43 protein-coding genes (2 of these 43 running past the window's edge) are annotated in these 57671 nt (G+C 66.8%); 25 read left to right on the top strand and 18 right to left on the bottom strand.

Annotated elements, in window-relative coordinates; translation table 11 throughout:
* The 3 genes in view from BMX85_RS13015 to BMX85_RS13005 are tightly spaced (each overlapping or abutting the next) and all read left to right on the top strand, a layout consistent with a single transcriptional unit that may run on beyond the window.
* Positions 1–1318, top strand: partial view of a serine protein kinase gene (locus BMX85_RS13015; protein ID WP_090318394.1) — the 3' portion only. The gene continues 620 nt to the left of window position 1, outside the view; the window shows 1318 of its 1938 coding nt (coding positions 621–1938); the start codon falls outside the window, past its left edge; it ends in the stop codon at positions 1316–1318.
* On the top strand, positions 1315–2454 hold the full coding sequence (locus BMX85_RS13010) for a DUF444 family protein (RefSeq protein ID WP_229210433.1): 1140 nt from the start codon (positions 1315–1317) through the stop codon (positions 2452–2454). The genes BMX85_RS13015 and BMX85_RS13010 overlap by 4 nt, the downstream gene beginning before the upstream one ends.
* Complete coding sequence (locus tag BMX85_RS13005; RefSeq protein WP_090318389.1) at positions 2451–3893, top strand: SpoVR family protein; 1443 nt, start codon at positions 2451–2453, stop codon at positions 3891–3893. Before BMX85_RS13010 ends, BMX85_RS13005 begins: the two co-directional genes overlap by 4 nt.
* Positions 3894–4012: 119 nt before the next feature.
* On the opposite strand, the gene BMX85_RS13000 is transcribed toward BMX85_RS13005, so the two are convergent.
* Positions 4013–5086 carry an SDR family oxidoreductase gene (locus BMX85_RS13000; RefSeq protein WP_090318385.1) on the bottom strand — a complete coding sequence of 358 codons (1074 nt, stop codon included), beginning with the start codon at positions 5084–5086 and terminating at the stop codon, positions 4013–4015.
* Complete coding sequence (locus BMX85_RS12995; RefSeq protein WP_090318382.1) at positions 5086–6366, bottom strand: nucleotide sugar dehydrogenase; 1281 nt, start codon at positions 6364–6366, stop codon at positions 5086–5088. Before BMX85_RS12995 ends, BMX85_RS13000 begins: the two co-directional genes overlap by 1 nt.
* Positions 6367–6559: 193 nt before the next feature.
* Between BMX85_RS12995 and prsT the strand changes: the two genes are divergently transcribed.
* Positions 6560–9295, top strand: a complete 2736-nt coding sequence (gene prsT / locus BMX85_RS12990; protein ID WP_090318379.1) for an XrtA/PEP-CTERM system TPR-repeat protein PrsT — start codon at positions 6560–6562, stop codon at positions 9293–9295.
* Here prsT and BMX85_RS12985 read toward each other — a convergent pair.
* Both BMX85_RS12985 and BMX85_RS12980 read right to left on the bottom strand, forming a co-directional pair.
* Positions 9279–9896, bottom strand: coding sequence for an N-acyl amino acid synthase FeeM domain-containing protein (locus tag BMX85_RS12985; protein ID WP_229210432.1), 618 nt, complete (start codon positions 9894–9896; stop codon positions 9279–9281). The two genes, prsT and BMX85_RS12985, sit on opposite strands and share 17 nt — an antisense overlap.
* A 267-nt stretch (positions 9897–10163) precedes the next feature.
* The gene (locus tag BMX85_RS12980; protein ID WP_090318373.1) at positions 10164–10778 is read right to left on the bottom strand and encodes an XrtA/PEP-CTERM system exopolysaccharide export protein; all 615 of its coding nucleotides are present in this window, start codon (positions 10776–10778) and stop codon (positions 10164–10166) included.
* Between the two features lie 195 nt (positions 10779–10973).
* On the opposite strand from BMX85_RS12980, the gene BMX85_RS12975 reads away from it, so the two are divergent.
* Genes BMX85_RS12975 through BMX85_RS12915 form a run of 13 tightly spaced genes read left to right on the top strand, consistent with a single transcriptional unit; the run spans position 10974 to position 28408 of the window.
* On the top strand, positions 10974–12497 hold the full coding sequence (locus tag BMX85_RS12975) for an XrtA system polysaccharide chain length determinant (RefSeq protein WP_090318371.1): 1524 nt from the start codon (positions 10974–10976) through the stop codon (positions 12495–12497).
* Positions 12498–12515: 18 nt separating this feature from the next.
* Positions 12516–13304 (top strand): XrtA-associated tyrosine autokinase, encoded by a 789-nt coding sequence (locus BMX85_RS12970; RefSeq protein WP_090318369.1) that lies wholly within the window; start codon positions 12516–12518, stop codon positions 13302–13304.
* Positions 13288–14817: a TIGR03016 family PEP-CTERM system-associated outer membrane protein gene (locus tag BMX85_RS12965; RefSeq protein ID WP_090318366.1), complete on the top strand. Its 1530-nt coding sequence runs from the start codon at positions 13288–13290 to the stop codon at positions 14815–14817. Before BMX85_RS12970 ends, BMX85_RS12965 begins: the two co-directional genes overlap by 17 nt.
* An 11-nt stretch (positions 14818–14828) precedes the next feature.
* Positions 14829–15998 carry a non-hydrolyzing UDP-N-acetylglucosamine 2-epimerase gene (gene wecB, locus BMX85_RS12960; RefSeq protein ID WP_090318363.1) on the top strand — a complete coding sequence of 390 codons (1170 nt, stop codon included), beginning with the start codon at positions 14829–14831 and terminating at the stop codon, positions 15996–15998.
* The gene (locus BMX85_RS12955; RefSeq protein ID WP_090318359.1) at positions 15995–16852 is read left to right on the top strand and encodes an XrtA system polysaccharide deacetylase; all 858 of its coding nucleotides are present in this window, start codon (positions 15995–15997) and stop codon (positions 16850–16852) included. Before wecB ends, BMX85_RS12955 begins: the two co-directional genes overlap by 4 nt.
* Complete coding sequence (locus BMX85_RS12950; protein WP_229210431.1) at positions 16849–17904, top strand: FemAB family XrtA/PEP-CTERM system-associated protein; 1056 nt, start codon at positions 16849–16851, stop codon at positions 17902–17904. The genes BMX85_RS12955 and BMX85_RS12950 overlap by 4 nt, the downstream gene beginning before the upstream one ends.
* 4 nt (positions 17905–17908) lie before the next feature.
* Entirely contained in the window at positions 17909–19231 is a 1323-nt protein-coding gene (locus tag BMX85_RS12945) for a TIGR03087 family PEP-CTERM/XrtA system glycosyltransferase (protein ID WP_090318356.1), read from the top strand.
* Positions 19228–20841, top strand: a complete 1614-nt coding sequence (gene xrtA, locus BMX85_RS12940; RefSeq protein WP_090318353.1) for an exosortase A — start codon at positions 19228–19230, stop codon at positions 20839–20841. The genes BMX85_RS12945 and xrtA overlap by 4 nt, the downstream gene beginning before the upstream one ends.
* Positions 20825–21997 carry a TIGR03088 family PEP-CTERM/XrtA system glycosyltransferase gene (locus tag BMX85_RS12935; protein WP_090318350.1) on the top strand — a complete coding sequence of 391 codons (1173 nt, stop codon included), beginning with the start codon at positions 20825–20827 and terminating at the stop codon, positions 21995–21997. The genes xrtA and BMX85_RS12935 overlap by 17 nt, the downstream gene beginning before the upstream one ends.
* Before the next feature lie 2 nt (positions 21998–21999).
* The gene (locus BMX85_RS12930; RefSeq protein WP_090318347.1) at positions 22000–23925 is read left to right on the top strand and encodes an XrtA/PEP-CTERM system amidotransferase; all 1926 of its coding nucleotides are present in this window, start codon (positions 22000–22002) and stop codon (positions 23923–23925) included.
* A 2-nt stretch (positions 23926–23927) separates the two neighbouring features.
* The gene (locus BMX85_RS12925) at positions 23928–25160 is read left to right on the top strand and encodes a TIGR04063 family PEP-CTERM/XrtA system glycosyltransferase (protein ID WP_090320009.1); all 1233 of its coding nucleotides are present in this window, start codon (positions 23928–23930) and stop codon (positions 25158–25160) included.
* Positions 25157–27637 carry a glycosyltransferase gene (locus BMX85_RS12920; RefSeq protein ID WP_090318344.1) on the top strand — a complete coding sequence of 827 codons (2481 nt, stop codon included), beginning with the start codon at positions 25157–25159 and terminating at the stop codon, positions 27635–27637. Before BMX85_RS12925 ends, BMX85_RS12920 begins: the two co-directional genes overlap by 4 nt.
* A gap of 21 nt (positions 27638–27658) precedes the next feature.
* The gene (locus tag BMX85_RS12915) at positions 27659–28408 is read left to right on the top strand and encodes a class I SAM-dependent methyltransferase (RefSeq protein ID WP_090318341.1); all 750 of its coding nucleotides are present in this window, start codon (positions 27659–27661) and stop codon (positions 28406–28408) included.
* Here BMX85_RS12915 and BMX85_RS12910 read toward each other — a convergent pair.
* The 4 genes from BMX85_RS12910 to BMX85_RS12895 form a co-directional block, all read right to left on the bottom strand.
* On the bottom strand, positions 28395–29606 hold the full coding sequence (locus tag BMX85_RS12910) for a hypothetical protein (RefSeq protein WP_090318339.1): 1212 nt from the start codon (positions 29604–29606) through the stop codon (positions 28395–28397). The genes BMX85_RS12915 and BMX85_RS12910 overlap by 14 nt on opposite strands.
* 2 nt (positions 29607–29608) lie before the next feature.
* A complete protein-coding gene (locus BMX85_RS12905; RefSeq protein ID WP_090318337.1) occupies positions 29609–31108 on the bottom strand; it encodes an MBOAT family O-acyltransferase in 1500 nt (499 codons plus the stop codon).
* On the bottom strand, positions 31098–32171 hold the full coding sequence (locus tag BMX85_RS12900; protein ID WP_177196737.1) for a glycosyltransferase family 4 protein: 1074 nt from the start codon (positions 32169–32171) through the stop codon (positions 31098–31100). Before BMX85_RS12900 ends, BMX85_RS12905 begins: the two co-directional genes overlap by 11 nt.
* 177 nt (positions 32172–32348) lie before the next feature.
* Entirely contained in the window at positions 32349–34424 is a 2076-nt protein-coding gene (locus BMX85_RS12895) for a glycosyltransferase (protein WP_090318331.1), read from the bottom strand.
* Positions 34425–34539: 115 nt separating this feature from the next.
* Here BMX85_RS12895 and BMX85_RS12890 point away from each other — a divergent pair, with 115 nt between their 5' ends.
* Positions 34540–35841, top strand: coding sequence for a putative O-glycosylation ligase, exosortase A system-associated (locus tag BMX85_RS12890; protein WP_090318328.1), 1302 nt, complete (start codon positions 34540–34542; stop codon positions 35839–35841).
* Positions 35842–35858: 17 nt separating this feature from the next.
* Here the strand turns inward: BMX85_RS12890 and BMX85_RS12885 are convergent, their stop codons facing one another.
* Both BMX85_RS12885 and BMX85_RS12880 read right to left on the bottom strand, forming a co-directional pair.
* Positions 35859–37742: an asparagine synthetase B family protein gene (locus BMX85_RS12885; RefSeq protein WP_090318325.1), complete on the bottom strand. Its 1884-nt coding sequence runs from the start codon at positions 37740–37742 to the stop codon at positions 35859–35861.
* Positions 37739–38983 carry a pyridoxal-dependent decarboxylase, exosortase A system-associated gene (locus BMX85_RS12880; RefSeq protein WP_090318323.1) on the bottom strand — a complete coding sequence of 415 codons (1245 nt, stop codon included), beginning with the start codon at positions 38981–38983 and terminating at the stop codon, positions 37739–37741. Before BMX85_RS12880 ends, BMX85_RS12885 begins: the two co-directional genes overlap by 4 nt.
* Positions 38984–39186: 203 nt before the next feature.
* Here BMX85_RS12880 and BMX85_RS12875 point away from each other — a divergent pair, with 203 nt between their 5' ends.
* The 3 genes from BMX85_RS12875 to BMX85_RS12865 are packed head-to-tail and all read left to right on the top strand — an operon-like array spanning position 39187 to position 40807.
* The gene (locus BMX85_RS12875) at positions 39187–39942 is read left to right on the top strand and encodes a GNAT family N-acetyltransferase (RefSeq protein ID WP_090318321.1); all 756 of its coding nucleotides are present in this window, start codon (positions 39187–39189) and stop codon (positions 39940–39942) included.
* A complete protein-coding gene (locus BMX85_RS12870) occupies positions 39897–40160 on the top strand; it encodes an acyl carrier protein (RefSeq protein ID WP_090318318.1) in 264 nt (87 codons plus the stop codon). Before BMX85_RS12875 ends, BMX85_RS12870 begins: the two co-directional genes overlap by 46 nt.
* Before the next feature lie 11 nt (positions 40161–40171).
* Positions 40172–40807, top strand: a complete 636-nt coding sequence (locus BMX85_RS12865; protein WP_090318315.1) for a tetratricopeptide repeat protein — start codon at positions 40172–40174, stop codon at positions 40805–40807.
* 13 nt (positions 40808–40820) lie between these two features.
* Here the strand turns inward: BMX85_RS12865 and prsR are convergent, their stop codons facing one another.
* The 3 genes from prsR to BMX85_RS12850 are packed head-to-tail and all read right to left on the bottom strand — an operon-like array spanning position 40821 to position 45689.
* A complete protein-coding gene (gene prsR, locus BMX85_RS12860; protein ID WP_090318313.1) occupies positions 40821–42167 on the bottom strand; it encodes a PEP-CTERM-box response regulator transcription factor in 1347 nt (448 codons plus the stop codon).
* On the bottom strand, positions 42154–44343 hold the full coding sequence (prsK, locus tag BMX85_RS12855; RefSeq protein WP_090318310.1) for an XrtA/PEP-CTERM system histidine kinase PrsK: 2190 nt from the start codon (positions 44341–44343) through the stop codon (positions 42154–42156). The genes prsR and prsK overlap by 14 nt, the downstream gene beginning before the upstream one ends.
* Positions 44343–45689, bottom strand: a complete 1347-nt coding sequence (locus tag BMX85_RS12850) for a TIGR03013 family XrtA/PEP-CTERM system glycosyltransferase (protein WP_229210430.1) — start codon at positions 45687–45689, stop codon at positions 44343–44345. Before BMX85_RS12850 ends, prsK begins: the two co-directional genes overlap by 1 nt.
* Positions 45690–45929: 240 nt before the next feature.
* Here BMX85_RS12850 and nadB point away from each other — a divergent pair, with 240 nt between their 5' ends.
* Both nadB and BMX85_RS12840 read left to right on the top strand, forming a co-directional pair.
* Positions 45930–47543, top strand: coding sequence for an L-aspartate oxidase (gene nadB, locus BMX85_RS12845; RefSeq protein WP_090318304.1), 1614 nt, complete (start codon positions 45930–45932; stop codon positions 47541–47543).
* Positions 47544–47553: 10 nt separating this feature from the next.
* Positions 47554–48096 (top strand): GNAT family N-acetyltransferase, encoded by a 543-nt coding sequence (locus tag BMX85_RS12840; RefSeq protein WP_090318301.1) that lies wholly within the window; start codon positions 47554–47556, stop codon positions 48094–48096.
* Here BMX85_RS12840 and BMX85_RS12835 read toward each other — a convergent pair.
* The 5 genes from BMX85_RS12835 to BMX85_RS12815 form a co-directional block, all read right to left on the bottom strand.
* A complete protein-coding gene (locus BMX85_RS12835) occupies positions 48083–48784 on the bottom strand; it encodes a substrate-binding periplasmic protein (protein WP_229210429.1) in 702 nt (233 codons plus the stop codon). The genes BMX85_RS12840 and BMX85_RS12835 overlap by 14 nt on opposite strands.
* A gap of 188 nt (positions 48785–48972) precedes the next feature.
* Positions 48973–49761: a PEP-CTERM sorting domain-containing protein gene (locus BMX85_RS30760; protein WP_218147329.1), complete on the bottom strand. Its 789-nt coding sequence runs from the start codon at positions 49759–49761 to the stop codon at positions 48973–48975.
* 100 nt (positions 49762–49861) lie between these two features.
* Positions 49862–50728, bottom strand: a complete 867-nt coding sequence (nadC, locus tag BMX85_RS12825) for a carboxylating nicotinate-nucleotide diphosphorylase (protein ID WP_090318294.1) — start codon at positions 50726–50728, stop codon at positions 49862–49864.
* Positions 50728–51873 carry a quinolinate synthase NadA gene (gene nadA / locus BMX85_RS12820; RefSeq protein WP_090318292.1) on the bottom strand — a complete coding sequence of 382 codons (1146 nt, stop codon included), beginning with the start codon at positions 51871–51873 and terminating at the stop codon, positions 50728–50730. The genes nadC and nadA overlap by 1 nt, the downstream gene beginning before the upstream one ends.
* 31 nt (positions 51874–51904) lie before the next feature.
* Positions 51905–53506, bottom strand: a complete 1602-nt coding sequence (locus BMX85_RS12815) for an ABC-F family ATPase (protein ID WP_090318289.1) — start codon at positions 53504–53506, stop codon at positions 51905–51907.
* 151 nt (positions 53507–53657) lie between these two features.
* Here BMX85_RS12815 and BMX85_RS30065 point away from each other — a divergent pair, with 151 nt between their 5' ends.
* Positions 53658–53846 (top strand): hypothetical protein, encoded by a 189-nt coding sequence (locus BMX85_RS30065; protein ID WP_143067967.1) that lies wholly within the window; start codon positions 53658–53660, stop codon positions 53844–53846.
* 185 nt (positions 53847–54031) lie between these two features.
* Positions 54032–57671, top strand: the 5' portion of a protein-coding gene (locus BMX85_RS12805; RefSeq protein ID WP_090318283.1) for a TonB-dependent receptor. The gene runs 44 nt beyond the window's last position; 3640 of the gene's 3684 nt are visible here — the first part of the coding sequence; it begins with the start codon at positions 54032–54034; its stop codon lies beyond the right edge, outside the window.

Genomic DNA, 57671 nt, shown 5'->3' with positions numbered 1-57671 from the left:
CATCGGCACGTACGCGCCGCACGATCCGAATACGGCCGATATCGCCGACCTGGTCGGCTCGATCGATCTGTCGAAGGTGGCCGACTACGGCGACGAGGGCGACCCGCGCGCCTGGTCGTGGTCGGGCGCGGTGTACGCGGCCAGCCGCGGCATGCTGGAGATGATCGAGATCCTGAAGGTCAAACGCGAATTCCTGTACCTGCTGCTGACGTTGACGCAGGAAAAGAACGTCAAGGTGGCGCGCTTTCCGCTGATCTATCTGGACGAGACGATATTGGCGCACACCAACCTGGCCGAGTTCCGCAAGTTCCTGCAGGAGAGCGAAAACGAAGGCCTGCTCGACCGCATGGTGATCGTGCAGGTGCCGTACACGTTGAACTACCGCGACGAGGCGCGCATCTACCACAAGCTGATCCTGGCGGCCGCGGCGGCCTTCCGCAGCGTCCACCTCGATCCGCACGTGCTGCACGCGGCGGCGGTGTTCGCCGTCCTGACCCGGCTGCACGAGGGCGAGGACCGCGACAACGAAATGGCGCGCCGCGTGCGCCTCCATGCGGGCGAGGACGTCGACGGCGTGCATCACTCCGAGGCGCTGCGTGTGCGCAACAAGGAAAAGGCGCCGGACGAGGGTTTGTCCGGCGTGTCGCCACGCTTCGTCATCAATGCCTTGTCGAACGCCATCATCCAGTCGCAGCGCAGCAGCCTCAGCACGATGGATTTGCTGCTCGCGCTCAAGGACGGCATCGAGAGCGATGCCCGCATCGAACCGCCCCGCAAACGCAAGTGGGTCGACTACCTGGTACTCACGCGCAAGGAGTTCTACAACCGCTGGGTCAAGGAGGATGTGCACAAGGCCTTGTTCATTTCCTTCGAACAGGAGGTGGAAGACCTGCTGGGCAAGTATCTGGACGAGGTGGAAGCCATGCTCGACAACCGCCAGGTCAAGGATCCGATCACCAGCGAGGAGCGGCGGCCCGACGAACGGTTCCTGCGCGCCGTCGAGGAGAAAATCCACATCTCCGATTCCGGCAAACAATCGTTCCGGCAGGAAGTGGTACGCAAGGCCATGAGCGCCTACAAGCGCGGCGAGCGCTTCGGCCTGGGCAGCCACGCGCAGCTGCGCGACGCGCTGCAACAGTACCTGTTCGAACAGCGGCGCGATGTGCTGCGCCTGGTCGGCTCGGCCAAGCGCCCCGACGACGAGGTGCGGGCGAAGATTTCCGCCGTCGAGCGCCGCCTGGTCGACGAGTACGGCTACGACAGCCACTGCGCGCGCGAAGCGCTCAACTACGTCACCACCTTGCTGGCACAGGAATGACGATGCAAACCGGCCCGAACGACTGGTACGACCTGTTCTCGCGCGGCGCGCGCGACTGGTTGCGGCACAACGACAAGGTGCGCGAGGCGGTGCGCCAGCATTTGCCCGACATGATCTCGGCGCCGGATGTGATGACCGGGCGGGACCAGCGCAGCGTGCGCGTGCCGTTGAAGCTGCTGGAGCACGCGCGCTTCAAACTTTCCAACAGCCACGCCAGCGTCGGCGCCGGCCAGGGACCGGCAATGCCCGGCGATGTGCTGCGCCCGCCCGACCACGATTTCGACGAGCCCGGCGAAGGCGGCGACGCCGACGGCGAAGCCAGGCTGCTGATGGAGTTCGCCATCGACGACATCTTCGAATGGTTGTGGGACGAGTTCGAGCTGCCGGAGCTGCAACCGCGCGGCGCCGCGACACTCGATGAGCCGGAATACGTGCGCGAAGGCTGGGACAAGCGCGGCGCGCGCTCGCGGCTGGATCGGCGGCGCACCGTCAAGGAGGCGATCAAACGCCGCGCGGTGCAAGCGCAGCCGCCGCCTTTCACCAACGACGACCTGCGTTTCCGGCAACTGGTGCATCATCCGCGCCCCACCAGCAACGCGGTGGTGTTCTTCGTGCTGGACGTGTCGAGCAGCATGAGCCAGGCCGAGCGCCGCTTGGCGAAGACGTTTTTCTTTCTGGCGCTGCGCGGCTTGCGCAAGAAATACCAGCGCGTGGAACTGCGCTTCCTGGCGCACGCGGCGCGCGCGTGGGAGTTCAACGAGCGCGACTTCTTCCAGGTCAGCGGCATGGGCGGCACCATGGCGTCCAGCGGCTTTCGCCTGGCGCTGTCGCTGCTCGAGGAGCATTACGACGACGCCAACGTCAACGGCTACCTGTTTTACGCCTCGGACGGCGACAATTTTTCCGAGGACCGCTCGGTGGCGGGTATCGCCCTGGGACAGTTGGCCAGACGCCTCAATTTCATGGCCTACGTCGAAACCCTGCCCGGCATGCCGCGCGTGCTGGAAACGGAAATGGGACGGCTGTGGCGGGAGCGGGAGCGCCAGGGCCTGCCGGTTTCCAGTGCCGTGCTCAGCAATAGCGACGATGTCTTCGTCGCGATCCGGCAGTTTCTCGTCAGGGAGGCGGCGCAATGAGCACGCTGCGCGATTACGCCGACCGCATCGAACAGCTGGCGCGCGAACTGGGACTGGAATACTACCCGGTCGACTTCGAACTGGTGCCGCAGAACTTCATGCTGGAGGTCGCCGTCTACGGCGTGCCGGTCCGCATGCACCACTGGTCGTTCGGCGTGCGCTACATCCACCAGCTGTTGCACCAGCACATGGGACACTCGCGCATATTCGAAGTGATGTTTCCGGGCGATCCGTGCCGCGCATATATGATGGACAGCAACAGCCTGGCCGAGAACACGCTGGTCAGCGCCCATGTCATCGGGCATGCGGATTTCGTCCGCCGCAACGCGCTGTTCGCACGCGTCATGGCGATGGCGGGCGGCCGCATCATCGAGCAAAGCGCGGCGCGCGCACACCGGCTGGAAGATGCGCTGGCGCGGCATGGGCAGCAGCGCGTGGAGGCCGTGCTGGACGCGGCGCTGGCGCTGGAGCCGCACGTCGACATTAACCACGAGTTGTACCGCGCGCCCTACCCCGCCCCGGCCGATCCCCAGCGGCCCGGCACCGGCGACCGGCCGCCCCGGCCGCACCAACAGCACCACCAGCACCACGAGCAACACCACCAGCACCAGCCACCCACGGCGGTCAGCTTCCAGCGGCGCTACCAAGGCTTGCCCGGCGAGGCGCCGCAGCGCGTGCGCGAGCCCCCGTCCCGTCCGTTACCGCCGTATCCCGAGCAGGATCTGCTGTGGTTCATCGCCCGCTACGCGCCCGCGCTGCAAGACTGGGAGCGCGACATCTTTCTGGCCGTGCGGGAGGAATCGTTCTACTTCTACCCGGTTCACGCCTGCCAAATCATGAACGAGGGCTGGGCCTCGTACTGGCACGCGCGGCTGTTGCGCGAGGCCGACTTCCTGCCGCACGAGCTGTATTTGCAGGCGCTGAAGGCGCATTCAGATGTCGTGCGTCCCTACGCCGGGGAGCAACAACTGGCGCTGGCGGTCAATCCCTACCATCTCGGCTACAGCATGTGGGAGCGCATCATCGACAGGCATGGCCTGGAGGCCGCGCGACGCGTGTGCGCGGAGGAGGATGACTTCGGCTTCATCCGCAACCACCTGGACCCGGAGCTGGCGGACGAGCTCGATCTGTTCAGTTACCAGTCGCGCAAGGATGGCGAAACCCGGGTGCTGAGCCGCGATATCAACGACGTGCGCGAGGCGATCCTGGGGCCGAAATACAACTACGGCGCGCCGTGCATCGCCGTCGAGCGCATGCATGACGACGGCGGGCTGGTGCTGCGCCACGACCACGCGCGCGATGGCCGCGGCCTGGACCTGGATCAGGCGGATCAGGTGTTGAATTACGTCTGCCGCGTGTGGCGCAAGCCGGTAACGTTGCACACGGTGGATTTTCGCGGGGTTGCACGGACATTGACGCTCAACCAGCCGGTGCCGTGAGGCGAACACCCATTTGAAGCGCCCCATACGTCAGCGGATACGCAGGGGGGATTTAGCGCTGCGTAACCGGCGATGGATGCGCAACGGCGGCGCGACGATGGCCGATCACGGCGTACCGCCTATTCCGCCCGACGCGTTTGCTGTTGCGCGGTGTACCAGCGCAGCGCCTGGTCGAGACCGCGCCGCAGGTCGTGCGTCGGCACATAGCCCAGCAGATTGGCGGCCTTCGAAATATCCGCCTGCGAGTGGCGCACGTCGCCGGCGCGGAATGCGCCATAGGTGGGCTGGTAGTCGCGCAGATGCGGGTAACGCTCGACCAGTAGGCCGTGCAGTATCAGATACAGCTCGTTCAGGCTGGTGCGCGCGTTGAGCGCGACATTGTAGACCTGGTTGACGGCGGCCGGCTTGTCGGTCAGCGCCGCCAGCAGGTTCGCCTGCACCGCGTTGGCGACATAGCAAAAGTCGCGGCTGCTTTCGCCATCACCGTTGATGACCAGCGGCCGTTGTTCCATCAGCGCCGAGATCCACAGCGGGATCACGGCCGCATACGCGCCGCAAGGGTCCTGGCGCGGTCCGAACACATTAAAATATCGCAAGCCTATCGTCTGCACGCCGTAGCAGCGCGCGTACAGCGCGGCATGCAACTCATTGACGTGCTTGGTCAACGCGTACGGCGACAAGGCGTTGCCGATCTGGTCTTCCCGCTTCGGTAGCGCCGGATGGTCACCGTAGGTGGCGCTCGACGCCGCGTACACCAAGCGCTTGACGCCGGCCAGCCGCGCCGCGTCCAGCACGTTGAGAAAGCCGCCGATGTTGACGTCGTTGCTGAGCAAAGGGTCGTCGATCGAGCGCGCCACCGAGCCCAGCGCCGCCTGGTGCAGCACGAAATCGGCCCGCTCGCAAGCTTGCCGGCAAGCGGCCTGGTCGCGGATATCGCCTTCAACCAGCTCGAAGCGGCGCCACGCCGCCGGTCCGACCTGGTCGCGCACCTGGTCCAGATTATGGCGATAGCCGGTCAGGAAATTGTCCAGCCCGACGACGCGCTGGCCTAACTCCAGCAGCGCCTGCAGCAAGTTCGATCCGATGAATCCGGCCGCCCCGGTGATGACCCAACGGTATTGCTCCCGCTCCAGATGCTCGCGCGCGGACTGGTATACCGAGGTGGCCGGCGTGCCGTTTTCATAGTCGCCCATCAGAGCCTCCAGACGCTCATGCCGGCCTGGCGCAGGGCCGCTTCGTCGAACTGCGATTTGAGATCGATGAAACAGCCGCTGGCGGCGATTTTTTCGCGCACCTGCGCCAGCGGCCGGGCCGACAACTCGCGGTGGCCGACGGCGGCGATCAGCGCCTCGGCGCACGGCAGCTCGTCCCAGCTCTCCAGCTTGACGCCGTATTCATGCATGGCCTCGTCCGCGTCGGCGACCGGATCATGCACGTGCACCTGCAAACCATACGATTCGAGCTCGCGTATGAGATCGGCGACCTTGGAGTTGCGCAGGTCCGGGCAGTTTTCCTTGAAGGTCAGGCCCAGCACGTTGACCTTGCACCCCTTGAGCTTGAAGCCGGCGCGCACCATCTCCTTGACCGTTTTCTCGGCCACGAACTTGGCCATGCCGTCGTTGATGCGGCGGCCGGCCAGGATCACGTGCGGGTGGTAGCCCAGCATTTCGGCCTTGTGGGTCAGGTAGTAGGGATCGACGCCGATGCAATGGCCGCCGACCAGGCCGGGCCGGAACGGCAGGAAATTCCATTTGGTGCCGGCCGCCTGCAGCACCTCGAGCGTGTCGATTTCCATGCGGTCGAAGATGATCGCCAGCTCGTTCATCAGCGCGATGTTGAGGTCGCGCTGTGTGTTTTCGATCACCTTGGCGGCCTCGGCCACCTTGATGCTGGAGGCGCGGTGCACGCCGGCGTCGACCACCTCCTCGTACAGCGCGGCAACCCGTTCGAGCGTGTCGGCGTCGTCGCCGGAGACGACTTTGCGGATCGACGTCAGCGTGTGTTCCTTGTCGCCCGGATTGATGCGTTCGGGCGAGAAGCCGACATGGAAGTCGCGCTGCCACGCCAGGCCGGAGCACTGTTCCAGGATCGGTATGCAGATCTCCTCGGTCGCGCCCGGATACACGGTGGACTCGTAGACCACCACCGCGCCCGGCTTCATGTGGCGGCCGACCGATTGGCTGGCGCCGATCAGGGCCGAGAAGTCCGGATTGTGCGCGCTGTCGACCGGCGTCGGCACGGCGACGATGATGACGTCGGCCTCGGCCAGCGCCGCCGGATCGCACCCCATCTCCAGCCAGCGCGAGGCGGCGAACTGCTGTTCCGACACCTCGCCGCTGGGATCGATGCCCCGGCGGTAGCTGGCGACTTTGCGCGCCGACAAATCCAGTCCGATGGTGCGACGGCGCGTGCCGAACGACACCGCCAGCGACAAGCCGACATATCCTAGACCGACAACGGCGACCACTTCCATTTGAGCACCTCGTTTGCAAGCGTTGAAAGACGTCTCGCCGATTCTACGGACGACGTCGTGCTCGCGCTTGAGATGGCACAAACGACGGCCCTTTGCGCTGGATGGCCCCCGCCCGCCCCCTGCTTTGCGTCCGATCAACGGCCCCGGCGGCTATCGTTCCTACTCTAGGGAGACCGATAATCTGGAGAATCCCATGCCCCGTTGTCCCGCTCCCCGCCTGCTGTCGCGCGCTTTGCTGGCGTCGCTGATCCTGTCGCTGGCGGCCGGTTGCGGCCGCACGCAAAGCGACCTGCAGTTGCTGACGGCCGCGCGCCAGCACGTGGCCAAGGGCGAACCCAAGTCGGCCGTGATCCAGCTCAAGAACCTGCTGCAGAAAACGCCGACCAACGGCGCCGCGCGCCTGATGCTGGGCCAGCTCTACCTCGACACCGGCGACACCCTATCGGCCGAAAAGGAGTTGCGGCGCGCGCTGGAACTGGGCGTGCCGGCCGCCGACGTCCTGCCTTTGATCGGCAGGACCATGCTGCTGCAAGGCCAGTACGGCAAGATTCTTGACGAGATCAAGGCCGACGAGCAGCAGCCCAGGGTGATGGCCTTGCGCGGCCATGCGCTGGCGGGACTGAACCGCATCGACGAAGCGGCCCAGGTGTTCGAACAAATACTGGCACGGCATCCCGACCATCCGGCCGCGCTGCTGGGGCAGGTGCGGCTGGCGCTCGAATCCGACCGGCATGACGCGGCGATGGCGCTGCTCGAGCGCGCGCTGGCGCATGCGCCGGACGACGTCGACGTCTGGCGCCAGAAAGGCGACCTGTTGCGCCTGCAAGGGAAGAATGCCGACGCGGTACTGGCCTATCAAAAAGTGCTGACCCTGCATCCGGTCCAGGTGCAGGCGCATGTGGACCTGGCCAGCCTGCATGTCCAGGCCGGCAAGCTCAACGAAGCGCGCGCCGAACTGGGCATCGCGCGTCGGGTTGCCGCCAACAATCTAATGCTGCTCTACACGGAGGCGCTGCTCGACTTCCGCGAAGGCAAACTGGCGGCCGCACAAGAAAACCTGCAGCGGGTGCTACGCACCGCGCCCGACCACCTGCCCAGCAACCTGTTGATGGGCGCGGTGCTGCGCGGCCTCGGTTCGTACACGCAAGCCGAGCAATATCTGCGCAAATTCCTCGAATCCAATCGGGGCCACCCGTACGCCAGCAAGCTGCTGGCCACGGTGTTGATGAACACCGGCATGCCGGCGCAAGCGCTGGAACTGATCGAGCCGTTGTTGCCCAGCCACCAGCAAGACCTGGAGATGCTGACCCTGGCCGGCGAGATCCACATGCGGCTGCGCCAGTTCTCCAAGGCGGCGGGCTACCTGGAGCAGGCCGCCAAGCTGGCGCCACGGGAGACCATGCTGCACGCCGCGCTGGCGATGAGCCATATGGGCATGGGCGACAACAACCGCGCCATCGCCGAGCTGGAACGCGCCACCCAGATGGACGTGAAGTCGTCGCGCGCCGGCGTGCTGCTGGTGCTGAGCCAGCTGCGCAACAAGGAATATGGCAAGGCGCTGGAGGCGGTCAAGCGGCTGGAGGCGCAGCAGGAAGGCAATCCCATGGTGCAAAATCTCAAGGGTGGCGTGCTGCTGATGAATCGCGACACCGCCGGCGCCCGCGCGAGCTTCGAGAAGGCGCTCAAGTTCGAACCGCTGTACATGCCGGCGCTAAACAATCTGACGCAGATGGATTTGAAGGAGAAGAAACCCGATCAGGCACGCCAGCGCCTGCAGGCGGCGCTGGCCAAGGACCAGAAAAGCGCCGACGTGATGGGCGCGCTGGCCGACCTGGCCTTGTCGCAGAACAAACAGCCGGAGGCGCGGACCTGGCTCGAGCGGGTGGTGCGCGACCACCCGGACGACATCGCGGCGTCGCTGCGGTTGGTGACCTTCTACGCGCGCGGCAACGAGTTGGCCAAGGCGCTGGTGCTGGCGCAAAAACTGCAAGCCACCAATCCGTCGGACTCGAATGTGCTGGCGGTGCTGGCCGAGTTGCAAACCCGTGGCGGCGACAAGGACGGCTCGCTGGAAAACTGGACCAAACTGGCCGTGCTGCAGCCGTCCTCGGCGGAACTTCAATTGCGCATCGCCGACGCCTATGCCGCCGTCAAGGACACCGGCAACGCGGCCAAGGCCTTGCACAAGGCGCTGTCGCTGCGGCCCGACTATCCACAGGCCCAGGTCGCCCTGACCAGGCTGTTGATCGCACAGCGCGATTGGCCGCAGGCGCTGCAAACGGTGCGGGGCTTCCAAAAGGCGCGTAGCGACGGCCCGCTGGGCTACAAGCTCGAAGGCGACGTGCTGATGGCGCAGAAACAGATGCAGCCGGCGCTGGCGCTGTATCAAAAAGCCTACGACATGCAAGCATCGGGCCCCACCCTGATCCCGTTGTACAGCGCCCTGGTACAGTCGGGCAAGACAGCCGAGGCGCGCACGCGCATGCGGCAATGGCTGGACAAGCACGCCGACGACCGCATCACGCGCCTGTATTTCGCCAACAGCCTGCTCGCCGAGAAAGACTTCCCGGCAAGTACCGCGCAGTTCGAGCAATTGCTGAGGACCACGCCCAACCATCCCGTCGTCCTGAACAATCTGGCGTGGTTGTATCAGCAGCAGAAGGACCCGCGCGCCCTCGCCATGGCCGAGCAGGCCAGCAAGGGCGCGCCCGCCGACCCGATCGTTCTCGACACGCTGGGCTGGATACTGGTCGAGCAAGGCAGGCTGGATCGGGCGCTGCCGTTGTTGAAGCAGGCGGCCGCGCTCGCCCCCGCCAACACCGATATCCGCAACCATCTCAGCGTCGCGCTGGGAAAATCCGGCAAGGCGGGCGAATCGGCCGATCAGCGGCCAGCCCGCCAAGCCGCCCCGCTCACGTCTGGCCGTTGATCAGGCGCCCGGTGATACCGGGCTCGTCCCACGTGGGGAAAAAGAACGGATAGAAGGACCGCTCGTTATCTTGCGCCTCCATCAAGCCGCCGAACTTGCGGATTTGCTCGCCCATGTATTCGAGCTCCAGCCGCAGCAGCACGGCCGGCGCACCCACCCGCGTGCATTGCCGCTCGCCGCCGAAATCGCGGAAGCCCAGCATGCGCTTGTAAAACATCACGTGGCGCGGATTGACCTCGATGATGTAGTCGGTGTAGCCGTGGATATTGCGCGCGTAGATATACGAAATGTGGATCAGCGCGGCGAAGACGCGTTTGGACACGCCCTTGTCGATCGCCAGCCGCGACGGCTCGCAAAGGCGGCGTTGCTGGCCCCGCAACTCATCGAGCTTGTCGCGGAAGTTCTCGTCGGCCGGCAGGCCGATGTCCGGCGAGTCGAGGCACAGCGACATCGTGCCGACGGTGTGGCCGCCGGTTTCCGCGAACAGCGTGATCTTATTCGGGGAATGGGTGGCGTTGGGGTCCACCGAGTAGCCGCGCCAGCCGTACATTTTCTTCAGCAGCAGACTGGCCGCCTCGCGCCGGCCTTGTGAATTGGCCATGCGTATGTGAAATGTCTGCTGGTCGAGCGGGTGATCCAGTACGGATTCTTCTTTGCCCTCGCCGACCACAAGGTCGCGCAGGCCTGCACTGGCTTCAAAGGAAACTATCGCATCGTCATGTTGCACGGTTGGCATCCTGTCAGGTCTGTCGGCCAGCCGCCGGCAAAGAGGCGACTGGGCATGCAGGTCAGACCTCGACATTTGTCAAAAAGTTCCCCGATTTGAAAAATATATTTTCCCCACAGCTAGGCCCGGATGGCGCCAGCGCTAGAACCAGCCCTCCGGAATCACCAGCACATCCCCGGGCAACATCGCAACATTGGCGGAAATATCTCCTTTGCGCAGCAGGTCGTGCAGGCGCACCGGCACCGCGCGCCGGGTGCCGTCGACGCTGCGGATGATGTTGGCTTTGTTGCCGGCGGCGAAATCGGTGATGCCGCCGACGGCGATCAGCACGTCCATCAGCGACATGCCCTGGCGGTAGGCCAGCGCCTGCGGCCGCGCCGCCTGCCCGATGACCCGTATCTGCTGCGAATACGGCCCGACGAAGCTGGTCACGATCACCGTCACCATCGGTTGCTGGATGTATTTCTCCAGCGCCTTTTCGATGTCGCGCGCGAGCTGGGTCGAGGTCTTGCCGGCCGCCTGCAAATCCTCCACCAGCGGCGTGGTGATCTTGCCGTCCGGCCGCACCGGCACGCTGACCGACACTTCGGGGTTGCGCCAGACATTGATGTTGATGTTGTCGCCGGCGCCGATCAGATAGGCCGGTTGCGCCGGCGGCTCCTCGGGCGGCTCGAGGGAGACGCGGCTGGCGCAGGCGCTCAGCAACAGGGCCGCCGCGACGATCGCGCCGGCTGGAAACCGCAGGTAGGTAGGCATGACCGCTTCCGTTGAATAGTCTGGAGTCCATCATTCAGAAAACACGGCCCACTCCGCTTGATCTGTCTCAAGCAGCCCTGAGTTAAGGGAAATTTGTATTATCCCAGCCATATAATTTGAGTTCGTTTAAGTTCGTTCAGGTTCGTTTAGTTTCGTTTAGGTTCGCGCACGCGCTGTCACTGGAGACAATCGACTATGGAGGAGTTAATCAACCAGCTCATATCCAGCCTGAAGGGGATATGGAAGTACCGTTGGTACGCGCTCTCCGCGATGTGGCTGGTGGCGACCCTGGGCTGGGCCAAAGTGGCGATGCTGCCGGACGATTACCAAACCACGGCGCGTGTGTTCGTCGACACCCAGAGCATCCTCAAACCGCTGCTGGCGGGCATGACGAGCGTGCCCAACGTCGAGCAGCAAGTGTCGATCATGAGCCGCACCTTGTTGAGCCGTCCCAACGTCGAGCGCGTCATGCGCATGGTCGACCTGGACATCAACGCCAAGACCCCGCGCGACCAGCAACGCCAGCTCGATGAATTGATGAGCAAGATCAAGATCGGCGGCACCGGTAGCTACGATATCTATACGATTACCTACAGCAACCGCAATCCGCGCCTGGTGCGCGACGTCGTCCAATCGCTGCTGACCATATTCCTCGAAGGCAGTTTCAAAGGCAAGAACGGCGAAACCCGCAAAGCCGTGCAATTTATCGACGACCAGATCAAGGCCTATGAATTCAAGCTGATCGCGGCCGAAAATTCGCTCAAGGAATTCAAACGCAAGAACACCGGCCTGCTGCCTCGCCAGGGCAGCGACTACTCGACCCAGATCGAGCAATCGGCCGACGCGCTGAACACCGCCAAGCTGGAACTGGTCGAGGCGCAACAGGCGCGCAACGCCATCACCAGCCAGATCAGCGGCGACGAGCCCATCCTCGATACGCTGGCCGCGCCGGCCGGCATCGACAACCCCGAGCTTGACGGCCGCATCTCGGCCATCAACAAGAACCTCGACGCGCTGCGCCTGCAATACACCGAGCTGCACCCGGACATCGTCGCCGCCAAGCGCCTGGTGGCGCAGCTGGAGGCGCGCAAGGTCGAGGAAGGCAAGCTCAAGCCGTCCAGCGATCCGGGCAAGAATTTCAGCCCGATGCTGCAACAACTGAAGGTGGCGCAGGCGGCCGCCGACGCCAAGGTGGCTTCGATCGCCGCCCGGGTCCAGGAATACAACGCCCGCCACGAGCGCCTGCTGGCGCAGGCCAACGCGGTGCCGGAGGTCGAGTCGGCGCTGGCCCAGCTCAACCGCGACTACATGATCAACAAGGACAACTATGAAAAGCTGGTGGGAAGGCGCGAGGCCGCCAAGCTGTCCGGCGACCTCAGTTCCACCACCGACATGATGACCTTCAAGATCATCGACCCGCCGACGGTGCCGTTGACGCCGATCGGTCCCAACCGCCTGCTGCTGTTCAGCGTGGTGCTGGCCGGCGCGCTGCTGACCGGCATCGCCACCGCCTTGCTGATCAGCCAGGTGCGGCCGACCTTCCTGCGTCCCGGCGAACTGCGCGAACGCACCGGCCTGCCGGTGCTGGGCACGGTGGCGATGAACTGGACCGAGGGCGAAAAAATCAAGCGCAAGCGCGGCAAATACGCATTCGGCGCCGCCTTGTCGAGCCTGTTCATGGCCTACGGCGGCGTGCTGGCGACCACCATCCTGCGATAGCGACCAACCGGACCGACCATGGACAAACCCACAGAGCTGCCTATCCTGCCGGTGCCGCCGGCCCAGCCCGGCGCGTTGACGCCGCCCCGCTGTGTCGAGCTCAATCTGGCCAGGCTCAACCAGCTGGGCATGGTCACCCACGACGGCGGCCGTACGCCGGTCGCCGAGGACTTCCGCATCATCAAGCGTCCGCTGCTGCGCAACGCGCGCGGCGATAACGACACGCCGCCCATCCGCCACGGCAACCTGATCATCGTCACCAGCGCGCTGCCCGGCGAGGGCAAGACCTACTGCGCCGTCAACCTGGCGATGAGCATCGCCATGGAGATGGACATCACGGTGCTGCTGGTGGACGCCGACGTCGCCCGGCCGTCGGTGCTCAGGGTGCTGGGCCTGCCGCCGGAACCCGGCCTGATGGACATCCTGCTGCGCGACAAGACCGCACTGTCGGACGTCATCCTGCGCACCAACGTCAGCACCTTGAGCATCCTGCCGGCCGGGCGCGCCAACAAGCACACCACGGAACTATTGGCCAGCCGCAGCATGAGCAGCCTGCTCAAGGAGATCGCCGAGCGTTACGCCGACCGCATCGTCATCTTCGACTCGCCGCCGCTGCTGCTGACCACGGAGGCGAGCGTGCTGGCAGCGCAGATGGGGCAAATAGTGTTGGTGGTCGAATCGGAGCGCACCACGCAGCACGACGTCAAGGAGGCGCTGCGCCGGATCGAGCATTGTCCGAACGTCAGTCTCATCTATAACAAGAGCAAGGCTTTCCCCGCTGGCGAATACTATGGTTATTATGATTAGGTGCGCGCCGCGCCCGCTCGCCCGACCGTTCCCGGTGCTGGTGCTGCTGTTGCTGCCCGCGGCGGCGCCGGCGGCGGACTGGAACGTCGTGCCGGTGCTGAGCATGCGCGAAAGCTACACCGACAACGTCAACCTGGCGTCCACCGGCGCCCGCGGCGAGCTGACGACGGAAGTCTCGCCCGGCGTCAGCATCACCGCCAGCGACGGCCCGCGCCTGAACCTGGCGCTGTCGTACGCGCTGCAAAAAGTGCTGTACACGCGCCAGGCCGACCGCACCCACCAGCAGCTTGACGCCGCCGGCCACGCCGAAGTCTTGCCGGACTGGCTGTACCTCGACGCGCGCTCGAGCATCGGCCTGCAGAACGTTTCCGCCTTCGGCCCGCAGCGGGTCGACGCCGCGCAAGTGACCGACAACAGCCGCCAGGTCCGCTCGCACAGCTTCAGCCCGTATCTGCGGCACTACGTCCGCGGCCTGGCGACCGCCGTGCTGCGCTACGACTACCAGCGCGTCGACAGCGGCGACCTGCTCGGCGTGCGGAACGACGGCGCCGCGCTGCGCCTGACCGGCGACAACGCCGGGCGCCGCTGGAACTGGGACCTCGATCTGGAGCGCCGGCACATCGACGACGCCGCCACGTCGCCGGTGACGATGACCGACGGCGCGCTGACCTTGAGCTACGCGCTCAACAACGACATCGCCCTGTTCAGCACCGGCGGCTACGAAAAAAGAGACTACGCGTCGAGCCGAGGCACGCCGGCGGGACATTACTGGACGGCGGGCGCGACCTGGTCGCCGTCGCCGCGCACCAGCGTCTCGGCCAGCTTCGGCCGCCGGTATTTCGGCAAGACCTACACGCTCGACGCGTCGTACCGCATGCGCAGCATGTTGTGGACCCTGGACTACAGCGAAGACATCACCAGCACCCACGGCCAGTTCCTCAGCATCGCGCCGGCCGGACTGAGCGACTTCCTCTATCAGCTGTGGGAAACCCGCATCCCCGATCCGCAAAAACGGCTGCAAACCATCAAGGTGTTCCTGATGATCTCGCAGATGCTGGGCAAGGACGGCAACGTCAATTTCTTCAGCCATCGCTACTACCTGCAGAAATCCATGCGCCTGGCGACGGTCTACAGCGGCACGCGCGGCGCGCTGGCGCTGCATCTGTCGACCACGCGGCGCCTGGCCCAGGCCAGCAGCGTGATCGACAGCGTGCTGCTGGGCCCCGACGAGCTGGCCCTGGAGGACCACACGCGCCAGAGCGCCGTCCAGATCGGCTGGAACTGGCGGATGTCGGCGCGCGGCGGCCTGACCGTCGGCGCCGGCCACAACCGGGTCCAATCGCTGAGCACCGGGCGCGAAGACCGCAACAGCATGCTGCGGGTGGCGCTGTCGCATCAACTGCAAGCCAACATCGGCGCCGAGGTCAGCCTGCGCCACAGTCGTCACACCAGCAATACCGGAGGCAACTACCGGGAAAACGGTGCCAGTGCCGCCCTGACGGTGGCGTTCTAAGCGGAGCGGCCATGCCCACATCCACGATTCCCCAGCCTTCCCGGCTTCCGCGCATCGCCTGCGTCGTCGCGGCGCGCCCGAACCTGATGAAGGTGGCGCCGGTGCTGCGCGCCATCAAGCAAGCCGACTATCGGGCCGAAACGCTACTGGTCCACACCGGCCAGCACTACGACCAGGACATGGATGGCCAGTTCTTCAAGACGCTGGAATTGGGCGAGCCCGATTTCCGCCTGGACGTCGGCTCCGGCAGCCACGCGGTCCAGACGGCCGAGGTGATGCGGCGCTTCGAGCCGGTGCTGGAGCAAACCGCGCCGACCGCCGTGCTGGTGGTGGGCGACGTCAACTCCACCCTGGCCTGCGCGCTGACGGCGGCCAAGAAGAACATTCCCGTGTTTCACGTCGAGGCCGGCCTGCGCAGCTACGACCGCTCGATGCCGGAGGAAATCAACCGCATCCTGACCGACCAGTTGTCCGATCTGCTGTTCACCAGCGAATCGAGCGGCATGAGCAATCTGCTGCGCGAGGGCGTGCCGGCCAACCGCATCTATTTTGTCGGCAACGTCATGATCGATACGCTGCTGCGCCAGTTGCCGCACGCGCCGCCGGTGTCGACAGTGTTGAACGACGCCAATCTGGCCGGCTTCGTGCCGGACGGCCAGGCGTACGCGCTGCTGACCATGCACCGGCCGTCGAACGTCGACGATCCGCAGCGCCTGCGCGCGCTGATCGACACCATGGTCAAGCTCAGCGAGGACTTGCCGATCCTGTTCCCGCTGCATCCGCGCACCCGCGCCATGCTCAGGCAACACCAGCTGACCGCGCTGCTCGACGCGCCGCGGCTGGCCTGCATGCCGCCGCTGCCCTATCTGGACATGCTCAGTCTGATGAAGCACGCCAAGGTCGTGCTGACCGATTCGGGCGGCGTGCAGGAGGAAACCACCGCGCTCGGCGTGCCCTGCCTGACCTTGCGGGAAAACACCGAACGCCCGGTCACCGTCACCGAGGGCAGCAACGCCATCGCCGGACGCGACCCGGCCGTGATCCGGGCGCTGTGCCGCGACATCCTGCGCTACGGCGGCAAGGCCGGCCGCATTCCGCAACACTGGGATGGCCGGGCCGCCGAGCGCATCGCCGCCGCCATCGGCCTATGGCTGTCCAACCGTCGCGACGGGCGTCCATGAGCGTCGCCGCGGCCGAAGCCCTGCGCAACGCGCTGACGATCGATGTCGAGGATTATTTCCAGGTCTCGGCCTTCGACGCCCACATCGCCCGCGCGCAATGGCCGGCGCAGCCGTGCCGGATCGAGCGCAACGTCGAGCGGATCCTGGCGCTGCTGGAGACGCACCAGGCCCGGGCCACCTTCTTCACCTTGGGCTGGATCGCCGAACGCTACCCGGCGCTGGTGCGGCGCATCGTCGACGGCGGCCACGAGCTGGCCAGCCACGGTTACGCCCACCTGCGCGCCAGCGACCAGACCCCGGCCGAGTTCGCCGACGACATCCGGCGCAGCAAGCACCTGCTCGAACAACTGGGCGGCCAGGCCGTCAAAGGTTACCGCGCGCCAAGCTTCTCCATCGCCGCCGGCAACCTGTGGGCGCTCGACAGCCTGCAGGCGGCGGGCTACCGCTACAGCTCCAGCATCTATCCGATCCGCCACGACCACTACGGCATGCCCGACGCGCCCCGCTTCGCCTCCCGTCCCACGGGCGCCGGCGGCCTGCTGGAATTACCGATCAGCACGGTACGCGTGCTTGGCCGCAACATGCCGGCCGGCGGCGGCGGCTACTTCCGCCTGTTGCCCTACGCCACCTCTCGCTGGGCCTTGCGACGCATCAACTCGCATGACGGGCAAGCTGGCATATTCTACTTTCACCCCTGGGAGTTGGACCCGGGACAGCCCAGGCCCGCCGGCATCGGCGTCAAAACCCGCTTCCGCCATTACCTGAACCTGCACCGCATGGAACACCGCATCGGCAGGCTGCTGGGTGACTTCCGCTGGGGCCGTATCGACGACATTTTTCTGGGAACCGCATGATGCCGCACAACCAGCACGGCCCGCAGTCTTTCACCGTGGGTGTCATGGGCCTGGATGACCGCGCCCGCTGGGACGACTTCGTGCAGCGCTGCCCGGACGCGACCTTCTTCCACCGCGCCGGCTGGCAGCGGGTGATCGAAACCGCGTTCGGCCATCCGAGCTGGTTCCTGTACGCCGAAGCCGAAGGCAAGATCCACGCCATCCTGCCGCTGGCGCAGGTCAACAGTTTGCTGTTCGGCAACAGCCTGAGCTCGCTGCCGTTCTGCGTCTACGGCGGCATCGCCGCCACCGACCCCGCCGCCGCCGACGCCGTCGACCGCGCAGCCCAGGCGCTGGCCGCACGCCTGGGGGTCGACCACCTCGAGTACCGCCAGCTGCGCTCGCGCCATCCGGATTGGCTCGCCCGCAACATCTACGCCACCTTCCGCAAGCCGCTGCTGGCCGACCCGGAGCACAACCTGCTGGCGATTCCGCGCAAACACCGCGCCATGGTGCGCAAAGGCATGGGGTTCGGCCTGAGCAGCCACATCGACGCCGACACGGCGCGCTTCTTCGACTGCTACGCCGACAGCGTCCACCGTCTCGGCACGCCGGTCTTCAGCCGGCGCTACTTCGGCGTGCTGCAACAGGAGTTCGGCGACGACTGCGAAGTGCTGAGCATCGAGCACGCGGGCAAAGCGGTCAGTTCGGTGCTCAGCTTCCACTTCCGCGGCGAGATCATTCCCTACTACGGCGGTGGCGGCGCCGCCGCGCGCGCGCTCGCGGCCAACGACTTCATGTACTGGGAAGTCATGCGCCGCGCCTGCGAGGACGGCTGCCGGCTGTTCGATTTCGGCCGCGGCAAATACGGCACCGGCTCGTTCGCGTTCAAGAAGAACTGGGGCTTCGAACCGCAGCCGCTGCACTACGAATGCCAGTTGCACCGCGCCAGCCGGCTGCGCGACGTGCAGCCGCTCAATCCGCGCTTCCAGCTGCTGATCAAGGCATGGCGCCTGTTGCCGCTGTCGCTGGCCAACGCGCTCGGACCGCACATCGTCCGCCAGCTGGGATAGCATCATGCGGGACCTGTTGTTTCTGCCCCACCGCATTCCGTATCCGCCCAACAAGGGCGACAAGATACGCGCCTACCACGTGCTGCGCTACCTGCAGCGCCACTTCCGCGTCCACCTGGGCACGTTCATCGACTGCGCCGAGGACCTGCGCTACGCCGAACACCTGGCCGCCGGCTGCGCCAGCTCGTACTTCGTCCGCACCCATCCGCGCTGGGCGCGCCTGTCGAGCCTGCGGGGACTGGTCACCGACGAGCCGCTCAGCCTGCCGTATTTCCGCAGTGCCCGGCTGCAACGCTGGGTCAATCGCACGCTCGACACCCACGCGATCGGCGCCGCGCTGGCGTTTTCCGGTCCGATGGCGCAATACCTGCCGTCCGCGACCGAGCACGGACCGCTGATGCGCGTCATGGACCTGGTCGATGTCGACTCGGAAAAATGGCAGGCTTACGCCGACGCCCGGGCGTGGCCGCTGTCGATGCTGTACCGCCGCGAAGGCGCGCAGTTGCTCGAGTACGAACGCCTGGTCGCCGAGGGCTTCGACCAGGTGATGCTGGTGTCGCGCGCGGAAGCGTCGCTGTTCCGGCTGCGCGCGCCCGGGTCGGGCCACAAGATCGACTACTTCAACAACGGCGTCGACAGCGAATACTTTTCTCCGCGGCACAGGCTGGCCAGTCCCTACGCGAAGGCGCCCGTGGTGGCGCTGACCGGCGCCATGGATTACGCCCCCAACATCGAAGCGGCGATCTGGTTCGCCGAGCGCGTGATGCCGTCGCTGCGCTTGCAGTTTCCCGAATTGCAATTCCAAATCGTCGGCTCGCGTCCCGCTTACAGCGTGCTCGCGCTCAAGCGGCTGCCGGGAGTGTTCGTCAGCGGCACCGTCGCCGATATCCGTCCCTACCTGCGGCACGCCACCGTGATCGTGGCGCCGCTGCACATCGGCCGGGGCGTGCAGAACAAGGTGCTGGAGGCGATGGCGATGCAAAAGACCGTGGTCGCGACGCCACAGGCGCTGGACGGCATCGGCGCCGTCGTCGGCACCGAAGTGCTGCGCGCGGCCGACGCCGGCGAGTTCGTCCACCATGTCGCGCGCGAACTGGCCGCGCCGTCGGAGCTCGGCGTGGCGGCGCGCCGCAGGATACTGCGCGACTACCGCTGGGACGCCAATCTGCAACGGCTGGGCGCGCTCCTTGGCGTGCAAGAGGACGACCGGGATGAGCGCGCGGACCCGGCGCCACAGGCGGACGCCGCCGATCCGCGCGCGCGCCCCGGGCGCGAGAACGGACGCGCCGCGCGCGACGCCGGCGGCGTGCCGGAGCAGGCACTATGAGCGCCGACCCCGCAACCCTGCGGTCGCCGGTCCGCAGGCCGCTGGCCAGGCCGGCGGCCGTCGCCACCCGCGCGGTGGCCTACGCGTGCGTGGCGTTCACACTGTGCGCCGTGCTGCTGATGCACCTCGCCACCATCGACGCCATCGTCGGCGTATGGCTGGTCTCGGAAACCTTCGCCCACGGCTTCGTCATTCCGGCCATCGTCGGATGGATGATCTGGCGGCGGCGCCGGCACTTGTCGGGCTTGCCCGTGAAGCCGGCCCCGGCGGCCCTGCTCGCGCTGGCCGCGCTCGGTGCGCTGTGGCTGGTGTCGGCGGTCGCCAATGTGCACGTGCTGCAACAATATTGCCTCGCCCTGATGCTGGGCGTCAGCGTGCTGGCCCTGCTCGGCACGCGATACACGCGCGCCATCGCCTTTCCGCTTGGCTATCTGTTGCTCGCGGTACCGTTCGGCGAGATCTTCATCCCGCCGCTGATCGAGTTCACCGCCCGCTGCACCGTGTTCCTGCTCGAGCTGTCAGGCATTCCGGTCTTCCGCGAAAACAATTACCTGTCCCTGCCGAGCGGCAACTGGTCGGTGGTCGAAGCCTGCAGTGGCCTGCGCTATCTGATCGCCTCGCTGTCGCTGGGCGCGATGTACGCGTACACGACCTACCGCAGCCTGCGGCGGCGCTTGCTGTTCATCGCCGTCTCGGCGGTCGTGCCGGTACTCGCCAACGCCCTGCGCGCCTTTCTGATCGTGCTGATCGGCCACTGGAGCGGCATGACCCTGGCGATCGGCATCGACCACCTGATTTATGGCTGGGTGTTTTTCGGCGCCGTCTCGGCCATCTTGTTCTGGGTCGGCGCGCGCTGGCGCGAGGTGGACGACGGCGACGACAGCGCCGCCGCCACGCTGGCGGCGCGGCAACGCGCCATGCCTGGCGTCGCCGCCAGCCTGGCGGCGCCGACCACCGGCGGCTTCGTGCGCATGGCCGTCGCCGTGGTCGCGCTCGCCGCCATCTGGCCGATGCTGGCGCATGTCGCGCTGCGGCCCGCCGCGCCGGACCAGCGCCCCGCGCCCGCGCTCACTCTGTCGCCGCCGCCGGCCCCCTGGCGCGCCGGTCCGATGTCGGCCACCGATTGGCATGTGCTGCACATGGGCCGGCCGCAACGCTGGTCGGCCAATTACAGCGACGGCGGCCGCACGGTGTCGCTGCAGCTGACCTGGTACCGCCACCAGGGCAGGCATTCGGAGCTGCTGGCGGCGGTGCGCCGCCAGGTCGTCGACGGCATGCCGCGCTGGAATGAAATCAGCACCACGCGGCGCGACATCACGGTCGCCGGCCGCAAGTTGACCGTTTTGCAAAGCGTCGAACAGGCCGCCGGCGTCAAACTGCTGGTGTGGCGCTGGTACCGGCACGACGGCGCCGACACCGCCAGTCCGCAATGGATGAAACTGATGCTGGCGAAAAGCAAACTGCTTGGCGGCGACGACAGCGGCGCCGAGATCGCGCTGGCGTCCGCCTATGACGAGGACGCCGGCGTCGCCGAGCGCGCCATGCACGACCTGTTGCTGGCGATGCTGCCCGCCATCGACCAAGGATTGCACCATGTCGCCGCACGCTGATACCGCCTGCGCGCCGCTGATCGTCCACCTGATCCACCAGCTGGAAATGGGCGGACTGGAAAACGGCCTGGTGAACCTGATCAACAACCTGCCGCCGGATCGCTATCGCCACGCCATCGTCTGCATGAAGGACCACAACGACTTTTCGCGGCGCATCCGCCGCCCGGGCGTCGAGATCATCAGCATCAACAAGCGCGAAGGAAAGGACTGGGCCCATTACTATCGCCTGTTCCGCACGCTCAAACGGCTGCAACCGCTGCTGATCCACACCCGCAACCTGTCCAGTCTGGAAGGCCAATTGCTGGCGGCAGCCGCCGGGGTGCGGCTGCGCGTGCACGGCGAACACGGCCGCGATATGCAGGATTTGTACGGCCGCAACCTGCGCTATCGCCTGCTGCGCAAGCTGCTGCGCCCGCTGATCGGCCATTTCATCGCCGTCAGCAAGGATCTGGAGGCGTGGCTGGTGGGCACCATCGGCGCCCGCCCGCAAAGCGTCACCCACATCCGCAACGGCGTCGACAGCGTGCACTTCCACCCCAGGCTGGGCCCGCCCGCCGCCGTCGGCCCGGCGGGGTTCCTGGGCGAGGACTCGTTTGTCATCGGCAGCGTCGGCCGCATGGCCGAGGTCAAGGATTACATGTCGCTGGTGCACGCGTTCCTGCTGTTGCTGGCCGAGGACGAAATGGCGCAGGAGCAACTGCGCCTGATGATCATCGGCGACGGCCCGTGCCGCCAGGCCTGCCTCGACCTGCTGCGCCAGGCCGGCGTGTCGCACCTGGCGTGGCTGCCCGGCACCCGCGACGACATCTCGCAGCTGATGCGCACGATGGACGTGTTCGCGCTGCCGTCGCTGGCCGAGGGCACGTCCAACACCATCCTCGAGGCGATGGCCACCGGGCTGCCGGTGGTGGCGACGGCCGTCGGCGGCAACGGCGACGTGGTCCAAAGCGGCTGGACCGGCACCCTGGTGCCGCCGCGCAACCCGGAACTGCTGGCCGACGCCATCGGCGCCTATTACCGCATTCCGGGACTGGGCGCCCACCACGGCAGCCACGGGCGCCGCCGCGTGCTTGCCGAATTCAGCCTGATGGCGATGGCCGACGCCTACCTCGCCGTCTACGACCGGCTCACCCAATTGCCCCCGATGAAAGGATAGCCATGTGCGCGATCGCCGGCATATTTGACCTGTACCGACAGCCCGACATCGACGCCGGGCTGCTGCAGCGCATGACCGACATCCAGGCCCATCGCGGCCCCGATGGCAGCGGCATGCACCGCGAACCGGGCGTCGGCCTCGGCCACCGCCGGCTGGCGATCATCGACGTCAAAAGTGGCCAGCAACCGCTGTTCAACGAGGACCAGACGGTGGTGGTGGTCTACAACGGCGAAATCTACAACTTTCCGGCGCTCCGGCGCGAGCTGGAACAGTTCGGCCACATCTTCCGCACCCACTGCGACACCGAGGTCATCGTGCACGCCTGGGAGCAATGGGGTGAGCGTTGCGTGCAGCACTTCCGCGGCATGTTCGCCTTCGGCCTGTGGGACCGCAAGCAGCAGGCGCTGTTCCTGGCGCGCGACCGGCTCGGCGTCAAGCCGTTGCACTACGCGCTGCTCGACGACGGCCAGCTGGTGTTCGCCTCGGAGATGAAGGCGCTGCTGGCGCACAGCCGCGTGCGGCGCGAGCTCGACCCGCTGGCGGTCGAGGATTATTTCGCCTACGGCTACATCCCCGAGCCGCGCACGATCTTCCGGCAAATCCGCAAGCTCGAACCGGGCCACACCTTGCTGGTGCGCAAAGGCAGCTCGCCCGGGCTGCCCAAGCGCTACTGGGACGTGCCGTTCAAGCCGCACCGCCTGGTCAGCCCGGAGCACGCCGCCGACGAGCTGGTCGCGCGCCTGCGCGAGGCGGTCAGCATCCGCATGGTGGCCGAGGTGCCGCTGGGCGCCTTCCTGTCGGGCGGCGTCGATTCGAGCGCCGTGGTCGCCATGATGGCGCAGCAATCCGCGCGGCCGGTCAACACTTGCTCGATCGCGTTCGGCGACGCCAGGTTCGACGAGTCGCCGTACGCGCAGATGGTGGCCGAGCGCTACCAGACCAACCACCACGGCGCGCGGGTCGAGCAGCACGACGCCGATTTGATCGACCAGTTGGCCTGTTTGTACGACGAGCCGTTCGCCGACAGTTCCGCGCTGCCCACCTACCGCCTCTGCGAGCTGGCGCGCCAGCGCGTGACGGTGGCGCTGTCCGGCGACGGCGGCGACGAGAACCTGGCCGGCTACCGCCGCTACCGCCGGCACCTGCACGAGGAACGGTTGCGGTCGATGCTGCCGCTATCGCTGCGCAAGCCGGTGTTCGGCGCGCTGGGCCGGATATATCCGAAAGCCGACTGGGCGCCGCGTCCGCTGCGCGCGAAAACCGCCCTCCAAGGACTGGCGCGCGATTCGGTGGCCGCGTATTTCCACGGCGTGTCGCTGATGGGCGACCAGATGCGGGCCAAGCTGTTCAGCCCGTCGCTGCGCCGAAATATCGGCCAGTACCGCGCGGTGGAGGTGCTGCGCAGGCACGCCGCAGCCTGCCCGGCCGACGACGCGCTGTCGCAGGTCCAGTACCTGGACCTGAAGACCTATCTGCCCGGCGACATCCTGACCAAGGTCGACCGCGCCAGCATGGCCCACGGCCTCGAAGTCCGGGTGCCCTTGCTCGACCATCAACTGGTCGAATGGATCTCCGGCTTGCCGCCGTCGCTCAAGCTGCAGCGCGGCGTCGGCAAATACCTGTTCAAGAAGGGACTGGAACCCTACCTCCCCCGGGAGATACTCCACCGCGACAAGATGGGTTTCTCGGTGCCGCTGGCCGACTGGTTCCGTGGCCCGGCGGGACCGCGCCTGCAACGCTGTTTGAACAGCCCGGTGCTGGCCGACTGCGGCCTGTTCGATCTGCCGTACGCGCGCGAGCTGCTGTCGCAACACCAATCCGGCCGGCGCGACCACAGCGCGCCGTTGTGGTCGTTGATGATGTTCGAATCCTTCCTGCGCCAGATGCTCGACGAACCGAGGCTGTCCACCGAAAGGCAAGCGGCATGAGCATGCGGATCCTGCACATACTCGACCACTCGGCGCCGCTGCACAGCGGCTACACCTTCCGCACCCTGGCGATCCTGAACCAGCAGCGCGAGCTGGGCTGGCAGACCATCCACCTGACCAGCGCCAAGCAAAGCGCATACTCCGCCGGCGCCGGCAACGACCCGGCGCCCGAGCAGGAAATCGACGGCTGGCACTTCTTCCGCACCGCGCCGCTGCGCCAATGGTGGGCGCGGCTGCCGCTGCTGCGCCAGGTCGGCGTGATCGCCGGCCTGTACCACCGACTGCTGCAGGTGGCCCGGAACGCCAGGCCGCACATCCTGCACGCGCACTCGCCGGCGCTCAATGCGGTCGCGGCCTTGCGCGTCGGCCGCGCGCTGGGAATCCCGGTGGTCTACGAGATCCGCGCATTCTGGGAAGACGCCGCCGCCGACCACGGCACCAGCAAGGCGGGCGGCCTGCGCTACCGGCTGACGCGGGCGCTGGAAAACCACGTGCTGCAACGCGCCGACGCCGTCACCACCATTTGCGAAGGCTTGCGTGCCGACATCGTCGCGCGCGGCATCCCGGCCGCCAAGGTGACGGTGATCCCCAACGCGGTCGATAGCGGCCGCTTTCGCGGCAGCGCGCCGCCGGACGCGCTGCTGGCGCATTCGCTGGGCCTGACCGGCCACCTGGTGCTCGGCTTCATCGGCTCGTTCTACCCCTACGAGGGCCTGGCGCTGCTGATCCGCGCGCTGCCGCGCATGCTGGCGGCGGTGCCGTCGCTGCAACTGCTGCTGGTCGGCGGCGGTCCGCAGGAGGATGAACTGAAGGCGCTGGCCGTGGCGTTGCGGCTGGAACGGCGCGTCACCTTCGCCGGCCGGGTGCCGCACGACAGGGTTGACGATTACTACCGGCTGGTCGACATCCTCGTCTATCCGCGCCTGCCGATGCGCCTGACCGAACTGGTCACGCCGCTCAAGCCGCTGGAGGCGATGGCGCAGGGGCGGCTGATCGTCGCCTCCGACGTCGGCGGGCACAGGGAGATGATCGAGCACGGCAAGACCGGCGTGCTGTTCCAGGCCGGCGACGCCAACGCGCTGGCCGACGGCGTGATCGGTCTGGTGCGGCAAGTGCACGCCTGGCCCGCGCTGCGCGCCCGGGCACGCGCCTATGTCGAGAACGAGCGCAGCTGGCGCGGCAGCGTGGCGCGCTACCGCGATATCTATCAGCGCCTGGCCGGCCCCCGCCCATGACCGAAGCCGACGAGCAAAAACCGTGCGGCGGCCCGCAAGGCCTGCATCGGCTGCGGATCGCGCTGGTCGGTCCGCTGCCGCCGCCGGCCGGCGGCATCGCCAACCAGACCGTGCAACTGGCGGCGCTGCTGCGCGCCGCCGGCGCCGAAGTCGACCTGTTGCAAGTGAATCCACCGTGGCCGTCGTGGGTCGCGCGCGTGCGCGGCGCGCGCGCCGCCGCGCGCCTGCTGCCCTACCTCTGGCGATTATGGAAGGTGGCCGGCCGCGTCCGGTTGTTGCATGTGATGGCGAACTCCGGCTGGTCCTGGCATCTGTTCGCCGCGCCGGCGATCTGGATCGGCCGCCTGCGCGGCAAGGGCGTGATCGTCAACTATCGCGGCGGCGAGGCGCAACCCTTCCTGGCCCGCAGCGCCGGCCTGGTCCGTTTCAGCCTGCGCCGCGCCGACGCCGTCATCGTGCCGTCGGCGTTCCTGGCCGAGGTGTTCGAACGTCACGGCATCGTCGTGCAAATCGTCCCCAACATCGTCGATCTGGCGCGTTTTCAACCGTCGCCGGAACGGCCGTCCAAGCCCGCCGGCGGCGCCGCGATCCTGGTGGCGCGCCATCTGGAGCCGCTGTACGACAACGCCAGCGCGCTGCGCGCCTTCGCCGCGGTCCGGCGCAGCTTGCCGCACGCCCGCCTGACCATCTGCGGCGAAGGACCCGAGCTGGCGCGCCTGCGAGCGCTGGCCGATGCGCTGGAGCTGCGCGACGCCGTCTTTTTTGCCGGCAAGACCGGGCACGCCGCCATGGCCGGCTTGTACCGTGAATCCGACCTGGTGCTCAACCCCAGCCTGGCCGACAACATGCCGAACTCGGTGCTGGAGGCCTGGTCCAGCGGCGTGCCGGTGGTCAGCACCGATGTCGGCGGCATCCCCTATCTGATGACGCACGACGTCAACGGCCTGCTGGTGCCGGCGGGCGACGTTTGCGCGATGGCGCGGGCGATGCTGTCGCTGCTGCGCGACCAGCGCAAGGCCGAGCGCCTGGTCATCGAGGGACTGTTGCAAGCGCAACGCTACAGCTGGGAGCGGGTGGCGCCGTTGCTGATGGCGCAGTACCGGCGGGTGCTCAAGCGGCCGCCGGCGACAGGTTACACGGCATGGACCTCGCGGCTGCTGTTTCCATTGCACGAATGGCTCAAGCGGCACCACAGCAGCGCCTTGCGCCGGCGCATGGAGCAAAGCCAATGGCTGAGCGCGCGCGATATCGAAGCCATGCAATTGCGGCGGCTGAAGGCGCTGCTGTTGCACGCGTACCAGCACGTGCCCTATTACCGCCGCCTGTTCGCCGAACTGTGCTTCGACGCCGCCAAGGTGCACGACCTGCGCGACCTGCGCTGTCTGCCGGTGCTACGCAAGTGCGACATCAACGCCCAGCGCGAAGCGTTCGTCGCGTCGACCGCCGGCCCGCTGCAACGCTACACCACCGGCGGCTCCAGCGGCGAGCCGCTGATCTTCTATCTCGGCAAGGAGCGCGTCAGCCACGACGTCGCGGCCAAATGGCGCGCCACGCGCTGGTGGGGCGTCGACATCGGCGACCGCGAGGCGGTGCTGTGGGGGTCGCCGATCGAATTGAAGGCGCAAGACTACTGGCGGGCCCGGCGCGACCGGCTGTTGCGCACCACCTTGCTGCCGGCCTTCGACCTCTCGCCGGCCCGTCTGGACAAGTATCTGGCGCTGCTGAAACGGCGGCGGCCGGCGATGCTGTTCGGCTACCCGTCGGTGATGAGCCTGCTGGTGCGGCACGCCCAGGCGCGCGGCGTCGCGCTCGACGATATCGGCGTCAAGGTGGTGTTCGCCACGGCGGAGCGGCTGTACGAAGAACAGCGCGCGTTGCTCTCGGCGGCGTTCGGCGCGCCGGTGGCCAACGGCTATGGCGGGCGCGATTCCGGCTTCCTCGCCCACGAATGTCCCGAAGGCGGCATGCACATCACGGCCGAGGACGTCATTGTCGAAATCCTCGACCAGCGCGGCCGACCGGTCAAGCCCGGCGACAGCGGCGCCATCGTCGTCACCCATCTCGCCAGCGGCGAGTTTCCGTTCATCCGCTATGAAACCGGCGACGTCGGCGCGCTCGATCCGCAGCCGTGCCGCTGCGGACGCGGCCTGCCCCTGCTCAAGCGGATCGAAGGCCGGGTGACCGACTTCGTCGTCGCCCGCGACGGCACCGTCATGCACGGCCTGGCGCTGATCTACATCCTGCGCGACCTGCCGCAGGTGCGCGCCTTCAAGATCGTCCAGGAAAGCCTCGATTGCACCCGTGTCCTGCTGGTGAGCGTGGACGGCCTGCCGGCGTCGGCGCGCGTGGCCATCGTCAGCCAGTTCCGCGCGCGGCTGGGCGCGGCGGTGGAGATCGTGATCGAAGAAGTGGCCAGCATCCCGGCCGAAGCGTCCGGCAAATACCGCTACGTCGTCAGCAAAGTGGCCAGTCATTGATATCCCGCGAAAGGAACGCCCATGCCCACCCTCGCCTACTCCGCCGGAACCTTGACCTTGCTGGTGCTCGCGCTATACATGCTGCACAAGCTGCGGCTGGTCCACATCCTGCTGCACGATGTCAGGGACCAGGCGCACCACGACAGCGCCGGCCTGTTCCGTCAGATGGAGGCGCTGCAAGGCCTGTACGTGGAACTCGACCTGAAGCACAGCCTGCCGCCCACGCGCGGCTGGGCCGCGTCGCCCGACATCCTGCTGGAGCTGGCGCGGCACGCCCGCTCGGCCAAGCCGGCCACGGTGGTCGAATGCAGCAGCGGCATCTCGACCCTGGTGCTGGCGCGCTGCATGCAGATGAACGGCGCCGGCATGGTGTTCAGCCTCGAACACGATTCCGAGTATGCGCTGCTGACCCGCGCCCAGTTGCGGCGCCACGGGCTCGAGGACTGGGCGCGGGTGATTTACGCGCCGCTGCGGCCGCACCTGCTCAGCGACGAGAACTGGCCCTGGTACGACACTTCGGACCTGCCCGCCTGCCTCCCTATCGACCTGCTGGTCATCGACGGGCCGCCGCAAGCGACGCGCCCGCTGGCGCGCTATCCCGCCGGCCCGCTCCTGTTCAAGTCCTTGGCCCCGGGCGCCAGCGTCTTCCTGGACGACGCCGCCCGCCCCGACGAGCGCACGGTGCTGCAGCGCTGGCACAAGGAATTCCCGGCGCTCGAACAGTCGAGCCGGCCCTGCGAGAAGGGGTGCGCGGTGCTCAGCGCGCAGTAAGCCGCGCACGCGCCGCCTCGGCGACGACATCCAGCACCATCCGGCTTTCGTGCGGGTGCTCAAGATGATAGCGGTCGCGGGCGGCGCGCTGGGCGGCCAGGTGCCCGGCCACCGCCCGCGGTGTGAGCTCGATGCCGAAATCGGCCGGCACACCGTCGCCGTGGCCGAACATGCGCTCGAGGATCATCGCGCCGACGTTGACGCGGTAGTGCGACGTTTCCCAGTAATACAGCATGTCGGATGCGCCGCTCGCCTGCGGGACCGGCTCGGTGGTGATGCTGTTAAAGCCGGAAAAGTCGAAGATGCGGGCGTCGCAACCGGCGGCGCGGTGGCGCTGGACCAGGCCGGCCAATCGCTGCTGCCAGGCTTCCATCGCCGTCCATTTGCCGGCCCGGTAAAGCGCGTCGGAGGTCATCGCGTGGGTCGGGTTGATATACAGACGCACTTTGCTGCCTGCGTTGCACAGTGCCGCAAGGCTTTCATCGAGCCCGGACATCGCCTCGGCCGTGGGCCCGGTGCCCTGGATATATTCCTGCAGCCGCGGCACGATCGCCTTGCTTGTCCCGCCCCAGCCGTCGATGCGGTCGCGCACGCAGGCGTCGTCGCGCTGGCCGTAAAACGCCAGGCTCGAATGGCAGGAGCGCCCGAACGTGCCGCGCAACAGGCGGATCGAATCCATCGTCATGTCGGTTGTCAACGCGCGCTTGACGTTGATCAGGCCACGCCGCAGCAGATAGGAGCGGTCGCGCGCCACCAGGTCGCGGTCGAAATCGGTATTGCCGGTTTCCATGGAAAAAGACGGCGCGTCGATGCCCCAGATGATGGTCCGCAGCCGGCTGACGGCGCCCGCATGCCGGACCATGGCGATGGCGTCGCCCAGCGAGGCGCCGGACAGCCCGCCGTTGAACACGTCCTTGCCCGCGAACAGCGCGGTGCCGGTTGGCAGGCCCAGCTCGGTGCGGGAATTGCCGACATAGACGATGCCCGGCCGGAACCTGGCCAATGCATACGTCTTGCCCCAGGCGCTGAGCTTTTCGCGCCCGGGCCGCAACTCGCGAACCTGTGGCGTATCCCACTGGTGGGTCAGATACGGGTCGACATGGTAGTTCAGCGCGCCGATCGCACACGTCACCAGCGCGCTGGCGCCGGCAAAGATCGTCACGTAGCCGCGCCATTCGGCCGCTGGATGGGTGGGCATGGTCAGAACTGGAAGTAAAGAAATTCACTGACCCGGTTCATGCTGAACAGGCAACCGAGAAACGCCAGCGAGAACGCCAGGCTCCAGGCGCGGTTGGGCGACCAGGTCCAGTGCCAGTTGCCCGCGCGGGCGACGATTTTCCCGATGCCTGGCGCATAGTGGCGGAAAATCTGCTGGGTATTCGGCGCGTGGAGTGCCAGCGCCAACGCCAGCAGCAGGGTCGGCACGCCGGGGCCGCCAAAGTCGATCCAGCGGATTCCCGTGAAGTCCGGCGACACGCCCAACGCCAACCACGCCTGCGCATGGGGGGCCATGGCGCGCGGCAGCGCCACGCCGTTGCCCCCGGCCATGGCCAGCAGGATCCCGCCGGCCGTCGGGAGGTCCGGCGCGCGGAATACCACCCACGCCAGCATCACGGCCACAAAGGTCAGGCCGCGTCCCCACCATGGCGACGGCCGTGGTCCGCGCAGCGCCACCCAGGCCTGATGCGCCACCAGATACACGCCGTGCAACGCCCCCCACACGACGAAGGTCCAGCCGGCGCCGTGCCACAGGCCGCCCAGCACCATCGTCAGCATCAGGTTGCGGTAGCGCGCCAGCCGCCCGCGGCGGTTGCCGCCCAGCGGCACATACAGATAGTCGCGCAGGAAGCGCGACAGCGTCATGTGCCAGCGGCGCCAGAACTCGCCGATATTGGCCGCCTGGTACGGCGAGTTGAAGTTGAGCGGCAGCTTCACGCCGAACAGCCGCGACAGTCCGATCGCCATGTCCGAATAGCCGGAGAAATCGAAGTAGAGCTGCATCGTGTAGGCCAGCGCGCCGATCCAGGCCTCGATCAATTGCGGTTCGGCGCCGGGCGCGAACACGGGGCCGGCCAGCGCCGACAAGGGATCGGCCAGCAGCACCTTTTTTGCCAGCCCCATGACGAAAATGGAGATGCCGACGGCGAAGTCGGCGGCGTTCGGCGCCGCACGCGCATCGAACTGCGGCATCATTTCCTTGTGATGCAGCACCGGGCCGGCGATCAGGTGCGGAAAATAGCTGACGAACAGGGTGTAGTGCGCAAGACGGTACTCGCCGGCATGTCCCCGGTGGCAATCGACCAGGAAGGCGATCTGGGTGAAGGTGAAAAAGGAGATGCCGATCGGCAGGATGATTTCCCACCCTTGCAGCTGCGCGCCGGCCAACTGGCTGACATTGGCGAGGAAAAAATTCGCATACTTATAATAGGCCAGCAGCGACAGGTTGGCCGCCAGCCCGAACACCAGCCAGCGCCGGCGGCGCGCGCCGGCCGCGCCGATGCGCACGCCGCACCAGTAGTTGAACAGGATGGACGCCAGCAGCAGCGGCAGGTAGCGCGCGTCCCAATAGCCGTAGAAGAACAGCGACGCCAGCGCCAGCCAGCCGATGATCCAGCGCGGCCGCCAGCGCGCCAGCATGCAATGTCCCGCAAACACCAGCGGCAAATACAGAAATAAAAAGGTGAACGAATTAAACAGCACGGCGCTCGTCCTGATGCGCGCAGCCGCGCCGGTGCAGCTCCTGGTAGCATTCGGCGATCTGCATGGCGACGCGTTGCCACGTGAATTTCTCCACCAGCGCCCGCACTTCGGCGCGCCGTGGCGGCCGCGCGACAAAATCGACGATGGCGGTGCACAAGGCGTCGGTATCGTTCCAGCGCAGCTGCCTGAGCGCAAAGCCGCTGGCCGGCAGGCTCAACGCGCTTTCGTTGGTCATCACCACCGGGGTGCCGGCGGCCAGCGCCTCCAGCACCACCAGCGGGTAGACTTCGCCCTGGCTGGGCAGCGCCAGTACCGAGGCGGCCGCGTAGGCGCTGGCCAGCAGCGCATCGTTGTGGTCGAGCTGGCCGAGCCAGTGCACCTTCGGCGAGGCCAGCAACTCTTGCAGGTAATCCTCGTGCTGGCGCTGCGCGCTGCCGATCAGCACGATGGGCAAATCGTGCTTTTCCAGCGCCTTGGCCAGCGCCAGCTGATTCTTGTACGGCGAGATCGCGCCCACCATCAACACGAACGGGCCGTTCAAGCCCGTGTGGCGGACGAACGCCTGCCGGTCCGAGCTGAAGAAGCGCGGGCTGATGCCATTGGGCAGCGTCCGTATCTTTCCGCCGTCGGTGCGGAAGCCGTCGACGATGGCGGCCCGTTCGGCCGGCCCCAGCGCGATGACCATCTGCGCCAGCTGCAACGCGCGCTTGGTCTGCGCGTAGCTGGTTTGCACATTCCAGCCGGTCAGATGTCCGGTCAGGCCGTCGGCCAGCCTGGCGCGCAAGCCCGCCGCCTTGGTCCAGCTGGGCGACAGCAAGGCCGACAGCGCGACCGGCACGCCCAGCTCGGTCGCCAGCTCCACCAGCCGGTAGTTGCCGTTGATCGCGGAAAACACGTGGATGACGTCGAAACTGTCGAGCCGCTGGTGGTTGGGATCGACCAGCTCGACCTGCAGCGCCGGGACCTTGAGCTGGCGCAACGCGTCCATTGTCGAGCGCACCTGCACCTGCAGGCCGCCCTCGCGCTGGAACAACATGGGATATGACAGGATTCCGACTCGCATACGCTATCCTTTTGCGGGTTATCTGGTCAGCAGGGCCGGCGCTGGTGGCCGCCGAGCTTGGCCTGCCGCTTCACCTTTTGAGCGCGACAAACAAATAGCGGGCCATGCTGAACATGCTATACAAGGCGCATGAAAGTCGGATGATGCGGATCAAGGGAATGGTTGCGCACGACAGCCTCACACCAAGCCGTCATAAAATCGGCGCACCAGCTTGCCGACGACTTCTTCGCTATAGCGCCGCTCGACCTCGGCGCGGCCCTTGCTGCCCATGACGGCGCGCCGTTCCGGATCGATCAGCAGCGCGGCGACCATCGGCACGGCGTTCTTCATGTCGCCATTGGGGATCAATATGCCGCCCTCGCTGCCGCGCAGGATGTCCGAGCTGCCGGGCACATCGGTCGCCACCGCCGGCACGCCGCACGCCATCGCTTCGATGGTGGAGATGCCGAAGCCTTCGTTGCGGCTCAGCAGCAGGTGCACGTCCAGCGCCGGCAACAGTTCCTCCACGGCCGGCACAAAGCCGGTGAAGATCACATACGCCGTCAGTCCCATGCGGTCGCACTGCCGCCTGACGTCCGCTTCGAGCGGACCAATGCCGGCCAGCACCAGATACAGATTGGGGAACGCGCGGCGCAGCATGGCCAGCATCGCCAGCGCGGCGCCCGGCTGTTTTTGCTCGGACAGGCGCCCCACCGAGCCGATCACCAACGCGTCTTCCGGCAGGCCCAGCCGCCGCCGGGCCGCCAGCCGCAAGGCCGCCGACGGCCGGAAGCGGCGGATGTCGACCGAATTGGGGATCACCGCCAGCCGGGTCGACGGCGCGATGTAGGGTTGATACAGCGCCATGAAGTGCGTCATGGCCGACTCCGACACGGCGTAGATGCCGCGCACGCCGCCAAACGCATGCCTGAGCAACGGTTGATGCCAGGCGTTGAAACTGGTCGGCTGGAAGGCGTTATGGACGCTGATCACCGCCGGCACGCGGACATGGCGCGCCAGCCACAGCACCGAGGCGCCGTAATTGGTCCAGCAAAAGGCGACATGCACCAGGTCGGCCCGGAACGCCCGCAACCTGCCTCCGGCCAGCAGCCGGGCCCGCCACAGGTTCAGGCGGCGCCACTCCCATTGCTCGAAGAACAGCGGCGGGTCGTACTCCGCCAGGCCGATCTGCTCGGCCGCCAGGCGCTGCCGCCACGCCTCGACGCCGCCGAAGCGCCGCATCGCCAGCCCGCTGTCGTAGCCGGCCGCTTGCAGGTAGCGCACTTCCTGGGCCATGCGCAACTCCATGCCGCCCAGTTCGCCGGAGTAACTGGTCACCAGGATGTTTTTGCGGTTTTTGTTGTTGCGCTGGCCCTTGCTGGCCTCGTAGAAATAGCCTTGGAGAAAAGCCATCTCCCAGCGGCGCCGGAACACGCCGTCGCGATCGCGCCGCGCCGCGTCGCGCACCAGCCGTGCGCACTCGAGCAGATAGCGGCTCAACATCCAGCGCGGCATGCCCAGCAGCTCGGGAAACATGCCGGGCCGGTCCTGCCGGTACTTGCCCCGGCCGAAGCGCCAGGCCTTCTTCAGCACATAGGAAGTCTTGATCTGATGGGCGCGGATATGGTGCGCCACCCGCGCCGCGCCGCAATGCCAGACCCGGTAACCGGCCAGCGCCAGGCGGCGGGTCAGCTCGGTCTCGCCGCCCATCGCGTAGCCCTGGCCGTTCGGCCCGACCGCGGTATCGAAGCGGTGGCCGGCGTCGAAGACCGCGCGCCGCACCGCCATGTTGGCGCCCCACACCAGACCGGGGAACAACGGGCCGTCCGGCAGCGACGGCGCGGTCAGCCCGTAGGTCAGTCCGACCGGCGCCAGCCGCTCGAGCCACGCCGGCGGCGGCGTGGCCCAATCGGCGACGATCGCGCCGCCGAACACGGCATAATCGGGATGGTCGCGCGCGCAGGCTTCCCACTGGCGCAGCCAGTCCCGCTCCGGCGTGGCGTCGTCGTCGGTGAACACCAGCAGGTCGCCCGCGCCGGCCGGTTCGCGCAACAGCGTCTCCAGCGCCAGGTTCAGCGCCACGTTCTTGCCGCGGCGCGGCTCGCTCAGGCAGCGCAGCGGCAGGCGGTCGGCGTAGCGCGCGATCAAACCGGCCGTGCCGTCGGTGCTGCCGTTGTCGACGATCAGTATCTGCCAGCGCTGGTCCGGCGGATCGAGGCGGCAACAAGCGTCCAGCACGGCGGGCAAAGTCGCGGCGCCATCGTAGGTAGCCATGAGCACAGTCAACAAGCGGGCCCCTCCTCCGTCCTAAAATAGCTCAGGTTAAAAAACCAGTGTACTGACAGGCCCAGGCGCAATCCTTGCGCCGCATCAACGACTGCCATCCCGCATGCGCGACATCCTCGTCACCCTCATCGTCTTCGGCAGCTTGCCGCTGATCGTCAAGAACCCCGTCAACGGCGTGTTGATGTGGATCTGGATCAGCGTCATGAATCCCCACACCCAGGGCTGGGGCTTCGCCACGACGTTTCCGTTCGCCTTCATCATCGCCGTCGCCACGCTGTTCAGCGTGGCCATCTCGCGCCAGCCGAAGACGCTGCCGGCCTCCGGCATCACCCACACGCTGATCGCCTTCATCCTGTGGATGAACGTCACCACGCTGTTCGCGATCTTTCCGGCCTCGGCCGCCGAGCAGTGGAGCAAGGTGATGAAGATCATGTTGATGAGCCTGGTCACCATGGCGGTGGTCCGCAAGCGCGAGGACATACAAAAAATGATCTGGGTGCTGACCTTGTCGCTGGGCTACTACGGCGTCAAGGGCGGCATATTCACCATCCGCAGCGGCGGGACCGAACGCGTGTGGGGACCGAACGGCACCTTTATCGGCGACAACAATGCGATCGCCCTGGCGCTGATCATGACCATCCCGCTGATGCGCTACCTGCAGCAGGGCAGCGACAAGCGCTGGGTGTGGCACGCGATGAACGCCATGATGTTGCTGTCCGCGCTGGCCGCGCTCGGCTCCTATTCGCGCGGCGGCCTGCTGGCGATCGCCGCGATGCTGGCTTTCATGTGGCTCAAGAGCAAAAGCAAGCTCATCGGCGGCCTGCTGCTGCTGCTGCTGGTGCCGCCGGCCCTGTTGTTCATGCCGGACCGCTGGACCGCGCGCATGGACACCATCAGCGAATACCAGAGCGACGGCTCGGCCATGGGCCGCATCAACGCCTGGTACATGGCGTACAACATGGCCAAGGACCGTTTCTTCGGCGGCGGCTTCGAGCCGGCCGAGGCGTCGACCTTTTTCCTCTACGCGCCCGACCCGACCGACGTCCACGCCGCCCACAGCATCTATTTCCAGGCACTGGGCGAGCACGGCTTCGTCGGGCTGGGGATCTATCTGCTGCTGGGATGGCTGACGTGGCGCTCGGCCGCCTGGATCGTGCGCAACAGCCGCGACATCGCCGACCTGGCCTGGGCCGGCAGCCTGGCCAAAACCATACAGGCCAGCCTGATCGGCTTCGCGGTGGGCGGAGCCTTCCTCAGCCTGTTGTATTTCGACGTCCCCTACTACCTGATGGGCGCGGTGGTCGCGATCCGCGCCCTGGTCGCGGCGCGCAGGGCCGAACCGGGCGGCAGGAGCGCCGTCGCCCCGCTGCGCCCCGCCCGCACCGCCGCGCAGGCGCCGCGATGACCGGCGCGCCGCCGGCGTCAGGCGCCGCGTATCGCTTCCGCCGGCTCTTGGCGGGCGAGATCGGCGTTGCGGCGCAGGGCCTGCTGGCGCAGCCATTGCTCGAGCATCATCAGCACCCACACCATGGTGCCGTGGTAGGCCGGGTGCTGGTGCGCCAGCTTCCCGGTCAGCATATCGATGAAGTCGGCGCGCACGATGCGGCGCGACTTCAGATCGCCCAGGCTGTCGAAAGCCAGCGCGCGCAAACCGGCGTGGGTTTGCAGCCAATGCCCGAGCGGCAGGCCGAAACCGTGCTTCTTCTTGCGCAAGACCGCCGGCGGCAGATAGCCCCGCAGCGCCCGCTTGAAGAAGTAGCGCAGCTGCGTCCCCTTCAACTTATCCTCCGGGCTCAGCCGGGCGGAAAACGCCAGCATCCCGTCGCTCAGGAACGGGAACGCGACCTCCAGGCCGGCCAGCTCGCACGCCTTGCGCACTTTCGGCAAGTCGTTGTCGGCCAGCGTATAGCGCAGGTCAAGCGCTTGCATGCGGTTGATCTGGCTCAGACCCTGCGTGTCCCAGTAACAGGCGCTCAGCTGGGCCGCCGGCGCGCCCGGGTCGACGCCGGCCAGGAACTCCGCATGCAGCACCTGGGCGGCGCCGTAGCGTTGCAGCAAGTTATAGGTCTGCAGCCGCGCCGGCATCGGCACCAGCGCCTGTTCGACATAGCTGCGCGCCTTGCGCAGCGGCCGCAGGTCCAGGCCGGCGGCGACGCCGAACAGCAAGGGCTCCAGCAGCACCTGGCGCAGCGACGACGGCAACTGTTCATAGCGCTCGAACACGGCCTGGCGCGCATAGCGCTCGTTACCTCCAAATAGTTCATCGCCGCCGTCGCCACCCAGCAGGCGGACCACGCCGTCGGCCTGCGCCATCTTCGCGCAGTAGTACGCCGGCACCGCCGACGCGTTGCCGAACGGCTGGTCGCTGACGGCGGCGATGCGCGGCACCGCCGCCACCACGTCGTCGGCCGTCACGTACAGTTCGTGGTGGTCGGTGCCGAAATGCCTGGCCGCGATGCGCGCGTAGCCCATCCCGTCATAGCCGGGAACGTCGAAACCGATCGAATACGTGCTCGGCGCCGTCCCCCGCACTTTGGCCAGCATGCCCGCCAGGGTCGAACTGTCGGTGCCGCCGCTGAGAAATGCGCCGGTCCTGGCGTCGCCGGCGACCCGCCGCACCGATTCCTCCAGGATCGACAGGAACTGTTCCCTGAGCTGCCCGAACGACTGCGTGCGCTGCTCGTCGAACCGCATCTTCCAGTAACTGCCCCGCTCCAGCCTGCCGCGCCGGTAGTGCAGGAACTCGCCCGGCAGCAGCCGGTACTGGTGGCGATAGACGGTGCGCGGCGCCGGTATCATGTGGAAATACAGGTAATTATAGATCGATTGCGTATCGAGCTCGGCCTCGGAGAACGGATGCAGCTGCATCGCCGAGGTGGACGTTCCGAACACCAACCCATGCGCCGCGCTCCGGTAGTGCATCGGATAGGTGGCGCCGCGGTCGACCGCCAGCAGCACCTGGCCGGCCAGGCCGTCGACGATGCACACGGCGAACGCGCCCGACAGCGCGGCGCACGCCTGCGGACCGCGCTCGCTCCACGCGCCCGCCAGCCGCGGCGCCACCTGGTCGGCGCTGCCGTCGAGCAGCGGCCGGCCCCATACCGCCGCCAGCACGCCATCCTTCTTGTGCAGGCTGACGCTGTCGGCCTGCGCGGCCACCGCCAGGCCGCAGGCGCCGGACCGCAGCGTATGCACCGGCGCTGCATCGAACTCGGCCATGCGCTCGCCCATGCGCCGCAGCAGCGCGGCGCTGTCGCCGCCGGTCTCGTCCCGAAGCGCGCCGAGGTAGCCGCAGACGCCGCTCATACCAGCACCTCGAGCGGCGCGGGATGGCCGAGGAAGGCGGTCGGACTGGCCGTCAGGCCGTACGCGCCGGACTGGAACACCACCACCAGGTCGCCGACATCGGCGCGCGCCAGCTCCATGCGGTCGGCCAGCAGGTCCAGCGGCGTGCACAGCGGCCCGACCACGCTGACCGTTTCGCGCGCGCCGCCGTGCAAGCGGTTGCCGATGGCGACCGGGAAATTCTTGCGGAGGACTTGGCCGAAATTGCCGGACGCGGCCAGATGATGGTGCATGCCGCCGTCGGTGATCAGGAAAACCTGGCCGTGCGATTGCTTGCGCTCGATCACGCGGCACACATAGATGCCCGCCTCGGCCACCAGATAGCGCCCCAGTTCCAGGATCAGGCGGGTGTCCGGCCACTCGCGCCGCAGCATCGCCATGGTCGCGCCGAGGCCGTCGGCCACCGCCGCCAGGTCGAGCGCGCGTTCGCCCGGGAAATACGGCACCCCGAAGCCGCCGCCGATATTCAGCGAGCGTACCGGCGACGGCGCGAACTCGGCCAGCTCCAGCCCCAGCCGCACGCACAGCCGCTGGGCCTCGCAGATGGCCGCCGCCGACAGGTTCTGCGCGCCGCAAAACAGGTGGAAGCCGTGAAACTCCAGGCCCATCCGTCCCAGGCGGCGCAGCATGGCCGGCACCCGCACCGCGTCGACGCCGAACTGGCGCGCGCCGCCGGCCATCTTCATGCCGGCATGCTTGAGTTCGAAGTCGGGATTGACGCGGACCGCCACGCGCGGCGTGATGCCCAGCAGTTCGCCGACCGCCGCCACGCGCTGCATTTCCTCGTCGGACTCCAGGTGCACCAGCACGCCGGCGGCCACCGCACTGCGCAGCTCGGCGCTGCTTTTGCCGGGACCGGCAAGGCTGACGCGCGACGGCGGCATGCCGGTGTCGAGCGCGGTCCGCATCTCGCCGGCCGAGGCGACATCGAAGCCGTCGACCAGGCCGGCCAGCAGGTGCACCACGGCCGGCATCGGATTGGCTTTCATGGCGTAATGCAAGTGCACGCCCGGCGGCAACGCATGGCGCAACAGTTCGACCCGCGACTGGATGTGATTGCGCTCGTAGGCGTAGAACGGCGTGCGTCCGACCCGCTCGGCCAGCCGCGTCAGCAGCACACCGCCCAGTTGCAGGCAATCGTCCAGCACCGGAAACTGTTTCAGCGCCGCGTGTCGCGGCAGATCGTCGGTCGAGGGTGTCATCGCGGTTCTTTCTGATCGGTATAGCCAGGCAGGACGGAAAACCATCCTCTATGATCGAGACAATCGGCCCCGAGCTTATTGACGCCCGTCAAGCCGGCGCTGCGCTTGTGCTGGCGCAAACACGCTAGCCGACCGCCATTGTCTAATCGGGTGTCCGGCCCGGGTCCGACCCGGGCTCCACCACACCTCGTTCGATCGCTCCCATGACCACTGGCCTGCGTCACACACTCGCGCAACTGGGCTGGCTCAACGCCGTGCTGTACTGGCTCGGACGCGCGCTCGACAAGGCCAGCGCCGGCGGCTGCGCGCTGCACCGCTACCGCTTCGTCGCCCAATACGTCGGCGACCAACCGCTTTGCGCCGGCCGCGGCGCCGACATCCACATCGCCCCGCATGCCAGGGACGCGGCGCCGCCGGACGGCTATCCGCGCCCGCAGGCGGTGGTGCGCGAACGCTTCGCGCAGGGTGCGCACAGCCTGGCCGCGTGGCGCCACGGCCGCCTGGCCGGTTTCCTGTGGCTGGTGCCGAACGCTTACCAGGAGGACGAGGTGCGCGCGCGCTACCGCCTGGCCTCGCGCCACGCCAGTTGGGACTTCGACGTCTGGATCCATCCGGAGGAGCGGCTCGGCTGGGTCTTTCCGCGCCTGTGGGACGCGGCGCGCCAGCAACTGCGCGAGCGCGACATCCGCTGGACCTGCAGCCGCATCTCCGCCTTCAACGCCGCCTCGCTGCGCGCGCACGCCGGCATCGGCACCGTGCGCCTGGGCGACGCGCTGTTTGTCCGTTGCGGCGCATGGCAATGGATGTTCGCCACCATGGCGCCGTATTTCCACCTGTCGCGCGACGCCGCGTCCTTTCCACAACTGACGTTCGACACCAGCGCGCTGGCCGATGTCACACCCACGGAGCATCCATGTCCACCACCGAAACAGTCTGCGACGTCCTCAGAACCACGTTAGGCCTGGGGCGCGCGCCGCTGGACGCCGACACCGCGCTGCTGGGCAGCCTGCCGGAACTCGATTCGATGGCGGTGGTCGCCCTGCTGCTGGCGCTCGAGCAGCGCTTCGGCATCGCCGTCGACGACGACGAGATCAGCGCGCGCCACTTCGCCAGCGTGGGCACGCTGTCCGCCTTCGTGCAGGCCAAGCTCGGTCGCGGCCCCGAACTCCACGCCTGAAAGGAACAACCATGAAACCGACCGCGCTCATCTTGCTCTCGATGGTCTTCGCCGCGCCGGCGATGGCCGCCACCACGGCGGCCGGCCAGGACTGCCCGGCCTACGTGCCGCACAAGCCGGGTGGCGACTACGTCAACGCCGACGACCGTGAGGGCCTGGGCGTGGTCGAGAAATTCCACTTCACACCCGATGTCGAAAGACTGGACAAGGGCGCCTCCGGCCCGCTCGGCGGCGATATCGGCTATACCCTGGACCACTTCCCCAACCATCACCGCGCGCTGGGGGCGATGACGCGCCTGGCGCTGCGCGACAAGAACCGCAAGCCGCACGGCGCGCGCTACACCATCGATTGCTACTTCCAGCGCGCGGTGGGCTTCCGTCCTCAGGACGCCAGGGTGCGCGCGCTGTTCGGCAGCTATCTGCTGGCGCTGGGCCAGACCGACGCCGCGCTGGAGCAGCTGGAACAAGCGGCCCTGCTGGAGCCGGACAATCCGACCTCCCACTACAATCTGGGCCTGCTGTATTTGAAGAAGAAGGACTACGACAAGGCCCGCGCCAGCGCCGACAAGGCCTACGCCATGGGCTTCCCGCTGCCCGGCCTGAAAAACAAACTGGTCGACGCCGGCCAGTGGCGCGGCGAGAAATAAGCCGCGCCAACCGCTATTTCAGGCCGTGGTGGTTCATCAAATCGTACAAGGTCGGGCGGCTGACGCCCAATAGCTCGGCCGCCTTGACGATATTGCCGTCCACCCGCGCCAACGCCTTGACCATCACCCTGTATTCGGCCGCGTCGCGTGCCTGGCGCAGGTTGACGTTTTCCTCCTCGGCCGCGCCGTCGGGCAAACCCAGGTCGGCGGCCGTGATCTGCGGGCCGTCTGCCATGATCACGGCGCGGCGGATGCAGTTCTCCATCTCGCGCACATTGCCCGGCCAGCGGTAGGATTCGATCACGGCCAGCGCCTCCGGACTGAAATGGAGCACCGAGCGCGATTCGCGGGCGCAGAACTTGTTCTTGAAGTGGTGCGCCAGCAGCGCGCTGTCGCCGACCCGGTCGCGCAGCGGCGGGATCGTCAGCACGATTTCGCTCAGGCGGTAGAACAGGTCTTCGCGGAAGCGGCCCGATTCGGCCAGCGACTTGAGGTTTTGATGGGTGGCGCAGACGATGCGCACGTCGATGCTGATTTCGCTCCTGCCGCCGACGCGCTCGATCACCCGCTCCTGCAAAAACCGCAGCAGCTTGGCCTGCAACGCCAGCGCCATGTCGCCGATCTCGTCGAGGAAGAAGGTGCCGCCGTGCGCCAGTTCCAGCTTGCCCAGGGTTTGCCGCTGGGCGCCGGTGAACGCGCCCTTTTCGTAGCCGAACAGCTCGCTCTCCAGCAGGTGCTCCGGTATCGCCGCGCAGTTGATGGCGACGAAGCGCTTGTCCGCGCGCGCGCTGAGGTTGTGCAGGCCGCGCGCGATCAACTCCTTGCCGCTGCCCGAGTCGCCCAGCAGCATCACGGTCGCCGACGACGGCGCCACCTTCTCGACGCTGCGGCACACCTTGAGCATGCCCGGGTCGCGGCTGATGATGCCCGACAGCGGCGAATCGGACTGGATCTGCAGCATGCGGCGGTTCTCCTGCTGGATCGCATGCAGATAGAAGGCGCGCGCGATCACCAGCGACAGCGTGTCGGCGTCGAGCGGCTTCTGGTGAAAATCGTAGGCGCCCATGGCGATGGCCTTGAGCGCGTGCGCCCGCTCCTGGTTGCCGGACAGGATAATGACCTTGGTGTCGGGCGACGCCGCCAGGATCTGCTGCAACAGCGCCAGCCCCTCGCTGGCGCCGTCCGGGTCCGGCGGCAGGCCCAGGTCCATGGTGGCCACCGCCGGCTGGTGGCGCCGCAGTTGCGCCATCGCCGATTCGCGGTCGTTGGCCACCACCGCCTCGTAGGCGTCCAGGCTCCAGCGCAGCTGCTTTTGCAGCCCCGCGTCGTCTTCGACCACCAGCAGCTTATTTTTCGCCATGCTTTTCTCCGATCGGTATGTCTTTTTGCAGCGGCAGCGTGACGCGGAAGGTGGTGCCCTTGCCCGGCACGCTGACCACGTCCAGCTGCCCGCCGACCTCGCGCATGTACTCGCGGCTCTCGAACACCCCGATGCCCATGCCGGCCGCCTTGGTCGATTCGAAGGGCCTGAACAGGCGGTCGCGGATGAAGTCCTCGGTCATGCCGTGGCCGCTGTCGGTCAGTTCGATGACCGCCGCGTCGCCGGCCCGCAGCAGCTTGACGGCGACGCTGCCGTCGCGCGGCGTGGCCTCCACCGCGTTTTGAATCAGGTGCCCGATCACGCGCTCGAGCCGCTGCCAGTTGGCCAGCACCGTCAGGCCGGCGCCGCGCAGCTCCAGCGTCGGCTTGGGCGCCAGCGCCGCGCAGCCGTCGACCGCGCGCGCCAGCAGCTGGTCCAGCGCCAGCGGCGCCGCCACGTCCGGGGTTTCGTCGCGGCGCAGTTTGAGCAGCAGCTGTTTCATCTTCTCCAGCGAATGCGATAGCGTCTCCAGCATATCCTCCTGGAACGCCGGATTGGCCTTATGCCGCTCCGCGTTGACCAGCAACAAAGACAGCTGCGACACCAGGTTCTTCAAATCGTGGACGATGAACGTCGACATCCGGTTGAACGACTCGAACTGGCGCGCCACCGCCAGGCTGCCGGCCGACTCGCGGTGGGCCAGATAGCTGGCGGCCTGGCTGCCGGCGATCTTCAGCACATCGCGCACCTCCCAGTTCAGCTGCAGCGCGGTGCGCGGACGCGCCAGGCAGATGAAACCGAACAGCTTGCGCTCGAGCATCAACGGTACCACCAGCCACAGGCTCGGGGTCTCGGTCAGCCAGGCCGGCAAGGCCAGCTCGCCATAGCGGCGCGGATGGCGGCGCCACTCCGGCATCTCGATCACCCAGCGCCGCTGCTCCATAAAGCGGCATATCTCGCTGTCGCCGCGCGTCTCGTGCTTCGGCGCCGCCATGTTCCAGCTGGCGGCCGGTTGAAAGCAACCGTCGTCGCGGCGCAGCCACAACACGCCGGCCGGGCTTTCGACCAGCCCTGCCACGGCCTGGATGGCCCGCTCCGACAGCGGGCCGCCCTCCTCGGCCAGGCCGTGCGTACAGCGTTGCCACTCGTGCCGGTAGTCGTAGCGCCCCTGATAAAAGTGCTTGTTGATGAAAATTTTGAGCCGCGCCCGCATCGTCCCGGAAAACAGCACCACCGTCAGCAGCAGCGCCGCACCGGCCAGGCAGACCAGTTGCATGACCGCGCCCCAGGCGCCGCCGACGTAGCGCAGATACCAGGCGCTGCCCGCCATCGCCAGCAAATACAGCGCCGAACCAAGCAACGCCGCCGACCGGAACATGATTTGGCGCGACAGCAACAAGCCCGGCGTCCACACCGGATTGCGCGTCACCGCCACCGCCAGCAGCGGCGCGCTGAGCGCATTGACCACGCCGCGCGCGGCCCAGATATCCGGATGGATCCGGCGAAACAGCAAGGCGTCGCTGTACAGATAGAAGTCGTAGGCGAACAGGGCGCCGATGCCCAGGCACGCGAACTTGATGCCCCAGCGCGCGTTCTGCTGGGCGCCGCGATACACGTGTTCGACCAGCAGCATGCCCAGTACCGCCTGCGCAAGACGCAGCAACGGCAGCAGCAACGGCAGCAGCACCGGCAGCAGCGCAATCGGCATCGCCGGCCAGGCGCCGACATTGGCGCCGACATTGGCGCCGACATTGGCGCCGACATTGGCGCCGGCTTCGGGCGCCGGCGCCAGATGCGGCAGCAGCGCGCCAGCCAATTGCAGCAGCCCCACCAGCCCGATGCCGGCCAGCCAGGCGCGCAGGCGCCAGCCGCTGGTGCTCAGCGCCAGCAACAACGCCAGCCACGCCGCCGTGCGCAGCACTTCCGAACCGTCGAGCAGCAGCGGCAGCGGCGGCGGCAAGCGGTCGATGGCGCCGGCCGCCGCCGCGCCGCCGGCCCATACGGCCGTCAGCAGCGCGGCCACGCCAAAGGCGCCGGCGTGCGGACGCGCGCGCCGGCGCCCCAGCAGCAGCAGCGCCAGCAGCAGGAACGCCAGCGCCGCCACGCCGTAGCTGGCCACCGGCACCAGCTGCGACGGCAACCGCGCCGGCCACTGCGGCAGCCAGTCCCACGGCATCAACGCCCCTTGCCGAACAACACGACTTGCACCGTGTCGATCAGGATCAGCAAATCGAGGAACAGGCTGTTGTTCTTGACGTAATACAAGTCGTATTGCAGCTTGCGCACGGCGTCATCGACCGAGGCGCCGTAGCCGTGACGGACCTGCGCCAGGCCGGTGATACCCGGCTTGATGCCATGGCGCACGTTGTAGTAGGCGATCTCCTGGCACAGTTGCTCGACGAAATAGGCGCGCTCGGGGCGCGGGCCGACAAAGCTCATCTCGCCCTTGAAGACATTGAGCATCTGCGGCAGCTCGTCGATGCGCAGCTTGCGTATCCAGCGCCCCACCGCCGTCACGCGCGGATCGTCCTGCGCGGCCCATTGGGGCTTGCCGTCCAGCTCCGCGTCGACCCGCATGCTGCGGAACTTCAGCACCTTGAACGGCCTGTTTTCGCGGCCGACCCGCTCCTGCTGGTAAAACACCGGCCCGCCATCCTCGAGCTTGATCGCCAGCGCCGTCAACAGCATCACCGGCAGCGCCGCCGCGCAGATCGCGCCGCTGGCCAGCAGGTCGAACGCGCGCTTGACCGCCGCCCGCCACGGACTCTGGTCGAACCCGCCGCCGAAGATCAAATAGCTCGGCTGCAGGGAATCGACCCGGATCTGGCACGCCTCGCGCTCGAAGAAGCTGGCGGCGTCGGTCACGCGCACGCCGCCCAGCGCGCATTCGAGCAGTTGGCGCACCGGGAACGCGCCGTTGCGGCGGTCGCCCACCGAAACGATGATCTCGTCGGCGGCGTGGCGCCGCGCCAGCGCCAGCAACGACAGCTCCGGCGGCAGCAGCATGGTCAGCGGCACGCAGCGCGGCTCGCCCTCGACCGCCACGCACCCGACCACGCGGAACTGGTGGAAACCAACGCCGGTCGTCGCCAGGTCCATGCATTCGCGCGCGGTGGCGCCGTCGCCGATGATGATCAAGCGCTTCTCCAGCATGCTCGACTGCGCCGACGTGATCACCAGCAAGCGCGCCAGCAACACCGACGCGCCGCCGACGACGAACACCGTACTGCCGAGCCGCACGAACTGGGTGCCGGGCAGCAGCTCCGCCAGCAGGCTGAACAACACAAAGCCCAGCACGAACGACGGCAGGATGCGCACGAACGTGCTTTTGATGTCCTCGCGCGACTGGTTGTGCTGGTACATGCCCAGCGCGCCCATGCTGAGCACCAGCACCAGCGCGAACGCCAGCGCCGCCGGATACAGGCTGTCCGGCGCCGGGCCGCCCTGGCGCCACAACGGCGCGCTGGCCACGGCGGCGGTTAACAAGACCAGCAGCTCGAGCATCAGCAGCATGAAGGCCATTTTTGACACGTAATGATGAAATATCCTGATCACATTAAGCTCCCTGCCGCGCTGAACGGCGGAGCTTTCATGATGGAGACAACCGGGTCGGTTCGCCTTGCGCGGCCACAACCGCAAACCGGCGCTAGCGCAAAGCGGCCGCGAAAAAGCCGGCAAAGACCGGGGAAAAAGCGGGGAATATGACGAAGGTATGACAAATAGTCTATAGTCATGCTTCCTTACAGCATTTCACATGTGATCATGAAATTTGATGTTGCAATCGTCGGCAGCGGACTGGCGGGCCTTTCGGTCGCGCTGCACCTGGCCGAGACGCGCACAGTCGCGATTATCTCCAAACGTGCGCTCAAAGACGGCGCCAGCAACTGGGCGCAGGGCGGCATCGCCGCCGTGCTCGATTCCGGCGACAGCCACACCCAGCACATCGACGACACCCTGGTCGCCGGCGGTGGCCTGTGCGACGAGAGCGCCACGCGCTACATCGTCGAGCACGGCCGCGAGGCGATCGAATGGCTGATCGCGCAGGGCGTGCCGTTCACGCGCGACGCCACGGCCGAGCTGGGCTTCCACCTGACCCGCGAGGGCGGCCACAGCCAGCGCCGCATCATCCACGCCGCCGACGCCACCGGCCACGCCGTGCAGGTGACGCTGGAGGAGAAAGTGCGCGCCCATCCGAACATCACCTTGTTCGAGCACCACTGCGCGATCGACCTGATCACCTCCGACAAGCTGCACCCGGCCAAAAAAGGCCATTCACAGCCGAAATGCTACGGCCTGTACGTGCAGGACGAAAAATCCGGCCAGGTGCACACCTTCGCCGCCGAGCACACCGTCATGGCCACCGGCGGCGCCGGCAAGGTCTACCTGTACACCACCAATCCGGACACCGCCAGCGGCGACGGCATCGCCATGGCCTGGCGCGCCGGCTGCCGCATCTCGAACATGGAGTTCATCCAGTTCCACCCGACCTGCCTGTACCACCCGTACGCCAAATCGTTCCTGATCACCGAGGCGATCCGTGGCGAGGGCGGCCTGCTCAAGTTGCCGCCGGAAGCGGGCGCCGCCGCCGGCACGCGCTTCATGCTGGCCCACGACGAGCGCGCCGAGCTGGCGCCGCGCGACGTGGTGGCCCGGGCGATCGACTTCGAGATCAAGAAGCGCGGCCTCGACTACGTGCACCTGGACATCAGCCACAAGCCGGCCGAGTTCCTGATCGAACATTTCCCGACCATCTACGCGCGCTGCCTGGAACTGGGCATCGACATCACCAAGCAGCCGATCCCGATCGTGCCGGCCGCGCACTACACCTGCGGCGGCGTGGTCACCGACCTGTTCGGCCGCACCGACCTGCCGGGCCTGTACGCGGTGGGCGAAACCGCCTGCACCGGCCTGCACGGCGCCAACCGCCTGGCCAGCAACTCGCTGCTCGAATGCGTGGTCATCGGCAGCGCCTGCGCGCGCGACATCGCCTCGAAGGAAAAAGGCGAAGTGCCCTACCTGCCCGACTGGGACGAAAGCCGCGTCACCGACGCCGACGAGGAAGTGGTCATTTCCCACAACTGGGACGAGCTGCGCCGATTTATGTGGAACTACGTCGGCATCGTGCGCACCACCAAGCGCCTGGAGCGGGCGCAGCACCGCATCGCGCTGCTGAAGGAAGAGATCGACGAGTACTACCGCAACTTCCGCATCACCCACGACCTGCTGGAGCTGCGCAACCTGGTCGACGTGGCCAGCCTGATCGTCAACAGCGCGCTGCAACGCCGCGAGAGCCGGGGCCTGCACTTCAGCCGCGACTATCCGGAAACCTTGCCGAAGGCTTTGCCGAGCATCCTGATGCCGCCGCGCCGCAACTAAGGCCGGCAGCATGACGGTCACCGTACGGGCCGCCGCGCCGGCCGACATCCCCGCCATGGAAGCGTTGATCCGGCGCTCCGGCATCGAATTGAGCGAAGGTTTTTACACCGTCGAACAGGCGCGCGCGGTGACGCAACACGTGTTCGGCGTCGATAGCCAGCTGGTGGCCGACCAGACCTATTTCCTCGTCGAGCAGCACGGTCAACTGGTGGCGTGCGGCGGCTGGAGCAAGCGCAGCACGCTGTTCGGCGCCGACCGCACGAAGAAAAGTGAGGACGCCCTGCTCGACCCGGCCACCGAGGCGGCCCGCATCCGCGCCTTTTTCGTCGAGCCGTCCGCCGCGCGCCAGGGGCTGGGCCGGCTGCTGCTGCAACACTGTACCGACGCCGCCGCCGAGGCCGGTTTTCGCACCCTGGAACTGGCGGCCACCATGCCGGGCGTGCCGCTGTATCTGGCCTGCGGCTTCAGCGCGGTCGACACCTTCGAAATCACCTTGCCCGGCCCGGTGCAAGTGCCGCTGACGCGCATGCGCAAGGCCATCACGGCAGGCTGACCAGGTGCCGCGCGGCCATGCGCCGCAATTCGCCGCTGCTTTTCAATTCGGACAGCAAGCGGTCGAAGGCGCCGGCCAACTCCCCGCCGACCGCCGTTTTGGGAAAGGCGAAGTAGGCGTTCTGCGTATCGATCAACGGCGCCACCGGCAGCAGCTGGTCGGTCAAGCCCATGCGCCGTATCACCGGATCGGTGTCGCGCCGGTTGCTGGCGAACAGGTCCACATGGCCGTAGACCAGCATCATCAAGCCGTTTTCGACATTGTTGGCCACGCTGATGTTCAAGTCCGCCGCCGCCGCGGTGAACGCCGCGCCATAACTCCAGCCGTTGAGCGTGACGATACGCTTGCCCTTGAGCGCGCCGTAATCGCCGCCCCAGAACAGCATGCCCCTGGCGCGCGAATAAAACGCCACCTGGTCCTGGAACAACGGCTGTGCGCTGAAGCGCATGGTCTGCTCGCGCTCGGCCGATTTGTACGGTCCGACCAGCACGTCGGCCAGGCCGACGGCGACGCGCTGCTGCGCGCGCCGCCACGGGTACATTTCAAACTGCACGGCGCGCTCCTGGCGCCGGGCCAGCAAGCGCACCACCTCCACGCCCAGCCCGGAAAACCCGCCGTCGTCCTGGCGCTCGTAGACACCCTCGAAACGCGTGCCGACCACCCGCAACGGCGTTTTTCCGGCGCCCAAAGCAAAATGCGGCAAAGCGCCGAGCGCGATGCCGCATGTGCCGAACAGCAGACGCCGTCGGACGAGGAAAGCAAATTGGTCTTCCTGAAACGCCGCGTTCACGCGCAAGCAGCCTCCCTGCCGGGGCATCCGGCACAACATCAGTGTACCGGGGGGATTCTAGCAGGTCGGCGCGGCGTCTCCGCCAGTTAGACCTTGGCGGATTTTTTGCGGCGTGCCACCCAGCCCATCATGCCCAGGCCGGCCAGCATCATGGCGTAGGTTTCCGGTTCCGGTACTGGCGGAACATAGGCGCCGAAGCCGTCGATGTAGGCGTAGCCGGTGTGGCCGGTAGGCTGGCAATCGGCCGCCAGCAGCGACAACGTGAAGTCGTGGCCGGACAGGGACTGGTCGATGCTCAGGCGCTCCAGCTGCCATGCGGAGGTGTAGAAGTAATCGCCATAGGTCTGGAAGCGCGAATCGACGCCGCCGCCGCCGTTGCCGGCGTTGTAGGTGCGGCTCAGGACCAGTTGGCCGGTGGTGTTGTCGGTCAAGGTCAGGACCATGACAGCCGATTCGTCCTGGGAGTGGCCGCCGTTTTCCAGCACGGCCTTCCAGCCGAAGTAGATGTCGGAGTCGGTGTAGTTCTTGACTTGCTGGCTGATCACGGTGCCGAAGCCGCCGTTGGTGGTGTCTTCCGCGCGGTACGAATAGCTACCATCGAGGACGGTCGAACCGATCAGCGCGCCGACGTTCGGATCGACATAATTCTTGTCGATGACGGCGCCGCGGCCACCGTTATCCGAATTCAATGCGCCGCCGGCGAGGAAATCGCCCGGCGTGATGGCGGAGTTGAGGCTGCCGCCGCGATAGCCGCCGCCGGTGGTCCAACCGCTGGTGCTGCCGCTTTCGAAGCCGCCATTGGCGAAGGTGTCCGCCTGCGCCAGACCGCTCAAACCGACCAGCGCCATCATACCCACAACATGTTTCAGATTCATGAATAAACTCCCTTGTTAATAGTGGTAAAAGAACAAGAGAGATTATATTGGCTTTAAGCCATCCTTAACAATTGTATTATTTGCATATTTTTAAAATAATTTAGTTGACAATTCGCAAAGAATAGTCTGTGGCGCGTAGGTCTTTTGTCAAGCTGCCGATCGAAATGCGGTTGACCCCGGTTTCAGCGATGGCCCGCACGGTATCGAAGTTGATGCCGCCCGACGCTTCCAGCAGCGCCCTGCCCGCGTTGATCCGGACCGCCTCGCGCATCATGTCGGTGCTGAAGTTGTCCAGCAGGATAGACTCGGCGCCCGCCCCCAGCGCCTCGGCCAGCTCGGCGAGGCTCTCGACCTCGACCTGGATCGACACGCCCTTGTCGAGGCGCTTGGCCGCCAGCACCGCGTTGGTGATGCCGCCGGCCGCCGCGATATGGTTTTCCTTGATCAGGATGCCGTCGTACAGCGCCAAACGCTGGTTCTGCCCGCCGCCGACGCGCACCGCGTACTTCTGCGCCAGGCGCAGGCCCGGCAAGGTCTTGCGGGTGTCGAGGATGGCCGCGCTGGTGCCGGCGATGACGTCGACATACTTGCGGGTGGCCGTCGCCACGCCGGACAGCAGCTGCAGGAAGTTCAGCGCCGCCCGTTCCGCCGTCAACAGCGCGCGCGCCGGCCCGTGGATCATGCAGACCACGCTGTCGGCCGTCATCATGTCGCCCTCGGCGTAGCGCCAGTCGATCTCGATACCGGCCTGCATGCAATTCATCACGCCCTCGAACCACGGCGCGCCGCACAGCACCGCCTCCTCGCGCACGATCACGCGCGCGGTCGAGCGGCCGCCTTCCGGCACCAGCAGGCCGGTCAGGTCGCCGCTGCCCACGTCTTCGAACAGGGCCGACAACAGATTGGCCTCGAAGGCCGCCTTCAGCGCGTCGTCGAAGGGCGCGAATGTATTGACCAAGGTACTCATCATGCGGGACCAATTCCAGAAAACAGTTGTGCTTCTTTGGCCAGGTCGGCGCCGGGCTGCACCCGGGCCTTTTTGGCCGCCGCGAAATCGAGCATGCGGTTGATCGACACCACCGCCTGGCGGCCGATCGCCGGATCGACATGGATTTCGTTGGCCGTGCCCGTTTCCATGTTCTCCAGCACGTCGGCCAGGTTCTGCAAGCCGTTCATCGCCATCCACGGGCAATGGGCGCAGCTCTTGCACGTGGCGCTGTTGCCGGCGGTCGGCGCCTCGATGAAGCGCTTGCCGGGCGCGGCCGCGCGCATCTTGTGCAGGATACCGTTGTCGGTGGCGACGATGAAGGTGTCGGCGTCGGACTCGACGGCGGCGTTGATGATCTGCGTGGTCGAGCCGACCACGTCGGCCAGCGCCACCACGTTGGCCGGCGATTCCGGATGCACCAGGATCTTGGCGTCCGGATATTGCGCCTTCAGCAGCTCGAGCTCGACGCCCTTGAACTCGTCGTGCACCAGGCACGAGCCCTGCCACAGCAGCATGTCGGCGCCGGTCTGCTTCTGGATGTAGGAACCGAGGTGGCGGTCCGGCGCCCACAGGATTTTCTTGCCCTGCGCGTGCAGGTGGGCCACGATGTCGAGGCCGATCGACGACGTCACCATCCAGTCGGCGCGCGCCTTGACGGCGGCGCTGGTGTTGGCGTACACCACCACCGTGCGGTCCGGATGGGCGTCGCAGAACGCGCTGAACTCGTCGGCGGGGCAACCCAGGTCGAGCGAACAGGTCGCGTCCAGGTCCGGCATCAGGATGCGCTTTTCAGGGCTGAGGATCTTGGCGGTCTCGCCCATGAAGCGCACGCCGGCCACGACCAGCGTCCTGGCCGGGTGGTCGCGCCCGAAGCGCGCCATCTCCAGCGAATCGGAGACGCAGCCGCCGGTTTCCTCGGCCAGGTCTTGCAGGTCGCCGTCGACGTAGTAGTGCGCAACAAGCACCGCCTCCTTCTCGACCAGCAGTTGCTTGATGCGGGCCTTGAGCGCGGTGCGCTGGTCGGCCGTTGGTGTCGCTGGCGTGCGCGCCCAGGCGTGGGCGGTGCAGCTGGCGCCGTCTTGAGGATGATCGTACTCGACGGATTTGATCGCTATGGTTTGCATGGTTCCGGAAGAACGTGGTTAAAAGCTGCGGTTAGTCGATGCCCTGGCTGGTCAGGTAGTCCTCGTAGTTGCCGCGGAAATCGATGATCTCGTTTTCCTTGATCTCGATGATGCGGTTGGCCAGCGACGAGACGAACTCGCGGTCGTGCGAGACGAAGATCAAGGTACCGGCGTATTTCTCCAGCGCGATGTTGAGCGACTCGATCGATTCCATGTCCATGTGGTTGGTCGGCTCGTCGAGCAGCAGCACGTTGTGGCGGCCCAGCATCAGTTTGCCGTACATCATGCGGCCCTTCTCGCCGCCGGACAGCACCTTGACCGACTTCTTGACTTCGTCGCCGCCGAACAGCAGGCGGCCCAGGATCGAGCGCACGGCCTGGTCGTCGTCGCCTTCCTGGGTCCAGTCGCCCATCCAGTCGGTCAACGTCGTGTCCTTGGAAAATTCCTCGGTCGGGTCCTGCGGCATGTAGCCGACGTTGGCGTTCTCGGCCCACTTGACGGTGCCGTGGTCGGCGTGCAGGCCGGCGATGTCGTCGCCGCCTATGCAGCGCAGCAACGTGGTCTTGCCGGCGCCGTTGGCGCCGATGATGGCGATGCGCTCGCCCGCTTCGACCATGATGCTGAAGTTATTGAACAGCTGGCGGTCGTATTTCTTCGCGATGCCGTCGACTTCGACGGCCAGGCGGTGCAGCTTTTTCTCGCCATCGAACCGCACGAACGGATAGGCGCGCGACGACGGCTTGATGTCGTCGACCTTGATCTTCTCGATCTGCTTGGCGCGCGAGGTCGCCTGGCGGGCCTTGGACTTGTTGGCGGCGAAGCGGCGCACGAAGTCCTGCAGTTCGGCGACCTTGTCCTTGGCCTTGGCGTTGTTGGCCAGTTGCTGGTTGCGCGCCTGGGTCGAGGCGAACATGTACTCGTCGTAGTTGCCCGGATAGATCTTCAGCGTGCCGTAATCCATGTCGGCCACGTGGGTGCAGACCTGGTTGAGGAAGTGGCGATCATGGGAAATGATGATCATCGTCGAGTTGCGGTCGTTGAGCACGTCCTCCAGCCAGCGGATGGTGTTGATGTCCAGGTTGTTGGTCGGCTCGTCGAGCAGCAGGATGTCCGGATTCGAGAACAGCGCCTGGGCCAGCAGCACGCGCAGCTTCCAGCCGGGCGACACGTTGCTCATCGGTCCCTTGTGCAGCTCGATGTCGACGCCGGCGCCCAGCAGCAGCTCGCCGGCGCGCGACTCGGCCGTGTAGCCGTCGTACTCGGAAACCTTGCCTTCGAGCTCGGCGGCCTTCATGTAGTCGTCGTCGGTCGCTTCCGGATTGGCGTAGATGGCGTCGCGTTCCTGCATCGCCGCCCACATCTCGGTGTGGCCCATCATGACCACGTCGAGCACGCGCATCTCTTCATAGGCGAACTGGTCCTGGCGCAGTTTGCCAAGGCGCTCGTTCGTGTCCAGCATCACGTTGCCACCCGACGGCTCCAGATCGCCGCCCAGGATTTTCATGAACGTGGATTTGCCGCAGCCGTTGGCGCCGATCAGGCCGTAGCGGTTGCCATCGCCGAACTTGACGGAGATGTTTTCGAACAGCGGCTTGGCGCCGAATTGCATGGTGATGTTGGCTGTAGATAGCATTGTGGATTCTGTGCTTTTCTTAATTAAATCATGCCGTTAGGCGGAAATGCGGGATTATACAGCACCCACCCCCGGCGCCGGGCGACCGCGCCCAAAACATGGCGTACAATTTTATCAAGCAAGTGGGGTTCGGCACCCGCAAGCATGCAAAATGGAAGAGCGCATCGCCAGACTGGAAGAAGTGGCAATCGACGTCAAGGAACGGCTGGCGCGGATCGAGGCGCGCCACGCCCAAAGCTCCGCCGCCGACGCCGCAGTCGGTGGTGGTGTACACCCAACCCGCACCGCTCCCGCCGGCGAAATAATCGCACCCGACGGCGCGCCGCGTCGGCGCCGATAGCCAAATCCCCCCCTCACACACCGGTTTTTTACTCGAATCGGTATCCCGCTCAACGCGGTGATTCTTTTCCATTTAACAATCCGCGCGCCGGTTTTCGACACTAGACTAATCGCTAATATATCAGCCGGGCGGACCGCACCGGCGCGAAAACATGGCCGCAAAGGCCAGTCAGGGAGAGAGTCGACATGCAAGAATGCACCCATGGCGCGCGCGCCAACCCACCGGGCCTCACACCGATCGCCTACGCGGTCTCGATCGCGCTGGCCTCCATCGTCGGCGGCCACGCCGCCGCCCAGGACGCCCCGGCGCCCGCGCCGCCCTCCACCGAAGTCAAGACCGTCGTCGTCCAGGGCCAGCGCGCCGCCCAGCAATCGGGCATCGAACGCAAGAAGAACGCCGCCACCGCGATGGATTCGATCGTCGCCGACGACGTCGGCGCCTTCCCCGACCGTAACATCGGCGAGGCGATCTCGCGCATCTCCGGCGTCGCCCTCGACCGCGGCGACTTCGGCGAAGGCGTCAGCGTCGCCATCCGCGGCAACAGCGCCGACCTGACCCGCGTCGAAATCGACGGCCAGGGCGTGCAATCGGCCGGCGGCACCGACATGAACGGCGGCGGCAGCGGCCGTGGCGTCGAGTTCCGCTCGCTGTCGGCCGACCTGATCAAAAGCGTCGACGTGGTCAAGGGCGCCACCGCCGACATGACCGAAGGCTCGCTTGGCGGCGGCATCATCATCAAGACCCGCACCAGCCTGGATTTCAAGGACCCGTTCTACTCGCTGCGCCTGGCCGGCTCGCAAGGCTCGCTCAACAAGGAGTGGTCGCCCGACACCAACCTGATCCTGACCCGCAAGTTCTTCGACAACCGCTTCGGCGTCATGCTCAACGCCTCGACCTCGCGCGTGGTCAACGAGTCGCACTCGTCCGAAGTCGCCACCACCCGCAACGCCGGCTACGCGCGCAACGTCGACTTCGACAATTCGCCCAACAAGACCTTCACCTACCAGCCGGGCACCCTGTCGCCGAACGACCCGGCCAGCACCGCGCCGACGTTGCGCTCGCCGCTGACGGCGGGCGGCTTCTTAGACCACGCCTCGCCGGCCGACATCCTGACCAAATCGGCGGCGGCGCAGACCAAGGCGGCCTGCTACGCGGCCTTCCCGGCGCTGACCACGGCGCAGGTCAACGCCGTCAACGGCACCACCGCCCGCAACGCCGCCATCAACGCGCGCGGCAACGAGCTGCTGAGCTGCCTGAACCAGTGGAACGATTACACGCCGTCGCTGGTGCGCTTCCTCGAGAAGCGCCAGGAGGAAAAACGCGGCACCGTCGACTTACGCTTCGACTTCAAGGTCAACAACCAGCTGACCGTCTACGGCAAGGTCAACTACGCGCGCCGCGAGGTGGACGACAACAACCAGACCTACGGCCTGGGCGGCCTGAACACCAATCCGGCGACCGCCTACAGCCCGACCTACCAGGGACCAACCTTCACCGACACGGCGGCCGGCGTGCGCAGCGCCGTGCCCGGCTCCGGCTACTACCTGTATGACGGCGCCAGCTACCGCGCCAACCTGTATCCGGCCAATGGCGTCGTCGCCAACGTCGACCCGCGCTCGGTGCTGGTGGACGCCAACCACCACGTGACGCAGTACACGATCAGCGACGCCAACGTCAACACCGACCAGATCCACAACGTCATGAAGACCACGGACCGCTATTTCCAGAGCGGCGGCGTGTACAAGGACGGCGGCTTCGCGGCCGAGTTCTTCGTCGGCGACGCCCGCTCCAGGTGGCAGCGCGGCGACAAGCGCACCAACTGGAGCTATAACTACGGCCCGACGACGATGCGGGTGCTGCCCAACGGCCTGTGGACCTACGAACAGCCGGCCGGCAGCGGCTTTAACCAGGCCGATCCGACCATCTACGCGCAGGTGCGCCCGGCCGGCACCGACACCAAGGCGGTCGAGGCCGGTCCGAAGGGTCCGGCCGTGCCGGCCTACACGATAGCCCAGCAGCCGCTTAGCACGCAGGCGCCGCAAATCACCTTCTCACCGAAGATGGCCGAGACCGAGGAACGCACCGCCAAGGCCGACTTCAGCTATGCGCTGAGCGATAAGGTGCCGTTCTTCAAGCGTGTCAAGAGCGGTTTCAATTTCCGCCAGACCTCCGGCAGCAGCTGGGGCGGCGGCGGCTCGACCGTGCAAACGGCGGTCGGCGACTTCGGCAAGCCGGGCTACGTGCCGGCCGTGATCCTGCCGAGCGCCAACGTGCGCAGCTTCTTCTCCGGCTGCGCCGACACCCCCGGCTCGCTCGGCCCGGGCGGCAAGCCGTGCGCCAGCGGCTACGTGCCCAACACCGATCCGGCCTCGGCCCGCTCCGGCAACACCTATATGACGCAGCAGCAATTCCTCGACGTCATCGCCAAATCGATGGCGCAACGGAACACGCCGTTCTTCAACGGCATGCCGGACCGTCCGGCCGGCCTGATCGACGGCTGGAACCAGATCGACGTCGAAAAAGTGTTCAGCCTGGTCAACTCGCCCAACGTCAACTTCGACTGCGTCAAGGAATGCACGGCCAGCGACGGCAAGGTCTATCAACAGCCGGTCAGCACCTTCAAGGAGCGCACCACGGCGGCCTACCTGATGACCGATTTCGGCCTGGACGAGATCCCGTTCACCAACCGGCGCCTGCCGTTCGGCATGGAATTGGATGGCAACTTCGGCTACCGCGTGGTGCGCACCAAGGTCCACGCCACCGGCGTGATGAGCTTCACCTCCACCATCAAGACGGCCGCCTACGACCCGCTCAACCAGAACGCCGCCGGCGGCACCATCAGCGCCACGGCCAGCAAGCTGACGGCGCTCGACGCCAACACCACCGACTACCTGCCGATCCTGAACCTGTCGCTATGGATGGTGCCCAACGAAGTGGTATTGCGCTACAACCGCGCCAAGCAGGTGGCCCGGCCGCCGGTCAGCGCGCTGATCCCGGCCGGCACCTGCACCTACGACGAGCGGCGCCGCGACGACGAGGAACAGAGCTGTTCTGGCACCATCGGCAACCCGGCGCTCAAGGCGCAGACCAACCAGAACCAGAACCTGGCGCTGGAGTGGTATCCGAACGACGACTCCTCGTTCTCGGTGGGCGCGTTCCGCCAGGTGGGCAAGGTCGGCGGCAGCACGGTGGTCGGCAAGAGCGCCGTCAGCCTGTTCAACGGCACCGGCCTGGTCGATCCGCAGACCGGCCGCCCGCTCGACAACCTGGGCTTCGACTACCGCACCTACGAGAACGGCGCCAACATCACCCGCACCGGCCTGGAATACGGCAGCAAGACCGCCTTCACCTTCCTGCCGTGGCTGCTGCGCTACACCGGGGTCGACCTCAATTACACCAAGCTGCGCTCGAAGAACACCGACCAGCGCGTGGTGGACCTGCTCACCGGCGAGGCGCTGCCGCCGGTCGGCGAATCGAAGTACACCTACAACGCCTCGCTGTGGTACGACGATGGCGCGTTCTCGGCCCGCGTGTCGCTGCAGGCGGTCGGCCAAAAGTTCAGCTGCATCGCCGCCTGCGGCGGCACGTCGGTCAACAACTACCCGAACGCGGCCGGCGGGCGCACCACCATCACGCCGTACAACCCGGGCTCGCCGAACTTCAAGAACGCCACCCGCTACGTCGACGCCAAGATCGCCTACCGCATCAACCAGCACATGGAGATTTTCGCCGAGGGCCGCAACCTGAACCTGAGCTCGACCACCAACAGCCAGGCCCAATACGCCGCCTTCGCCGACGGCACGCCCAACCTGCTCGACACGTCCT

The organism is Duganella sp. CF517 (assembly GCF_900110275.1).
GTDB lineage: Bacteria > Pseudomonadota > Gammaproteobacteria > Burkholderiales > Burkholderiaceae_D > Rugamonas.
This window is presented reverse-complemented; position numbering and strand designations above follow the sequence as displayed.

Coding starts and splice junctions, on each gene's coding strand:
- BMX85_RS12925 (WP_090320009.1), top strand. CDS start 23,928: ATGCGGATCCTGCACATACTCGACCACTCGGCGCCGCTGCACAGCGGC.
- prsR (WP_090318313.1), bottom strand. CDS start 42,167: ATGGCGAAAAATAAGCTGCTGGTGGTCGAAGACGACGCGGGGCTGCAA.
- BMX85_RS30065 (WP_143067967.1), top strand. CDS start 53,658: ATGGAAGAGCGCATCGCCAGACTGGAAGAAGTGGCAATCGACGTCAAG.
- BMX85_RS13000 (WP_090318385.1), bottom strand. CDS start 5,086: ATGGGCGACTATGAAAACGGCACGCCGGCCACCTCGGTATACCAGTCC.
- BMX85_RS12915 (WP_090318341.1), top strand. CDS start 27,659: ATGCCCACCCTCGCCTACTCCGCCGGAACCTTGACCTTGCTGGTGCTC.
- BMX85_RS12970 (WP_090318369.1), top strand. CDS start 12,516: ATGGACAAACCCACAGAGCTGCCTATCCTGCCGGTGCCGCCGGCCCAG.
- BMX85_RS12880 (WP_090318323.1), bottom strand. CDS start 38,983: ATGACACCCTCGACCGACGATCTGCCGCGACACGCGGCGCTGAAACAG.
- BMX85_RS12950 (WP_229210431.1), top strand. CDS start 16,849: ATGATGCCGCACAACCAGCACGGCCCGCAGTCTTTCACCGTGGGTGTC.
- nadC (WP_090318294.1), bottom strand. CDS start 50,728: ATGAGTACCTTGGTCAATACATTCGCGCCCTTCGACGACGCGCTGAAG.
- BMX85_RS12910 (WP_090318339.1), bottom strand. CDS start 29,606: ATGCCCACCCATCCAGCGGCCGAATGGCGCGGCTACGTGACGATCTTT.
- BMX85_RS12975 (WP_090318371.1), top strand. CDS start 10,974: ATGGAGGAGTTAATCAACCAGCTCATATCCAGCCTGAAGGGGATATGG.
- BMX85_RS30760 (WP_218147329.1), bottom strand. CDS start 49,761: ATGAATCTGAAACATGTTGTGGGTATGATGGCGCTGGTCGGTTTGAGC.
- BMX85_RS12995 (WP_090318382.1), bottom strand. CDS start 6,366: ATGGAAGTGGTCGCCGTTGTCGGTCTAGGATATGTCGGCTTGTCGCTG.
- wecB (WP_090318363.1), top strand. CDS start 14,829: ATGCCCACATCCACGATTCCCCAGCCTTCCCGGCTTCCGCGCATCGCC.
- BMX85_RS12955 (WP_090318359.1), top strand. CDS start 15,995: ATGAGCGTCGCCGCGGCCGAAGCCCTGCGCAACGCGCTGACGATCGAT.
- prsT (WP_090318379.1), top strand. CDS start 6,560: ATGCCCCGTTGTCCCGCTCCCCGCCTGCTGTCGCGCGCTTTGCTGGCG.
- BMX85_RS12965 (WP_090318366.1), top strand. CDS start 13,288: ATGGTTATTATGATTAGGTGCGCGCCGCGCCCGCTCGCCCGACCGTTC.
- BMX85_RS12920 (WP_090318344.1), top strand. CDS start 25,157: ATGACCGAAGCCGACGAGCAAAAACCGTGCGGCGGCCCGCAAGGCCTG.
- BMX85_RS12900 (WP_177196737.1), bottom strand. CDS start 32,171: ATGCGAGTCGGAATCCTGTCATATCCCATGTTGTTCCAGCGCGAGGGC.
- BMX85_RS12980 (WP_090318373.1), bottom strand. CDS start 10,778: ATGCCTACCTACCTGCGGTTTCCAGCCGGCGCGATCGTCGCGGCGGCC.
- BMX85_RS13010 (WP_229210433.1), top strand. CDS start 1,315: ATGACGATGCAAACCGGCCCGAACGACTGGTACGACCTGTTCTCGCGC.
- BMX85_RS12840 (WP_090318301.1), top strand. CDS start 47,554: ATGACGGTCACCGTACGGGCCGCCGCGCCGGCCGACATCCCCGCCATG.
- prsK (WP_090318310.1), bottom strand. CDS start 44,343: ATGCCGTGGGACTGGCTGCCGCAGTGGCCGGCGCGGTTGCCGTCGCAG.
- BMX85_RS12930 (WP_090318347.1), top strand. CDS start 22,000: ATGTGCGCGATCGCCGGCATATTTGACCTGTACCGACAGCCCGACATC.
- BMX85_RS12815 (WP_090318289.1), bottom strand. CDS start 53,506: ATGCTATCTACAGCCAACATCACCATGCAATTCGGCGCCAAGCCGCTG.
- BMX85_RS12850 (WP_229210430.1), bottom strand. CDS start 45,689: ATGGCCTTCATGCTGCTGATGCTCGAGCTGCTGGTCTTGTTAACCGCC.
- xrtA (WP_090318353.1), top strand. CDS start 19,228: ATGAGCGCCGACCCCGCAACCCTGCGGTCGCCGGTCCGCAGGCCGCTG.
- BMX85_RS12945 (WP_090318356.1), top strand. CDS start 17,909: ATGCGGGACCTGTTGTTTCTGCCCCACCGCATTCCGTATCCGCCCAAC.
- BMX85_RS12865 (WP_090318315.1), top strand. CDS start 40,172: ATGAAACCGACCGCGCTCATCTTGCTCTCGATGGTCTTCGCCGCGCCG.
- BMX85_RS12870 (WP_090318318.1), top strand. CDS start 39,897: ATGTCCACCACCGAAACAGTCTGCGACGTCCTCAGAACCACGTTAGGC.
- BMX85_RS12985 (WP_229210432.1), bottom strand. CDS start 9,896: ATGGCCAATTCACAAGGCCGGCGCGAGGCGGCCAGTCTGCTGCTGAAG.
- BMX85_RS13005 (WP_090318389.1), top strand. CDS start 2,451: ATGAGCACGCTGCGCGATTACGCCGACCGCATCGAACAGCTGGCGCGC.
- nadB (WP_090318304.1), top strand. CDS start 45,930: ATGAAATTTGATGTTGCAATCGTCGGCAGCGGACTGGCGGGCCTTTCG.
- BMX85_RS12875 (WP_090318321.1), top strand. CDS start 39,187: ATGACCACTGGCCTGCGTCACACACTCGCGCAACTGGGCTGGCTCAAC.
- BMX85_RS12895 (WP_090318331.1), bottom strand. CDS start 34,424: ATGGCTACCTACGATGGCGCCGCGACTTTGCCCGCCGTGCTGGACGCT.
- BMX85_RS12885 (WP_090318325.1), bottom strand. CDS start 37,742: ATGAGCGGCGTCTGCGGCTACCTCGGCGCGCTTCGGGACGAGACCGGC.
- BMX85_RS12935 (WP_090318350.1), top strand. CDS start 20,825: ATGTCGCCGCACGCTGATACCGCCTGCGCGCCGCTGATCGTCCACCTG.
- nadA (WP_090318292.1), bottom strand. CDS start 51,873: ATGCAAACCATAGCGATCAAATCCGTCGAGTACGATCATCCTCAAGAC.
- BMX85_RS12890 (WP_090318328.1), top strand. CDS start 34,540: ATGCGCGACATCCTCGTCACCCTCATCGTCTTCGGCAGCTTGCCGCTG.